General features: G+C 35.5%; 55 protein-coding genes, 3 tRNA genes and 1 riboswitch. Of the genes, 31 read left to right on the top strand and 27 right to left on the bottom strand.

The features are described from left to right. The first annotated feature begins 1,025 nt into the window (after positions 1-1,025). The 5 genes from thrS to ACFO7M_RS00030 all read left to right on the top strand — a co-directional run bounded on the left by thrS (position 1,026) and on the right by ACFO7M_RS00030 (position 6,597). Positions 1,026-2,972: a threonine--tRNA ligase gene (thrS, locus tag ACFO7M_RS00010; RefSeq protein ID WP_379715028.1), complete on the top strand. Its 1,947-nt coding sequence runs from the start codon at positions 1,026-1,028 to the stop codon at positions 2,970-2,972. Positions 2,973-2,989: 17 nt separating this feature from the next. Continuing rightward, entirely contained in the window at positions 2,990-3,544 is a 555-nt protein-coding gene (gene infC / locus ACFO7M_RS00015) for a translation initiation factor IF-3 (protein ID WP_379733556.1), read from the top strand. An 80-nt stretch (positions 3,545-3,624) separates the two neighbouring features. Next, positions 3,625-3,822 (top strand): 50S ribosomal protein L35, encoded by a 198-nt coding sequence (gene rpmI / locus ACFO7M_RS00020; RefSeq protein WP_379715030.1) that lies wholly within the window; start codon positions 3,625-3,627, stop codon positions 3,820-3,822. Positions 3,823-3,977: 155 nt separating this feature from the next. Then, positions 3,978-4,322 (top strand): 50S ribosomal protein L20, encoded by a 345-nt coding sequence (gene rplT / locus ACFO7M_RS00025; protein WP_250600736.1) that lies wholly within the window; start codon positions 3,978-3,980, stop codon positions 4,320-4,322. A gap of 142 nt (positions 4,323-4,464) precedes the next feature. Beyond that, positions 4,465-6,597 carry a S9 family peptidase gene (locus ACFO7M_RS00030; RefSeq protein ID WP_379733254.1) on the top strand — a complete coding sequence of 711 codons (2,133 nt, stop codon included), beginning with the start codon at positions 4,465-4,467 and terminating at the stop codon, positions 6,595-6,597. 34 nt (positions 6,598-6,631) lie between these two features. On the opposite strand, the gene ACFO7M_RS00035 is transcribed toward ACFO7M_RS00030, so the two are convergent. From ACFO7M_RS00035 to ACFO7M_RS00065, 7 genes are all read right to left on the bottom strand, one after another. Further along, positions 6,632-7,543 (bottom strand): glutaminase, encoded by a 912-nt coding sequence (locus ACFO7M_RS00035; protein WP_379715034.1) that lies wholly within the window; start codon positions 7,541-7,543, stop codon positions 6,632-6,634. A gap of 253 nt (positions 7,544-7,796) precedes the next feature. Continuing rightward, complete coding sequence (locus ACFO7M_RS00040) at positions 7,797-9,008, bottom strand: asparagine synthetase B (RefSeq protein ID WP_379715036.1); 1,212 nt, start codon at positions 9,006-9,008, stop codon at positions 7,797-7,799. 322 nt (positions 9,009-9,330) lie between these two features. Then, a complete protein-coding gene (locus ACFO7M_RS00045) occupies positions 9,331-10,008 on the bottom strand; it encodes a response regulator (RefSeq protein WP_379715038.1) in 678 nt (225 codons plus the stop codon). A gap of 2 nt (positions 10,009-10,010) precedes the next feature. After that, positions 10,011-10,805, bottom strand: coding sequence for a sensor histidine kinase (locus ACFO7M_RS00050; protein WP_379715040.1), 795 nt, complete (start codon positions 10,803-10,805; stop codon positions 10,011-10,013). A 651-nt stretch (positions 10,806-11,456) separates the two neighbouring features. Then, a complete protein-coding gene (locus tag ACFO7M_RS00055) occupies positions 11,457-12,212 on the bottom strand; it encodes a hypothetical protein (protein ID WP_379733257.1) in 756 nt (251 codons plus the stop codon). A gap of 9 nt (positions 12,213-12,221) precedes the next feature. After that, positions 12,222-13,007 (bottom strand): hypothetical protein, encoded by a 786-nt coding sequence (locus ACFO7M_RS00060; protein WP_379733260.1) that lies wholly within the window; start codon positions 13,005-13,007, stop codon positions 12,222-12,224. A gap of 16 nt (positions 13,008-13,023) precedes the next feature. Next, positions 13,024-13,377: a hypothetical protein gene (locus tag ACFO7M_RS00065; protein WP_379715046.1), complete on the bottom strand. Its 354-nt coding sequence runs from the start codon at positions 13,375-13,377 to the stop codon at positions 13,024-13,026. Between the two features lie 153 nt (positions 13,378-13,530). Here ACFO7M_RS00065 and ACFO7M_RS00070 point away from each other — a divergent pair, with 153 nt between their 5' ends. The 8 genes from ACFO7M_RS00070 (at position 13,531) to ACFO7M_RS00105 (ending at position 22,901) form a co-directional block, all read left to right on the top strand. Continuing rightward, complete coding sequence (locus ACFO7M_RS00070) at positions 13,531-14,082, top strand: phage tail protein (protein ID WP_379715048.1); 552 nt, start codon at positions 13,531-13,533, stop codon at positions 14,080-14,082. Positions 14,083-14,131: 49 nt separating this feature from the next. Beyond that, positions 14,132-14,683, top strand: a complete 552-nt coding sequence (locus tag ACFO7M_RS00075; RefSeq protein ID WP_379715050.1) for a phage tail protein — start codon at positions 14,132-14,134, stop codon at positions 14,681-14,683. A gap of 36 nt (positions 14,684-14,719) precedes the next feature. Further along, a complete protein-coding gene (locus tag ACFO7M_RS00080) occupies positions 14,720-15,271 on the top strand; it encodes a phage tail protein (protein WP_379715052.1) in 552 nt (183 codons plus the stop codon). 38 nt (positions 15,272-15,309) lie between these two features. Next, positions 15,310-16,461 (top strand): ABC transporter substrate-binding protein, encoded by a 1,152-nt coding sequence (locus tag ACFO7M_RS00085; protein WP_379733263.1) that lies wholly within the window; start codon positions 15,310-15,312, stop codon positions 16,459-16,461. Position 16,462: 1 nt separating this feature from the next. Beyond that, positions 16,463-17,398 carry a methionyl-tRNA formyltransferase gene (locus tag ACFO7M_RS00090; RefSeq protein WP_379733266.1) on the top strand — a complete coding sequence of 312 codons (936 nt, stop codon included), beginning with the start codon at positions 16,463-16,465 and terminating at the stop codon, positions 17,396-17,398. A 53-nt stretch (positions 17,399-17,451) separates the two neighbouring features. Then, the gene (locus tag ACFO7M_RS00095; RefSeq protein WP_379733268.1) at positions 17,452-19,338 is read left to right on the top strand and encodes a T9SS type A sorting domain-containing protein; all 1,887 of its coding nucleotides are present in this window, start codon (positions 17,452-17,454) and stop codon (positions 19,336-19,338) included. Positions 19,339-19,432: 94 nt separating this feature from the next. Further along, complete coding sequence (locus tag ACFO7M_RS00100) at positions 19,433-19,945, top strand: hypothetical protein (protein ID WP_379715060.1); 513 nt, start codon at positions 19,433-19,435, stop codon at positions 19,943-19,945. Between the two features lie 34 nt (positions 19,946-19,979). Next, a complete protein-coding gene (locus ACFO7M_RS00105; RefSeq protein WP_379733271.1) occupies positions 19,980-22,901 on the top strand; it encodes a T9SS type A sorting domain-containing protein in 2,922 nt (973 codons plus the stop codon). Between the two features lie 41 nt (positions 22,902-22,942). On the opposite strand, the gene ACFO7M_RS00110 is transcribed toward ACFO7M_RS00105, so the two are convergent. The 7 genes from ACFO7M_RS00110 to tgt form a co-directional block, all read right to left on the bottom strand. Continuing rightward, a complete protein-coding gene (locus ACFO7M_RS00110) occupies positions 22,943-24,883 on the bottom strand; it encodes a tetratricopeptide repeat protein (RefSeq protein WP_379733273.1) in 1,941 nt (646 codons plus the stop codon). A gap of 30 nt (positions 24,884-24,913) precedes the next feature. Beyond that, complete coding sequence (locus ACFO7M_RS00115; RefSeq protein WP_379733276.1) at positions 24,914-25,633, bottom strand: glycosyltransferase family 2 protein; 720 nt, start codon at positions 25,631-25,633, stop codon at positions 24,914-24,916. A 218-nt stretch (positions 25,634-25,851) separates the two neighbouring features. Continuing rightward, on the bottom strand, positions 25,852-27,402 hold the full coding sequence (gene dnaB / locus ACFO7M_RS00120; RefSeq protein WP_379715068.1) for a replicative DNA helicase: 1,551 nt from the start codon (positions 27,400-27,402) through the stop codon (positions 25,852-25,854). A 153-nt stretch (positions 27,403-27,555) separates the two neighbouring features. Further along, on the bottom strand, positions 27,556-28,509 hold the full coding sequence (locus ACFO7M_RS00125; RefSeq protein ID WP_379733279.1) for an acetyl-CoA carboxylase carboxyltransferase subunit alpha: 954 nt from the start codon (positions 28,507-28,509) through the stop codon (positions 27,556-27,558). Positions 28,510-28,628: 119 nt separating this feature from the next. Further along, positions 28,629-29,519 carry a DMT family transporter gene (locus ACFO7M_RS00130; RefSeq protein ID WP_379733281.1) on the bottom strand — a complete coding sequence of 297 codons (891 nt, stop codon included), beginning with the start codon at positions 29,517-29,519 and terminating at the stop codon, positions 28,629-28,631. Continuing rightward, on the bottom strand, positions 29,506-30,612 hold the full coding sequence (locus ACFO7M_RS00135) for an LptF/LptG family permease (RefSeq protein ID WP_379715074.1): 1,107 nt from the start codon (positions 30,610-30,612) through the stop codon (positions 29,506-29,508). The genes ACFO7M_RS00130 and ACFO7M_RS00135 overlap by 14 nt, the downstream gene beginning before the upstream one ends. Beyond that, complete coding sequence (gene tgt, locus ACFO7M_RS00140) at positions 30,612-31,742, bottom strand: tRNA guanosine(34) transglycosylase Tgt (protein WP_379715076.1); 1,131 nt, start codon at positions 31,740-31,742, stop codon at positions 30,612-30,614. The genes ACFO7M_RS00135 and tgt overlap by 1 nt, the downstream gene beginning before the upstream one ends. A gap of 531 nt (positions 31,743-32,273) precedes the next feature. Between tgt and ACFO7M_RS00145 the strand changes: the two genes are divergently transcribed. Together ACFO7M_RS00145 and ACFO7M_RS00150 are read left to right on the top strand one after the other, a co-directional pair. Continuing rightward, positions 32,274-33,122 (top strand): transketolase, encoded by an 849-nt coding sequence (locus ACFO7M_RS00145; RefSeq protein WP_379715078.1) that lies wholly within the window; start codon positions 32,274-32,276, stop codon positions 33,120-33,122. A 79-nt stretch (positions 33,123-33,201) separates the two neighbouring features. After that, positions 33,202-34,155 carry a transketolase family protein gene (locus ACFO7M_RS00150; protein ID WP_379715080.1) on the top strand — a complete coding sequence of 318 codons (954 nt, stop codon included), beginning with the start codon at positions 33,202-33,204 and terminating at the stop codon, positions 34,153-34,155. Between the two features lie 68 nt (positions 34,156-34,223). On the opposite strand, the gene ACFO7M_RS00155 is transcribed toward ACFO7M_RS00150, so the two are convergent. Beyond that, the gene (locus ACFO7M_RS00155) at positions 34,224-35,267 is read right to left on the bottom strand and encodes an FKBP-type peptidyl-prolyl cis-trans isomerase (RefSeq protein ID WP_379715082.1); all 1,044 of its coding nucleotides are present in this window, start codon (positions 35,265-35,267) and stop codon (positions 34,224-34,226) included. A gap of 77 nt (positions 35,268-35,344) precedes the next feature. On the opposite strand from ACFO7M_RS00155, the gene ACFO7M_RS00160 reads away from it, so the two are divergent. The 3 genes from ACFO7M_RS00160 to ACFO7M_RS00170 are packed head-to-tail and all read left to right on the top strand — an operon-like array spanning position 35,345 to position 36,811. Then, the gene (locus tag ACFO7M_RS00160; RefSeq protein ID WP_379733284.1) at positions 35,345-35,740 is read left to right on the top strand and encodes an RNA-binding S4 domain-containing protein; all 396 of its coding nucleotides are present in this window, start codon (positions 35,345-35,347) and stop codon (positions 35,738-35,740) included. After that, complete coding sequence (locus tag ACFO7M_RS00165) at positions 35,727-36,317, top strand: methyltransferase (RefSeq protein ID WP_379733287.1); 591 nt, start codon at positions 35,727-35,729, stop codon at positions 36,315-36,317. Before ACFO7M_RS00160 ends, ACFO7M_RS00165 begins: the two co-directional genes overlap by 14 nt. Further along, the gene (locus tag ACFO7M_RS00170) at positions 36,314-36,811 is read left to right on the top strand and encodes a phosphoribosyltransferase domain-containing protein (RefSeq protein ID WP_379733290.1); all 498 of its coding nucleotides are present in this window, start codon (positions 36,314-36,316) and stop codon (positions 36,809-36,811) included. Before ACFO7M_RS00165 ends, ACFO7M_RS00170 begins: the two co-directional genes overlap by 4 nt. Here ACFO7M_RS00170 and ACFO7M_RS00175 read toward each other — a convergent pair. Further along, positions 36,803-37,318 carry a shikimate kinase gene (locus ACFO7M_RS00175; RefSeq protein ID WP_379715090.1) on the bottom strand — a complete coding sequence of 172 codons (516 nt, stop codon included), beginning with the start codon at positions 37,316-37,318 and terminating at the stop codon, positions 36,803-36,805. The two genes, ACFO7M_RS00170 and ACFO7M_RS00175, sit on opposite strands and share 9 nt — an antisense overlap. Positions 37,319-37,445: 127 nt before the next feature. Between ACFO7M_RS00175 and ACFO7M_RS00180 the strand changes: the two genes are divergently transcribed. The 3 genes from ACFO7M_RS00180 (at position 37,446) to ACFO7M_RS00190 (ending at position 37,743) form a co-directional block, all read left to right on the top strand. After that, positions 37,446-37,518 (top strand) — tRNA-Lys (locus ACFO7M_RS00180). A gap of 33 nt (positions 37,519-37,551) precedes the next feature. Beyond that, positions 37,552-37,624: transfer RNA gene (locus ACFO7M_RS00185), tRNA-Lys, on the top strand. A 37-nt stretch (positions 37,625-37,661) separates the two neighbouring features. Beyond that, positions 37,662-37,743: transfer RNA gene (locus ACFO7M_RS00190), tRNA-Leu, on the top strand. On the opposite strand, the gene ACFO7M_RS00195 is transcribed toward ACFO7M_RS00190, so the two are convergent. Then, the gene (locus ACFO7M_RS00195) at positions 37,741-38,871 is read right to left on the bottom strand and encodes a lycopene cyclase family protein (protein ID WP_379733293.1); all 1,131 of its coding nucleotides are present in this window, start codon (positions 38,869-38,871) and stop codon (positions 37,741-37,743) included. The genes ACFO7M_RS00190 and ACFO7M_RS00195 overlap by 3 nt on opposite strands. A 78-nt stretch (positions 38,872-38,949) precedes the next feature. Here ACFO7M_RS00195 and ACFO7M_RS00200 point away from each other — a divergent pair, with 78 nt between their 5' ends. From ACFO7M_RS00200 to ACFO7M_RS00220, 5 genes are read left to right on the top strand one after another with little or no spacing between them, the layout of a single operon-like run. Then, positions 38,950-39,855, top strand: a complete 906-nt coding sequence (locus ACFO7M_RS00200; protein ID WP_379733296.1) for a MerR family transcriptional regulator — start codon at positions 38,950-38,952, stop codon at positions 39,853-39,855. A gap of 45 nt (positions 39,856-39,900) precedes the next feature. Then, positions 39,901-41,361 carry a phytoene desaturase family protein gene (locus ACFO7M_RS00205; RefSeq protein WP_379733299.1) on the top strand — a complete coding sequence of 487 codons (1,461 nt, stop codon included), beginning with the start codon at positions 39,901-39,903 and terminating at the stop codon, positions 41,359-41,361. A 9-nt stretch (positions 41,362-41,370) separates the two neighbouring features. Beyond that, positions 41,371-42,210: a phytoene/squalene synthase family protein gene (locus ACFO7M_RS00210; protein ID WP_379715098.1), complete on the top strand. Its 840-nt coding sequence runs from the start codon at positions 41,371-41,373 to the stop codon at positions 42,208-42,210. A gap of 10 nt (positions 42,211-42,220) precedes the next feature. Beyond that, positions 42,221-42,712 carry a hypothetical protein gene (locus tag ACFO7M_RS00215; protein ID WP_379733302.1) on the top strand — a complete coding sequence of 164 codons (492 nt, stop codon included), beginning with the start codon at positions 42,221-42,223 and terminating at the stop codon, positions 42,710-42,712. A 4-nt stretch (positions 42,713-42,716) separates the two neighbouring features. Next, on the top strand, positions 42,717-43,160 hold the full coding sequence (locus ACFO7M_RS00220) for a beta-carotene hydroxylase (RefSeq protein WP_379733305.1): 444 nt from the start codon (positions 42,717-42,719) through the stop codon (positions 43,158-43,160). A gap of 29 nt (positions 43,161-43,189) precedes the next feature. Here the strand turns inward: ACFO7M_RS00220 and ACFO7M_RS00225 are convergent, their stop codons facing one another. The 9 genes from ACFO7M_RS00225 to ACFO7M_RS00265 form a co-directional block, all read right to left on the bottom strand. Next, positions 43,190-43,711, bottom strand: a complete 522-nt coding sequence (locus ACFO7M_RS00225) for a DUF4252 domain-containing protein (RefSeq protein ID WP_379733308.1) — start codon at positions 43,709-43,711, stop codon at positions 43,190-43,192. 3 nt (positions 43,712-43,714) lie between these two features. Further along, positions 43,715-43,993, bottom strand: a complete 279-nt coding sequence (locus tag ACFO7M_RS00230; RefSeq protein WP_379715105.1) for a hypothetical protein — start codon at positions 43,991-43,993, stop codon at positions 43,715-43,717. Positions 43,994-44,089: 96 nt separating this feature from the next. Further along, positions 44,090-46,006, bottom strand: coding sequence for a TonB-dependent receptor plug domain-containing protein (locus ACFO7M_RS00235; protein WP_379733311.1), 1,917 nt, complete (start codon positions 46,004-46,006; stop codon positions 44,090-44,092). Between the two features lie 78 nt (positions 46,007-46,084). Beyond that, a riboswitch (cobalamin riboswitch) is annotated at positions 46,085-46,291 on the bottom strand. A gap of 190 nt (positions 46,292-46,481) precedes the next feature. After that, complete coding sequence (cobC, locus tag ACFO7M_RS00240; RefSeq protein ID WP_379733314.1) at positions 46,482-47,003, bottom strand: alpha-ribazole phosphatase; 522 nt, start codon at positions 47,001-47,003, stop codon at positions 46,482-46,484. After that, positions 46,988-47,782, bottom strand: coding sequence for an adenosylcobinamide-GDP ribazoletransferase (locus ACFO7M_RS00245; protein WP_379733317.1), 795 nt, complete (start codon positions 47,780-47,782; stop codon positions 46,988-46,990). The genes cobC and ACFO7M_RS00245 overlap by 16 nt, the downstream gene beginning before the upstream one ends. Beyond that, on the bottom strand, positions 47,779-49,467 hold the full coding sequence (cobT, locus tag ACFO7M_RS00250; protein ID WP_379733320.1) for a nicotinate-nucleotide--dimethylbenzimidazole phosphoribosyltransferase: 1,689 nt from the start codon (positions 49,465-49,467) through the stop codon (positions 47,779-47,781). The genes ACFO7M_RS00245 and cobT overlap by 4 nt, the downstream gene beginning before the upstream one ends. After that, entirely contained in the window at positions 49,464-50,123 is a 660-nt protein-coding gene (locus tag ACFO7M_RS00255; RefSeq protein ID WP_379733323.1) for a diphthine--ammonia ligase, read from the bottom strand. The genes cobT and ACFO7M_RS00255 overlap by 4 nt, the downstream gene beginning before the upstream one ends. A gap of 1 nt (position 50,124) precedes the next feature. Next, on the bottom strand, positions 50,125-50,634 hold the full coding sequence (cobU, locus tag ACFO7M_RS00260; RefSeq protein ID WP_379715117.1) for a bifunctional adenosylcobinamide kinase/adenosylcobinamide-phosphate guanylyltransferase: 510 nt from the start codon (positions 50,632-50,634) through the stop codon (positions 50,125-50,127). Beyond that, the gene (locus ACFO7M_RS00265; protein WP_379715119.1) at positions 50,634-51,047 is read right to left on the bottom strand and encodes a DUF5522 domain-containing protein; all 414 of its coding nucleotides are present in this window, start codon (positions 51,045-51,047) and stop codon (positions 50,634-50,636) included. Before ACFO7M_RS00265 ends, cobU begins: the two co-directional genes overlap by 1 nt. A 61-nt stretch (positions 51,048-51,108) precedes the next feature. On the opposite strand from ACFO7M_RS00265, the gene ACFO7M_RS00270 reads away from it, so the two are divergent. The 5 genes from ACFO7M_RS00270 to ACFO7M_RS00290 all read left to right on the top strand — a co-directional run bounded on the left by ACFO7M_RS00270 (position 51,109) and on the right by ACFO7M_RS00290 (position 55,546). Continuing rightward, positions 51,109-52,251, top strand: coding sequence for an ABC transporter substrate-binding protein (locus ACFO7M_RS00270; protein WP_379718963.1), 1,143 nt, complete (start codon positions 51,109-51,111; stop codon positions 52,249-52,251). Position 52,252: 1 nt separating this feature from the next. Continuing rightward, a complete protein-coding gene (locus ACFO7M_RS00275; RefSeq protein ID WP_379715121.1) occupies positions 52,253-53,284 on the top strand; it encodes an iron chelate uptake ABC transporter family permease subunit in 1,032 nt (343 codons plus the stop codon). Positions 53,285-53,286: 2 nt separating this feature from the next. Continuing rightward, positions 53,287-54,063, top strand: coding sequence for an ABC transporter ATP-binding protein (locus ACFO7M_RS00280; protein ID WP_379733326.1), 777 nt, complete (start codon positions 53,287-53,289; stop codon positions 54,061-54,063). A 139-nt stretch (positions 54,064-54,202) separates the two neighbouring features. Continuing rightward, a complete protein-coding gene (locus ACFO7M_RS00285; protein ID WP_379715125.1) occupies positions 54,203-54,664 on the top strand; it encodes a hypothetical protein in 462 nt (153 codons plus the stop codon). A 108-nt stretch (positions 54,665-54,772) separates the two neighbouring features. Continuing rightward, positions 54,773-55,546 (top strand): dienelactone hydrolase family protein, encoded by a 774-nt coding sequence (locus ACFO7M_RS00290; RefSeq protein ID WP_379733329.1) that lies wholly within the window; start codon positions 54,773-54,775, stop codon positions 55,544-55,546. Here ACFO7M_RS00290 and ACFO7M_RS00295 read toward each other — a convergent pair. After that, positions 55,543-56,505 carry an acyltransferase family protein gene (locus ACFO7M_RS00295; protein ID WP_379733331.1) on the bottom strand — a complete coding sequence of 321 codons (963 nt, stop codon included), beginning with the start codon at positions 56,503-56,505 and terminating at the stop codon, positions 55,543-55,545. The genes ACFO7M_RS00290 and ACFO7M_RS00295 overlap by 4 nt on opposite strands. Positions 56,506-57,671: the final 1,166 nt, after the last annotated feature.

Consider the following 57,671-nt stretch of genomic DNA (forward strand, 5'->3'; position numbering starts at 1 on the left):
CTTTCCAAATCTTTTTGCGATTTTTTTTAAGTTTTTCTCTCTCGATTCAAACTCAATCACTTAGACTTTTTTAGAACATTATTATAAAGAACTTTGCGGTTTCGCATGTCACTTGTTGTTCAATGCGGGTGCAAAAGTACCACTTCTTTTTACATTTCCTAACCTTTTCATAACCTTTTTTTGTATCTTTTTTTACTTCATCTGAACCTCAGTAAGTTAGACGTTAAAGTTTTTTACAGCTTTGTAGCACATCCGCTAAACTACCCTATCCCCATTGCACCATACAATACACAAAGTAAGCTTTTAGCAGGAGCGATGGCATGATTTTATATCCTTTACTGGTAGCCTAACACTACCTTAATATTACTTTGATACTACTTTGATACTACTTTGATACTACTTTGATACTACTTTGATACTACTTTAATACTACTTTAATACTACTTTAATACTACTTTAATACTACTTTAATACTACTTTAATACTACTTTAATACTACTTTGATACTACTTTGAACAATTCGACACAAACCTTATATCTTATTTAGGAATTATCATCATTGTAATTCTTGTGGCAGGCTATTGAAATCACCGGCTTATCTAAGTTCTACTTTTGGAAGCAACCGCTGTCAGGGTTGGAAACCGCTGACAGGGTTAACTACTTAGTCGTTTCCAATTCTACACACCTATATATTTACTCCTATATATATAGGTGTACTTTCTTTGAACCCAATGTTCGCGTGAGCGGGTGAAGTGGCATCCTTTTATGGTTGACTGAGGCTCACGAAGACAACAATAAAAGATACAACGGAACACGCGACCCGAAGGGACGAAGGGACACGCCATTATCTAGACTACTTAAACAATTCAGATTACTTAGACGCTAATCGTCGGTTGCACTCATTAAAGACCAAGGACTCTTCACTAATCACTAACTACTAATCACTAGTTACACGAAAGAATATACCTATATATATTGTATGTGTTTTGCGAAAGGTATATATTTGCGGACTTAAATTAACAATAATGATTAAGATTACTTTACCAGACGGTTCGGTTAGAGAGTACGCAAGTGGCGTAACTCCTATGGATGTGGCTAAATCTATCAGTGAAGGTTTAGCAAGAAATGTGATTTCGGCTTCTTTTAACGCTACAACGATTGAAACCGAAACCCAATTAACGACCGATGGTACGCTTACATTATTTACATGGAATGATGCAGATGGTAAAAAAGCATTCTGGCATTCGACTTCGCACGTGATGGCGCAAGCTCTTGAAGAGTTATACCCTGGCATCAAACTAACAATTGGTCCAGCAATCGAGAGAGGATTTTACTATGATGTAGATTTTGGCGATCAAAAAATTACCGATGCTGATTTCAAGAAAATTGAAGACAGAGTACTTGAAATTGCTCGTGAGAAACACGAATTTAAGATGCGCTCCGCTACTAAAGCTGAAGCATTAGAACTATACAAAAACAATGAGTTCAAAACGGAATTGATCCAGAATTTAGAAGATGGCACCATTACGTTTTGCGACCACTCCACTTTCACCGACTTATGTCGTGGAGGACACATCCCGAACACAGGAATCATCAAAGCAATGAAGATCCTTTCGGTTGCGGGTGCGTACTGGAGAGGTGACGAAAAGAACAAGCAGTTGACACGTGTGTACGGAATTTCGTTCCCGAAACAAAAAGACTTGACTGATTATTTGGAGTTACTTGAAGAAGCGAAGCGACGTGATCACAGAAAACTAGGAAAAGAATTAGAATTGTTTCATTTCTCGCAACGCGTAGGTCAAGGTTTACCGTTATGGTTACCAAAAGGAGCTGCGTTACGTGATCGTTTGGAGCAATTTTTAAAAAAAGCACAGAAAAAAGCAGGTTACGAGCAAGTAGTTTCTCCACACATTGGTCAGAAAGAATTGTATGTTACTTCTGGACATTATGCAAAATATGGAGCAGACAGTTTCCAACCGATTCATACACCGGCAGAAGGCGAAGAATTTTTGCTAAAACCGATGAACTGTCCGCACCACTGTGAGATTTACAATGCTAGACCTTGGTCGTACAAAGACTTACCGAAGCGTTATGCTGAATTTGGTACTGTATACCGTTATGAGCAATCAGGAGAATTACACGGATTGACACGTGTGAGAGGATTTACTCAGGATGATGCGCATTTATTTTGTACACCAGATCAATTGGATCAGGAGTTCAAAAATGTAATTGATTTGGTATTGTATGTATTCGGATCATTAGGGTTTGAAAACTTCACTGCACAAGTATCGGTACGTGATTTAAGCAATCCAGACAAATACATCGGAAGTGTTGAAAACTGGGAAAAAGCAGAGAATGCAATTATCAGCGCAGCGAAAGACAAAGGTTTGAACTATGTTATTGAAGCAGGAGAAGCCGCTTTCTATGGCCCGAAACTTGACTTCATGGTAAAAGATGCATTAGGAAGAAGCTGGCAGTTGGGAACTATTCAGGTAGACTACAACCTACCAGAGCGTTTTGACTTAACCTACAAAGGAGCGGACAATGAATTACACCGACCGGTAATGATTCACCGAGCGCCTTTTGGATCGATGGAACGTTTTATAGCGATTTTATTAGAGCACACAGGAGGAAATTTCCCACTTTGGTTGATGCCGGAGCAGGCTATTATCCTTAGTTTGAGTGAGAAATATGAAAATTATGCGAAAAAAGTTTCAGATTTGCTAGAAAATCACGAAATTCGCGCCCTAATTGACAACCGTAACGAGACGATCGGTAAGAAAATCCGTGAGGCTGAAGTGAAGAAATACCCGTTTATGCTGATTGTCGGCGAAGAAGAAGAGAAAAACGGAACGGTATCGGTACGACGTCACGGTCAAGAAGGAAAAGGAAATATTACCATTAAAATAGATGAGTTTGTTGCTCTTGTTAACGAAGAAGTGAACAAATCATTAAAGTCATTTGATGTTTAACTAAAAAATTAAAAGTTATCGCAATTAGAAACAACAGGGGATTTCAACCCAGAGTAGAAAAAAAAGACGAGCACAGAATCAATCAATTCATTCGTGTTCCAGAAGTACGTCTTGTAGGAGATAATGTAGAACCAGGAGTAGTAAAAACTTCAGAAGCTTTACGTTTAGCAGATGAACTAGAATTAGATTTAGTTGAGATTTCTCCGAACGCAGAACCGCCGGTATGTAAAATTATGGACTATAAGAAGTTCGTTTACATGCAGAAGAAGCGTGAGAAAGAACTAAAGGCAAAATCTACTCAAATTGTAATTAAAGAGATTCGTTTTGGGCCTCAGACAGATGAGCACGATTATGAATTCAAAAAGAAGAATGCAGAGAAATTCTTGAAAGACGGTGCGAAATTGAAAGCTTTCGTATTCTTTAAAGGACGTTCTATCATTTATAAGGAGCAAGGACAAATCTTATTATTACGATTGGCTCAGGACTTAGAAGAAGTTGGTAAAGTAGAAGCTATGCCTGTTCTTGAAGGAAAGAGAATGATTATGTTCATTACTCCGAAAAAGAAAAAATAATAGCTACAAGTTATAAGCAATTGCTTAAAGCTTACAGCCAAGATAAGTAAGTAAGTTGAATTAAATAAATTTGGGAAATTATGCCTAAAATGAAAACTAAATCTAGTGCTAAGAAACGTTTTAAAGTTACTGGCTCTGGAAAAATTAAAAGAAAACACGCTTTTAAAAGTCACATTTTGACTAAAAAGTCTAAGAAACGTAAATTAGCGTTAACTCACTCTGCTTTGGTTCACCCATCAGATGAGAGAAGTGTTAAAGAACAATTAAGAATGATGTAATAAAAACTGTACACTTTGAGCGAAGGCTTAGAGAATACAATTTTATAACATAGAACTTTCAAGTTCTTTGGTTAAAAAAATCAATAACCCTGGGGTGGGCTTTATTAAGAGTCTGATATCGATCAGAACGCCTTACTTCAAAAAAAAGTAAAATTATGCCAAGATCAGTAAATTCAGTTGCTAAAAGAGCAAGAAGAAAAAAGATAATGAAGCAAGCCAAAGGTTTCTTTGGTCGTAGAAAAAACGTTTGGACAGTTGCTAAGAATGCGGTAGAAAAAGCAATGCTTTATGCTTACCGTGACAGAAAGCAAAAAAAGAGAAACTTCCGTTCTTTATGGATTATGCGTATTAACGCTGGTGCAAGATTAGAAGGAATGTCTTACTCTCAATTCATGGGTAAAATCAAAGCGAACAACATCGAGTTAAACCGTAAGGTATTAGCTGATTTAGCGATGAATCACCCAGAAGCTTTCAAAGCTATTCTTAACAAAGTAAAATAATAAACGTTTAACAATATATTTGACTTACTTACCTCAAATCCCATTCTAACGAATGGGATTTTTTATTTCTTAAGGTTTTCTAAAAATTAAACATTAGTATCTCATTTTTAATACATTTGCCAACAAATCAAATTACTCTATTATGAATAAAAGAATACTTTTGGTGTTGAGCCTTTCTTTAAGTATCGGTGCTTTTGCCCAAAGCAAAAAACTAACTTTAGAAGAATCGGTTTTACAACAAAACAGACAATTCAGAGCGGACCGACTAACCGGTTTTCAGTGGATACCGAATACCAACAAATATGTGTACTACACTGATGCTTGGACCAAAATGGTAACAGCTCAAGCCACAGACAACACGACTTCAGAATACTTAAAGCTTACCGAAATTAATGAAGCATTAGGCACCAAACTGAAGAATTTTGGAGGATTGGAATGGATTGACGCCACTACGGTTTTACTCACTGATGGTGCAAACTATTATACTTACAATATTCCTACTAAAACAGGAAAAAAAATACAACAGATTGGAGAAGGCGCAGACAACCTAACCTTTGATAAAGCGAAACAAAAGTTAGCCTTTACCGAAAAAAACAATTTATATTTCTACAATCAAAATCAGGAAAAAATTGCAGTAACTAACGAAAGTAATCCTGAAATCATATCAGGCCAATCGATAGCGAGAAATGAATTCGGTATTAATGGCGGTATTTTCTGGTCACCAAAATCAAACTATTTGGCTTTCTACCAAAAAGATGAATCTGAGGTTGCCAACTATCCATTGTTAGACATTACTCAAACACCAGGAAAATTGGTCAATATTAAATACCCAATGGCAGGTCAGTCTTCCGAAAAACCAAAAGTTGGTATTTACAATGTGTCGACTGGCAAAACCGTTTTCATTGCACCAAAAGGAAATCCGAACGATTACCTGACCAATTTAAGTTGGACACCGGATGAAAAATACATCATCATAGCGGAACTAAATCGCGGTCAGAATGACATGAATTTGAATTTGTACGATGCGAATTCGGGTGCATTTGTTCATACCATACTGAATGAAAAAAGTACCAAGTGGATAGAACCTGAACATGAAGCATTCTTCCCATCAGCAAAAACCAACAACTTCATTTGGATTTCGGAGAAAGACGGATTCAACAATTTGTACTACTATAATCTAGAAGGAAGATTAATTAAAAAGCTAACGCAGAATAAATTCCCAACCCGAACAATTTTAGGAACGAACACAGCTGGTACTGAAATTTATTTTATGGCTACCGGAGAAAACGGCACTAATATGTTGGGTTATAAAGTAGATTTAAAAGGAAAACAAACCCTAATCACTAAAGACCAAGGAGTACATACCTTAGCTGTTAGTTCTGACGGCAATTGGATTTTGGATGAATATTCTAACCATGCAACACCGTCAAAATCTGTTTTATACGATAAAAGTTTAAAATCCAAGCTACTTTTAGAGAGTGCAAATAAATATGCGGATTACTTCATGGGTACGGCGGATATCAAAACCATTAAATCGACAGATGGTGTAACCGATTTATTTACCCGTGTTATCAAACCAAGTAATTTCGATCCCAACAAAAAATATCCGGTTTTGGTATATGTTTATGGTGGTCCACATGCCCAGTTGATTACCAACTCATATTTGGACGGCGCTAATTTATGGATGTATTATATGGCTGAGCAAGGCTATTTAGTATTTACATTAGACAACAGAGGATCAGACAACAGAGGAGTAGCATTTGAAAGCGCCATTCACGGCAGATTGGGAGTCCATGAAATCGAAGATCAACTATTAGGAATTGAGTACTTAAAATCGTTACCCTATGTGGATGCCAACCGTTTAGCGGTTCACGGATGGAGTTTTGGAGGATTCATGACCACTTCATTAATGTTACGTCAACCCAATATTTTCAAAGTGGGTGTAGCAGGTGGTCCAGTAATTGATTGGAAATGGTATGAAATCATGTATGGAGAGCGTTATATGGACACTCCTGAAGAAAATCCTAAAGGATATGATGAAGCCTGCGTATTGAATTATGCCAAAGACTTAAAAGGAAAATTGTTATTGATTCACGGCACAAGCGATGATGTGGTTTTAGAACAACATAACCTATCTTTGGTTAAGAAGTTTGTTGAAGTGCAAAAACAAGTGGATTATTTCCCTTATCCAATGCACAAGCACAATGTAATAGGCAAAGACCGAGTACATTTGATTCAGAAAGTTTTGGATTATGTAATCGAAAACAACAAATAAAATAAAAAGAGCCACTGATTAGTGGCTCTTTTATTTAAAATATAGACATTCCGGTTTTGGTTGTCAATTGTTCCAGAGCGAACATTCCCAATTCCGAATTTCCTTTTTCATTCAATCGGGGTGACCAGGAAGCTACCACAAAATTCTTAGGATAAAGCGCTACAATTCCCCCGCCTATTCCACTCTTTCCAGGCAACCCAACCTTATAGGTAAACTCACCGGATTCGTCATAAAACCCGCAGGTTTGCATAATTGCATTCAATCGTTTGACTTGACTATTATTCAATATTTGCTTTCCCGCTTTCGTTTTTCCTTCGTTAGCAAAGAAATAAAATGAGTGTGCTAGTTCTTTACAAGTCATTTCGATAGCACATTGATAAAAATAAAAATCGAGTACTTGCTCTACATCATTTTTTATATTCCCAAACGATTTGAGAAAATTGGCCAATGCTGCATTTCTAAATCCGGTAGCCTTTTCAGAATTGGCAACATAATGGTTAAAATCGATTGTATCATAGCCCGAAACCTCCCTTATAAAATTCAAAAAATCCTCTTTTGGATTATTCAATTCCGAAACCAATATATCGGCTATCACCAAGGCACCTGCATTGATGAAAGGATTTCTTGGAATTCCTTTTTCATATTCGAGCTGAACCAATGAATTGAACGGATTACCCGAAGGTTCTACACCTACTCTTTCCCATATTTTTTCACCAATAAAAGAAAAAGCAAGAGTTAGAGATAATACTTTGGAAACCGATTGTATTGAAAATTTTTCAGCAGCATCACCGATGTGATAATCTTCTCCTTGAATTGTCAAAAGATGCATTCCAAATTTGTCCGGAGAGATGGAAGCCAATTCTGGAATTGAAGTCGCTACCTGCCCTATTTTGGGTTGTAGTTTCGCTTCATTATAGATATCGTTAAGAATTCCTGAATAGTTCATTTGCTAAAATTTCTGCTAATGTAGTACTAAAAAATCCCAAACTCAACACGAATGACTTTGGGACTTTTTATTTTTCACTTAGATTAGATTATGCGACTAGTATAATAACTATTAAAAAAAATACAGCAATCACGTACAATACATCTTTATAAGTGATTCTAAAATCAGAATCTTTATTCATTGGGCAACTTAGGGTTTGGTTTGTCTATACAACAAAAATACTATTTTTTTATTGTATCCTTACAGAAAAAAACTATGTTTTCTGATGTTTCTTTTTAGCAGCTGGAAATAAAATATTGTTTAGGATCAATCTATAACCAGGTGAATTGGGGTGTAAATCAAGTGTAGTAGGCTCATCACCAACACGATGTTGATAATCTTCCGGATCATGCCCTCCATAAAAAGTAAAGAAACCTTTTCCTTTTTGAGAATGAATATATCTTGCTTCACCATTAATTTGGCACTCTCCCATAACCAAGACATTGGATTTGATTAACTCCCTGTCAAAAGAAGTACTTTGCCCCATAAAACCTTTCACCAATTGAGTATGATTTTGGCACAACATCGACGGAATTACATCCCATTTTGCTGAAAACTCTAACAACGTAAAATAATCCTTTTCGAAAGGCACCACTCTTTTTTCTGTCATATCAATATTCGAGAATTCATATTTTTCTGGTCTGCGTTCCAAAACAAAATTTTTGAAAGCAAACGTTTTACTAAAATCGATTTTCGACTGATAATTGGATTCACTTGGATCACCATCAAACATAGTTTCACAAATATCAACCCCTTCGGCAGCCAACGCAATATCGAAACTGTCGGTAGCTGAACACATAGCAAACATAAAACCACCACCGATGACAAAATCTCTAATTTTCTTGCTAACCGCCAATTTTTCTTCAGCCACTTTTTTATAACCTAATCTATTGGCAAGTGCTTCTGCTTCTTTTTTCTGTTCGATGTACCACGGCATATTCCGGTAATTGGCATAGAATTTCCCATATTGTCCGGTAAAATCTTCATGATGTAAATGCAACCAGTCGTACAATAACAATTGATCACTTAAAACTTCTTCATCGTATACCTCTTTATATGGAATTTCAGCATAATTAAGCACCAAGGTTACGGCATCGTCCCATGGTTGTTTTCCTTTTGGTGTATACACGGCAATTTTAGGTGCTTTTTCCAAAGCCACTACTTCCATATTTTGAGAAGGAGAAGCGATTTCGGCTAAGAGTTGATTGGTTTCTCCATCCGAGAGTATTTCAAAACTAACCCCTCTTATCTGACATTCTTTCTTGATTTCGCCGGCATCCGGTAATAAAAAAGAACCGCCACGATAGTTAAGCAACCAGCTGGCTTTGTATTGTTTTTCTATAGCCCAATAGGTTATTCCATAAGCTTTCAGATGGTTTTTTTGAGAATTCTCATCCATAGGAAGCAATACGTAATTGGATCTCATTGCAAATGAAATCAAAAACAAAACAGTACAAAAAACTATTTTTTGGAATCGCATCTTCATTATATTTCTATTCAAATATAATCAGTTCTTTTCTAATAAACTGTTATAGCTATACTAAAACACGTATAAATACGCAATTTAAAGCAACTGCAATGCGTTAACTTTGACACTTAACCATTTGAAAGCTTAACAAATGAAAGCTATTCAGCCATTGGAGGATAAAATCAGAAAGAGTACTACGTATCCTTTTAAAAAATTGGGCGTATTACTGTTGGTTTTGCTTTTGGCAATTTATTATTTCTTGGCCATTTCAAACCTTGTCTCAAATCATTAAATCTTCGACAGCAATTATTTTATTTTGAATTGCGTATACTACTAATCCTGCCACATTTTTAGATTCAGTCTTAAGTAGCAAATTGTTTCTGTGGCCTTCGACAGTTCTGGGGCTAATAAAAAGTTTGTCGGCAATTTCGTGAGTATTGAGTTGCTTACATATCAACAGTAGTACTTCTTTTTCTCTATTCGTTAAATAATCTTCATCAAATAAGGTTCTGTTTTGCTTTACTGAGGAAGTAATTCCTTCTTGCAGTATTTTCAATACCTGTTCATTATAATGAATTCCTTTCTGGTACACTTCATTGATTGTTTTAATCATTTCCGTTGGTGTTGTATTTTTGACTAAATAAGAAGCCGCACCAATACCAATCATATTCGCAATAAATGACTTTGAATCGTAGCTCGTTAATGCAATTATTTTAATATCCGGAAAATCATTATGTATTATACGGGTAGTTTCCACACCGTTCAGTTGAGGCATTTTCAAATCCATCATGATGATATCCGGATGAATGGTACTTTCTTTCAAAAAAGAAACGAGTTCTTCACCATTGGATACTTCAAAAATGATTTCAAAATTTTTCTCCCTTTCCAATAAAAAAGAGATTCCTTTTCTGAAAAGAACTTCATCGTCAGCCAAAATGATTTTAATCGTATTTTCCATTTTCAAAAATTAAACGTTACCTGTGTTCCTCTATTTATTTCAGAATTTACCTCTATAGCTCCATTAAGAAAGCTAATTCGGCTTTCAATATTTTTCATTCCCAATCCTTTCTGGTTCTCCATTTTTTTAGTATCAAAGCCAATTCCATTGTCCGTAAAATAACAATACACGAATCCGTTTTTCTGTTCAAAAGAAAGGTTTATTTTGGTAGCTTTCCCGTGTCTTATAGAATTATTAAACAACTCTTGAATTATCCTAAAAACGTGTAAATGCTTGTGAATATCTTCGTACTCAAACGTAACGGAATTCATGTATTCTATTTGTATTGACTTACTGCTGTTTATCTCAAAACACAATTCTTCAACACCTGCATGTAACCCAAATTTCTCTAGTACAGGAGGCAACAAATCATGCGCAATTCTTCTTGAATTATCCAGCGCTTTTGTAGTCAAATTAATAATATTGGCAGAAATGGTATGAATTTCGGTTTCCGATAAGTTATCTGCTGTAAGAAGATGGCTATTTAAGGAAACAATGTTTAATTTAGAACTAATATCATCGTGTAAATCCTGTGCTATTCTCTTTCTTTCTTCTTCTTGAGTTACTATAATTGAATGCAGTAATTCTTTTTGATAATTTACCTCTAAATTTTTCTTTTCAATTTCCTTTTGTATGATTTTTTTTCTTGAAAAATAAAAAAACAATACCAATACCAACGCCATCAACAAAAAACCACTGAATGTATATATAATTGCGCTTATAAGCTCATTTTGCTGAATTGTGCTGTTATTATCCATTTTTTATAATTCCTTTTCTGAAAAGTTTTTTTTCCATTCCATAAAAATAAATAACTGATAGATCACATATAGTAGAGCATTAAGTACCCATATACTAAATTTCAATTTCAACTCATAAAGGATAGATAAATTTCCTGCTAAAAAAATAACAGTACTTCCAAACAGGTAAATTAAAACCCCTAAATTCACATAATAGAAATCCCTTCTCTCATTTAATAAATTATACAAATAAAATGTAGCATATATAATTAGTAAAAATGAGGTGATAAAAATTTCAAATAAATTAAATTTTGTAAAAAAATTTCTATCCAAAAAGTATTGTACAGTCAACGCCGACAAGCACAAAAGAAATCCCATTTTGATAGTTTTTTTTTGAAATTCATTCAAATCTAAGTTCAAATAGAAATAACTCAACAATATAAATTGCAGAACAAAATAAAAATGCGAAAGAAATAAGTTATTGTAATTAAAATAATTAAAAACCTTCGCAATTATTTGAATAAAAAAGATAATTATCAAATAGCTTAAAAAAATCCTATAGGCTTTTCCTTTATTGGAAAAACCTATAGTAAAAAGAATTATATTTAATAATAAAAGTAAATACCCTAAATCCGCAACAATTTCTACAATCATCTTTACTTAAAAGTTACCTCATTTATTACAAGTATCCGGACAAGGTTTTGTGAAATCATAAACACTTAAAAATTCATTAGCATCTCTAGAAAGTGAAGATGACTCTATTATGCTCTCGTTTTCATCTAAACCTATTAAAACAGTTGTCAATTTTTCTTCTGGATTAATACCCAAAAGCACTCCTAAATATTTAAACCGTTTGGATTTAGCTATTTCAGTGATAACTTCTTTTTCAATACTAAAATGTCTTATACGCTCCATATTATAGGAAACAATATCATCTACCCCTGTAGCATTTTTTAATTTGGTATTCCATTTATTTATATATTCAAAAGCTACTTTGGGTTCCAATAAATGTTGTCCAACAATCGATTTATTATCCGAAGATTTTAGTGCTGATGTATGCAATACCTTTAAAAAAGAGGCATTTGACTTATCTTTAGAAATTATTGAATTTACAACTCCCTTGTTTACACCTTCTACATCGACACCTTGCACTTTTATGTCTAACTTGTCATTTGTCAGCCCCAACAAAAATCTAAAATTTACTACATCCCTGTTTAGTAGCAATCCATTTATAGTTTCTTTAGAAAACAAATAACACGTTGAATTTCCTTGTTTTTTTAATACATTAGGATTTAGTTCGGCCTCTTCCCATTTTTTTTGAAAATCAAAAAAACTTGATTTATTTGAATTTTCGATTTTTAAATCCTCCTTTTGGCATGACACTAAAGTTAAAAAGATTAAAAAAGATCCAATTATTTTTTTTCTCATAGTATCAAACTATTGACTCATTTGCCTATTTAATGAACTTCCAGAGTCACAAGTATTAGGACAAGGTTTTGTAAAATCATAAACTCCTCCTAATTCACTAGCATCTCTAGAAAGAGAAGATGGTAATATTATATTTTTGTTTTCATCTAAACCTACTAAAACAGTTGTCAATTTCCCTTCTGGGTTAATACCAAAAAACACCCCCAAATATTTAAACCCGTTGGATTTAGCTATTTCAGTTATAACTTCTTTTTCAATACTAAAATGTCTTATACGCTCCATATCATAGGAAACAACATCTTCTACCCCTGTAGCATTTTTCAATTTAGTATTCCATTTATTTATATAATCAAAAGCTACTTTGGGTTCTAATAAATGTTGTCCAACAATCGATCTATTGCTCGAAGATTTTAGAGTTGATGTATGCAATACCTTTAAAACAGAGGCTACTGACCTATCATTAGAAATTATAGAATTAACAACTCCCCTATTTACACCTTCCAAATCGACACCTTGCACTTTTATGTCTAACTTTTCATTTGTTAGCCCCAGCACAAATCTAAAATTTACTACATGCGTGTTTAGTAGCAATCCATTTATAGTTTCTTTAGAAAACAAATAACACGTTGAATTCCCTTGTATTTTTAATGCATTAGAATTTAGTTCAGCTTCTTTCCATTTTTTTTGAAAAGCAACAAAATTTGATTCACTTGAATTTTCGATTTTTAAATCCTCCTTTTGACATGATTCTAAAGCTAAAAAGATTAAAAAAGATCCTAATAATTTTCTTTTCACAATGTTAAATTTTAATTTAAAGATATAAAGGACTTTTCCTGTCACACGTATCTGGGCAAGGTTGTGTAAAGTCATAAATATCTCCTTCAACCAAAGTTTCCCCATTTGTGGTTCCGGAAATCATATCAACATAAGTATCTGTTTTCGGATCGTATTTTGTACCAACAATCATAAGGCGTTCTACTCCATCATCATCGATCCCAATGTATGCTCTAGCTGCATCAATATCTTCCGCTAAAACTTCTATAATATCCACTTTAGGGATTAAGAACGCTTTTAATTTGTTGTGTGCATTATACGTTCCTTCTTCATTTCTCCATCTAGCGGCCCATTTTTGCGCTTGTTCTAAAGTAATAGTGTTTTCTTTCATAATTTTAAAAGTTTGTTTATTTAACAAAAATAATACTATAATTCAATTAAAAAAGGCTTCATTGAAAAACAAGTAAAAATACCTATAGCCTATTTTTAGTTATACGATAAATTAGCAGTTTCAAAGAAAAATTAACTTTTAAACTTTAATTGTATGTCTACAGAACCATTTATTGGGGAAATCAAAATTTTCGGTTTTAACTTTGCCCCAAGAAGTTATGCAACTTGCCAAGGCCAAATATTATCTATTGCTCAAAATACAGCACTTTTTTCATTGCTAGGCACTACCTATGGTGGAAATGGGCAAACTACATTTGCGCTTCCTGATTTACAAGGTCGTATGCCTATTGGTCAAGGTCAAGGGCCAGGATTACCTTTTTATACAATGGGAGAAGTTGGAGGTACAACTACAACGACATTGACTACCAACAATATGCCGATACACAATCATGCTGCCACTGGAATCAATGTAAGAATACCAGTAACTGCGGCAAGTGAAGATTCTGCTGCTACCAATAATTATATTGGAAATGCGGTAAATGACACTTTTGGACCTGCTCCGTCTCCAACAAATTCATTGGGAGCACCAGTAGTATCAGGCGCTACAGCTTTGGCTGGAGGAAGCCAACCGTTTTCAATACTAAATCCCTATTTAACAATTAATTACTCAATTGCACTTCAAGGAATTTTCCCTTCGAGAAATTAAATAAAAAGCATATATTTGTGTAATAGTCAAACTTAAACTAACTAAAACTATGTCTACAGAACCTTTTATTGGGGAAATCAAAATTTTAGCCTTTGATTTTGCTCCGAGAAGTTATGCTACTTGTTCCGGTCAAATTTTGAGTATAGCTCAAAACACAGCACTTTTTTCATTATTAGGAACCACTTATGGTGGAAATGGTCAAACTACATTTGCCCTTCCTGACCTAAGAGGTCGTGTACCCGTAGGACAAGGACAAGGTCCGGGATTACCTCCTTATAGTATGGGAGAATTGGCAGGAACGACGAATGTGACATTACTTTCCATCAACATGCCAGTTCACAATCATGCTGCAACTGGTATCAATGTAAGAATACCTGTAACTGCAGCAAGTGAAGATTCTGCAGCTGCAAATAATTATATTGGGAATGCGGTGAATGACACTTTTGGTCCAGCTGCTTCCCCAACAGCTTCATTAGGAGCTCCTGTAGTTTCTGGGTCTACAGCATTGGCTGGAGGGAGCCAACCTTTTTCAGTCCTAAACCCTTATTTAACAATTAATTACTCTATTGCTCTTCAAGGTATTTTCCCTTCAAGAAATTAATCCAGCTAATTTATTAACAATCAAAAAAATAAAACTATGTCTACCGAACCATTTATTGGAGAAATCAAAATTCTCGGATTCAACTTTGCACCAAGAGGTTATGCAACCTGTCAAGGTCAAATTATGAGTATTGCTCAAAACACAGCGCTATTTTCTTTATTAGGTACAACCTATGGCGGGAATGGTCAAACTACATTTGCTTTACCTGATTTACAAGGTCGTGCACCCATTGGACAAGGAACTGGACCAGGATTACCAAACTATGTTATGGGACAAGTTGGAGGTACAACAACGGCTACATTAACCACTAACAATATGCCAATACACAATCATGCTGCTACTGGGATAAATGTAAGAATACCTGTGACTGCTGCAAGTGAAGATTCTGCCGCTGCTAACAATTATATAGGGAATGCGGTGAATGACACTTTTGGACCTGCAGCTTCACCAACGGCATCATTAGGAGCTCCTGTTGTTTCTGGATCTACAGCACCAGCTGGTGGAAGTCAACCGTTTTCCATTTTGAATCCATACTTAACAATCAATTATTCTATTGCCATTGAAGGAATTTTCCCTTCACGTAACTAAAAAATAAAGACAATAATCGATTGTCAAGAATACTATAAATGAGAAAAATTGGACTTTTATTACCTAAATCCACTTATTACACAACAATTGGATTTGACCTCTTCGAAGGGCTCAAATCCAATTTAAAAAAAATAGGATTAGAGGATTTTAAAATTGTTACTGAGAATATAGGATTTGGTGCTGATAAGCAACAATGTTATAGATCTGCAGAAAAGTTATTATTGGACGAAAGTGCTGATCTGGTTATAGCCTATATAGGCCATAGAATGGCCGAGTTGTTACGTCCTTTATTCTTAGCAACGAATAAAATTTTGATTGTTCTTGATGCAGGTGCCAATATGCCTCAGGAATGGTCTGTTTGTCCCAATATAATTTATCATTCCCTTCATAATTCGTTGGGAGCGTTTTTATCTTCAAAATTAGCTATAAAAAAAGGCTATACTACAGGTGGAATGATAACAGGCTATTATGATGGCGGATATTTACAAACTTATAGCTTATCTAAAAGTTTTGAAAATGAAGGCGGTACAATTTGTTTCAATCATGCAACTGGATACAAAGAAGAGGATTTTACCATGGAACCTTTAACCGGTTTTCTGAATTCTTATCCTGATTCTGCTTTTTTATCACTTTTCAGTGGCGATTATGTACAATGGTATTTTGAAAAAATAAAAGCCTTATTTAATGGTACAAACATTCCGATTTTTTTAGCTCCTTTTGGTTTTGAAGAAACGATGTTGAAAAATGTAATTTGTCCAAGTGATAATATTCATGGTATTGCGTCATGGTCGAAAAACATAATCAATCCGGAAAACAAAGCATTTATTGAAACAATCGAATCGTTAGGAAAAACACCCAATATATTTTCATTATTGGGATGGGAAAGCGCCGAGTTAGTAAAAAGAATAGCATCTCTTTTAGAATCTAACACTAATAATATCCCGAAAGTCATTGAAGGATTGAATGAGTTTCAATTTAAAAGTCCCAGAGGAATAATTACATTTTATTCAAAGCACAATCAAACCATTGCTCCTTTATACGAAGCATCTATTGTGCCTGATGCCAATGGAAACTGTTCGGTACTGATAAATTCAACAATTGAAAATACCAACCACTATTTTGATGATTTATATAGTCAAGAATTAGAAGGAATCACCTCCGCTTGGTATAATAGTTACGTTTGTATATAATATGGAAAACAAAAAGAAAATAGTCGTATTATGTGGTGGAAAGTTCGCTTTCAAAACATTGCAATTATTAGCATTTGAGAAATTTCTATATGGAATAGCAATTGGCAAAGGCAATACAACAGTTACGGAAGCTTTAGAAAATGAAGCTTCAAACAGCGGATTGGCTTTTCATTCTTTTCCAACAAGAAAATCGCTATCTGCAATGCGTGACTGGTTAGATGAACTACAACCGGACTACATTTTTTCGATTTCATTTCCATTTCTATTACCTGAATCTGTTTTATCCTATGGACATGACAAATTTATCAATTTTCATCCCGGTCCATTACCAAGATACAGAGGTCCAATGCCCATTTTTGAGGTTTTAAGAAATCAAGAAAATAACACGGCAATTTGTGCCCATTTTATGAGTAACCGCTTTGATCAAGGTAATATTATATTTAATGATCCCATTGCTATAGATAAAAAAGAAACTTACGGTAGTTTAACCGTCAAAATCAGTACCCGGATGTCGCAAGTCGTTCTGAATGTGGCAAATATGTTAGAATACGGTTCTAAAATACCCAACTTTGTTCAGGATGAAAATGATTCTTGTTATTATGAAAAACCAGAATTATCAGATACCTACATTAATTGGAAAAATATGAATGCCCAGGAAATCATTGCTTTGATAAATGCTTGTAATCCTTGGAATAGTGGTGCAGATGCCACCCTACTTGGTGAACAAATCAAAATTATATCAGCAGTTGTTCTAGATGAACACCATGATGACTTGCAAGTTGGCACTATCATAGCATTATCTGATGAAGACTTATTAAAAGTTGCTTGCTCTGATAATGAAATGATTGGAATAACAATTTTAAGCACCGATGAAGGGATTATGACTTCTAAAGAGTATTCGAAATTAAAGAAAATAAATCAATACGTATTAAACTAAAGAATATTAAGAACAAACAACATAAACATTCTATAACTAAAAAACTTAATAAAATGAAGATCAAAATTACTTTATCAATCATCTTACTTGTCTTTAGTGTTTTTAGCGGGCAAGCACAAGTTTTTTGGAGTGATACCTTTGAGGATGCGGGAGCTCCTTCAAGCGGTACAAGAACTCCGGGAAACAACACTGGAACCGGTTCACCGTATACTTCTTATTTTGCAAGAACCGATAATGCTAGTATCAATGTAGTAACTTCTATTAGTGGAGGGTATTTATCTGGAGAAGGTACGAAGTTCTGGGCCGGGGAAAATCATGATGAAATCACTGGAGCAATTGTAGCAGGTACAGAGGAACAACAAATCACCTGGTCCTCTATAAATATCAGTGGTAAAACAAATTTACACTTTAGTGGACTTTTTGCTGCAAACAATTCAACTGCAGCATTTGAAAACACAACTTTTGGCTCAGGTCATAATGATTACGTTATTGTAGAATACAATATTGATGGTGGTTCTTATCAACCACTTTTAAGATTTTATGCAAACAACGGAATAAATAGCGGCTCAAATAACAAGTCATTATCATTAGATACAGATGGAAATAATGTAGGTGATGGCACAATACTTAGTTCAACTTTTCAAACTTTTGAGAAACAAATCGCAGGAACCGGAACCATTTTAACGATTAGAATTAGAAGTTACATGAATGGTGGTAGTGAAGAATGGGCTATAGATAATTTTAGACTTCAGGAAGGACCAGCATGTGTTACTCCAATCGTATACAATGTTACTGGCGGTGGAACTGGTTCATCAATTTCAGTTGGTTTGTCCAATTCAGAAGTGGGTGTAACTTATCAATTAAAAAATGGTGTAGCTAATGTAGGGGCACCAGTAGCGGGTACAGGAGCTGCCCTTTCATTTGGTGTACAAACAACATCAGGAACTTATACTGTAATAGGAACAAGAAACGTTGGACTTTGTACAGCAACAATGAATGGTGATGCTGTGGTAAATTATGTACCAGATGCAACGCCTTCATTTTGGAATGATACTTTTGAAGACACAGGATCGCCTTCTAGTGGAGTTAGAACAGCTGAAAGCAATTCGGGTTCAGGTTCCCCATTCACTTCGTATTTCACAAGAACAACCAATGCTAACATTAGTTTAGTTTCATCACTTAGTGGTGGATACCAATTATCCGAAGGAGCTAAATTTTGGGCTGGAGAAAATCACGATGAGTTATCCGGAGCACCAGTAGCAGGAAACGAAGAACAACAAATCGACTGGACTGGTATCAATATTAGTGGCAAAACAGATCTTGTATTTAAAGGACTTTTCGCAGCAAACAATACTTCAGCTGCCTTCGACACACAAGCATTAGGAGCAACACACAGCGACTATATTATTGTTGAATGTAGAATTGATGGAGGTTCATATACACCAATTCTAAAATTTTATGGTAATAACAATGTTCCTTCTGGAACAAACAATAGATCTTTGGCTGTCGATACAAATTCAGACAATATAGGAGATGGTACAATCCTAACAACAAATTTTCAACAGTTTGAGAGCAATATCGTTGGTACAGGAACTACGATGGATATAAGAATACGTTCGCATTCTAATTCTAGTAACGAAGAATGGGCAATGGATAATTTAAGATTATTAGACAGCACATTAAGCAACGATGATTTTGTGGCAAACAAATCTTTCCTTTTATATCCAAATCCTAATAATGGTACTACGATGAATATAAAATCAGATTTCGATGGAGATTTTCAAGTAGTCAATCAATTAGGACAAACCGTAAGTACTTTTAAGGTAATTTCAAATACAATAAACAGTATTAATCTTACTCATTTATCTGACGGTATTTACTTTGTAAAAGGTACAGACGGTACAAAAATGGTTACCAAAAAAATAATTATTAATAAATAGTTTTTATAAATCCAATTAAAAAATCCAAACTTTTCAATGATAATTCCCAATTATCATTGAAAAGTATTCTTATAAAAATCAAATCTGAGAAATTATGAAAAGAAGATTGTTTGTAAAAAATGTGAGTATAGCTTCGATAGGTATTTTAGCAATGTCTGGAACTGACGTATTGGCGAATACTACAGAAAAAGATAAAAGTACTGTCATCGATTTATTACCTCTTAGAAAGGTATCTAAAAAAATTGTTTTACAAGGAGCAATTTTAGATGCAACTACTTTAAAACCAATTGAGAATTGTAAAATGTCTGTTAAAGCTAAAGCAAATCGACTTTTTAACTCAACTCAAGATATAGTAACCTCTAACGGTGATTATGCTATTGTATCTGGTTTTACCGATGAAGGCAAAATAAGTAAAAAAGTTAAAGTTGAAATTACGGCTACAGGATACAAACCCTATACAGGATATATCTATTTGTCTACCAGCGGTTGTAACTTACATAGTGACGAATGGAATTACAACAAAAATTTCGACTATAATGATTGTCCAAAAAACCAACATTTAGAAAACGAAATAGCTTCTTTTTTCAATTTTAAATTGGTAAAATAAAATATTTTCAGATACAAACTAAATACTTAATAAAATGAAACAAAAAATTACATTGCTCTTAGTAATGGTACTTTTTGGTGTTTTTAACCTTCATGCACAAACACAGTTTTGGAGTGATACGTTCGAAGACGCTGGAGCACCATCAAACGGAACACGAAGTCCGGAAAATGAATCCAGTACTGGTTCTCCGGCTACTGCTTATTTTTTCAGAACAAATAATGCGGGTATACAAACCATGTTTTCACCTGGTGGATATCTAAATTTGGAAGGTGCAAAATTTTGGGCAGGTGAAGATCATGATACACCACTTGGAGGCGGACAAGAAGAACAAGAGATCAATTGGACAGGAATTAATGTAAGTGGTAAAACTGGGCTTTCATTCAGAGGTTATTTCGCCGCAAACAATATCAACGCAGCTTTTGAAAACGCAAACGGTAGTTTAGGAGGTTCGCATACCGATTATGTAATTGTTGAATATCGATTCAATGGTGCCGGGGCTTATACCAGACTTTTGGCATTTTTTGCTAATAATGCTACTAGTCCAGGAACGGATAATAAAGCATTAGCATTAGATACAGATGGTGATAGTGTGGGAAATACGCCAATATTATCGGGCACTTTCGCTGATATCCAAGGCAACATCGTCGGAACTGGGAATACCCTTGACATCCGAATTAGAGCCTATTCAAATGGTACTAATGAAGAATGGGCCATAGATAATTTTAGATTATTTGAAACCCCTGCTTGTGTTGCGCCAACAATAACTGCACAACCTGCAAATAGAAGTATTTGTAATAATGCAAATACAACTTTTGCGGTTACTGCTACAGGTGCTACTGGATATCAATGGCAGGTAAACACAGGAAGCGGATTTACAGACATAACCAATGGTGGTGTGTATTCAACCGCGACAACAAATACTTTAACCATAACCGGCGCAACTTCAGGTATGAGTGGTTATTTATACCGATGTGTAACCTATAATGGTCCATTAACCTGTTTCACAAATTCAAATTCGGCAACACTTACTATTTCGGTACCTTCGTTAACCAACGCAAGCCAAACCAACATAGCTTGTAACGGCGGATCCAATGGTGCGGCACAAGTTAATGCAGCAACTGGTGGAATTGGGCCATACACTTACAATTGGACACCAGGAAATCCAACTGGAGATGGAACTACGAACGTATCTGGTCTAACAGCAGGTACTTGGACGTGTACTGTAACCGACGCTATTGGATGTACAGCCTCAACTAACTTTACTATTACACAACCTACAGCTTTAGTATTAAATGCTAGTTCTCAAACGAATATCGCATGTAATGGTGGTTCGACAGGAGCGGCTGCCGTAAACGCAGCTACAGGTGGTGCGGGTGGATATACTTACAACTGGACTCCAGGAAACCCTACAGGTGACGGAACAACTTCTGTAACCGGATTAACAGCGGGAACTTGGACGTGTACTGTTACTGATGCCAATGGTTGTACTGCAGCTAGAAACTTTACAATTACACAACCTCCTTCTCTTTCGCTAACAGCAAGCTCACAAACGAATATTGCTTGTAATGGTGGTTCGACAGGAGCGGCTGCGGTAAACGCAGCTACAGGTGGTGCTGGTGGATATACTTACAACTGGACTCCAGGTAACCCTACAGGTGATGGAACAACTTCTGTAACTGGTTTAACTGCGGGGACATGGACGTGTACTGTTACCGATGCCAATGCATGTACAACAGCGATTAACTTTACAATTACTCAGCCTACTTCTTTAGTCTTGAATGCAAATACTCAAACTAATATATCTTGTAATGGTGGATCAAATGGATCAGCATCTGTAAATACAGCTACAGGTGGTGCTGGTGGCTATACATACAACTGGACCCCTGGAAACCCAACAGGTGATGGAACAACCTCAGTATCTGGATTATCTGCTGGTACTTGGACGTGTACGGTAACCGATGCTAATGGTTGTACTACCGCTAGAAACTTTACCATTACCCAACCGACTGCTTTATTGTCATCTGCGGCTTCACAAACCAATGTATCTTGTAATGGTGGATCGAACGGTTCAGCTTCAATAAATACACCTACAGGTGGTGCTGGTGGATATACTTACAATTGGACTCCTGGAAACCCAACAGGGGATGGAACAACTTCTGTATTTGGATTATCGCCAGGCACTTGGACGTGTACAGTTACTGATGCTAACTCTTGTACAACAGCGGTTAACTTTACTATTACACAACCAACAGCTTTATCGGCTACTGCGGCTTCACAAACCAATGTTTCTTGTAATGGCGGATCGAACGGTGCAGCTTCAATTAATCCTGTATCTGGTGGTGCTGGTGGCTATACTTACAACTGGACACCAGGCAATCCAACAGGTGATGGTACAACATCTGTGACTGGTCTAACTGCCGGCACATGGACATGTACTATTACCGATGCGAACTCTTGTACAACAGATGTAAACTTTACAATCACTCAACCAACAGCTGTTGATGCCAGTGTAACGCAATCTGCTGGTATATTAACCGCAACTCAAAATGGTGCGACCTATCAATGGTACAGTTGTCCTAATACATTGCTAACTGGAGAAACAAATCAAACGTATACTCCTTCTATTGTTGGCGATTATAAAGCTGAAATCACTTTCGGTGGCTGTACCGTTACCTCAAGTTGCATCACCGTAACTACGCTAGACACGGATGATTTTAATTTATTTGATAAGTTCAAAATGTATCCTAATCCAAACAATGGAAGTCTTACTATTGAAACAGAAACCGATGGGAATTTTGTAATTGTAAATCAATTAGGTCAAATTGTAGAAAGTTTTACTGCAAAAGCAAATGCTAGAACAACGATCAATATTGAGAAACTAAGTGATGGAACTTACTTTGTTAAAGGAAACAAAGGAACAAACATTCCAACAAAGAAATTAGTTATAAAGAAATAACTAATCCTTAAATACTAAATTATAGGCCGTAGTATTACGGCCTATTTGTTTATATAAAGTTGGTAATAATAATTGGCTTTGTAAGTATCTCCAATGGCATTGTAGGCCATAAACAAGCAATTTAAAGCTTGTTTTTGATTTGGATTTAAAGCATATGCTTTTTCAAAAGCTGTAATAGATTCTTTGAAACGACTCGATATTGCCAATGCATTACCATAATTCAACCACATTTGGGAATGATTGGGTTCTTTTTTAAGTCCTTCATCAAAAACAGTGATTGCCTCATTGTATCGTTTCAAATTAAAAAGCGCAGTTCCATAAAAATTATACGTATTAAATGAATCCGATTTAGTTGAAATACATTTTTTATATGCTATAATGGCCTTTTCATAATCCGACTTCATAAAGTAGATGTCTGCTAAATTTCCAAAAAGTGTTGTATCATTTGGATCAATTGCTATTGCCTTGCTAGTGCATGTATAAGCGTTATCGTAATCTTTAATTCTATAATAACAAACTCCAAGGTTAACCAATGTACTTTTATCGTTGGGATCAATACGTAACGCTCTAGTATAATATTCAATAATTAAAGGCAATTGTGATTGCTGATCGGAAACATCTTCTGGTAACTGTGTAAAAAAGGCTGTAGCATAATTAAAGTTTACTCTTGCACTGTTTGGAGCATGATGGATATCCGAAGTGAAAAGCGTATGATTCGATTTCCAATCTTTATTTCTTTGAAAAGTATGTATAAAGAAAGTCAAAAACAGTAAACCAAAGCCTAAAATTAATTTTCCACTATTCGTATCATTTTGCAACTTTTTAAAGCTATGAAAAACTATAAAAACCAAAGCGATACAAATCCCTAAAACTGGAGTATACAATAACCTGTCTCCGATAGTAGTACCAATCAACAGTAGTATATTTGTGGCTAAAACAATCGTTACAAAAAAGAAAATAATACCAAACGAAATCTCAGTACATTTCTTTCTATAAAACCACGCAATCACTAATAATAGAAGAAATACCAACACACTTCCTAAGAAAGGCAACGAAAAAAAACCAACACACGGAATTTGATTGAAGGAATAATCATAACTCATATTCATTGGAAAAAACGAATTACAGATATACCGTCCTAAAATGGTAAAACCAGTCGCTATTTGTGTTAGCGGGTCAGTACACGCAACTAAAGAATTGTCCAAATACGTATATTGTATTTTTGGGAATGGTGATGAATTGATCACCAATTGATGACCAACTAACCAACTGATCGTTACAACTACATGAGGCAAAATAGATTGAACTACTTGTTTAGTATTCTTGAATTGACTCCAGAATAGAATAGCCAAAATCGGTAGAAATAAAATTCCCGCTTCTTTGGATAGTAAACTAAAAAGGAAGAAAACAACAGAAAGAATTTTCCAATACTTCTCTTTCCTGCAGAATAAACCATATACTGTTAAAAGAAAAAAGAACAGACACAAAATCTCATCTCTACTTTTTATATTGGCAACTACTTCTGTATGTATTGGATGTACAGCAAAAAGAATGACAATAATAAATGAAATCCAATACGAATAATTTTTAAAAAAGTGTCGGAGTACTATAAACAACAACACATTGTTCAACACATAAAATAGTACATTACTAAAATGGTGTATAAAAGGAGAATTAGGCATCAATTGCCATTCAATAGCAAAAAAGACCAATGACATTGGTCGGTACAAACCACTATTGGAATTCCAATAGCCTTGCCAATAAAAAGTGGTAAAAATATCTTTAATTCCAAGAATTCCATTTTTTACAAATTTATTTTCCTGAATTACAGCAATATCATCCAAAACAAAACCATGTGCCAAAGTATTCGCATACAAAGCAAAAGAAACAATCCCAACCGCCCAAAGCATCCATGAATAGGATTTTTGCGTTGTTTTCACTTCAACAGTATCTTTTGAATGTATTTTCTTTTTCTCAGCCATATCAAAATAGTTTAGTATAAAATAGTAGAATTATAATTTTAGAAGTCCATATTTAATGATACAATAGATTGCACGAAATCCATCTTTCCAGGTAATTTTTTTGTCTTCCTGGTAGGTTCTGCCGTAATACGAAATCCCTACTTCATAAATCCGAATATTCGGAATTCGTGCAATTTTAGCCGTAACTTCAGGTTCAAATCCAAAACGCTTTTCCTTCAATTGTAACGATTTCAGAACATCGGCAGAAAACATCTTATAGCAGGTTTCCATATCCGTTAAATTCAAGTTGGTCATCATATTGGACAAAAACGTGAGAAACTTATTCCCTACGGTATGCCAGAAAAACAAAATCCGGTGTGGTTTACTTCCCATAAATCGAGAACCATAAACAACATCGGCAAATCCGTCCAATAAGGGTTGAAGAAGTATACTATATTCTCTGGGATCGTATTCTAAATCAGCATCCTGAATGATAATATAGTTCCCGGAAGCTTCACTAATGCCTTTATGAATTGACGCTCCCTTCCCTACATTTTTTTCATTTGAAAAATAGCGTATATTGAGATGTGTATTTTCTTGAAGATAGTTTCGAAGTAAGCTATCTGAGGCATCCGAAGAACAATCATTAACGACAATAATTTCTTTTTCAATCGCTTGTCCTAAATCAACAAGTTCAATTTTTTCTAGAATTTTTAGAATCGTTTTTTCCTCATTATAAACAGGAATTATAATTGATAAAACAGTAGTCATTTAATTGTTCATTGAATTCATAGGAAACCTAATTTTCCACTAAAATACAATTTTAATTATCCAATCAACAATATTCTTTTTAACCAGTAGAGTAGAAATTGTACTACAACAATTCCTCTTTGTGATGAAATACAAGAAAAAACTCAAAGAATTCTATTCTTCCCTTTTCCTAAATAAAAAAGCTGTTCTTTATCAGGAACAGCTCTTTATCGTATTTTTTAAAAAGGAACATCACTATCATCATCATCAAAACTATTCATGTTGCTTCCAAAAGCTTCATTAGGAGTTGGAAGATTGGGTGTAATGAACGGATTTGAATCGTCTAGATTCATTTTCGATGGTAAATCGTCGAATACAGTTCCGAATTCATCCAAATTGTCAAACTTTCCTAAATGGCCTAAGAACTTCAATCGGATATTTTCCAAACTACCGTTACGGTGTTTTGCAATGATAAACTCAGCCTGACCTTGGGTAGGTGAACGCTCATCGTCATCCCACTCGTCAATTTTATAATATTCCGGACGATAAATAAATGATACAATATCGGCATCCTGCTCAATCGCTCCCGATTCACGTAAGTCAGAAAGTAATGGTCGTTTACTCGATCCACGGGTTTCTACCGCACGGGATAACTGTGAAAGTGCAATTACAGGAACATCCAATTCCTTCGCTAATGCTTTTAAGTTTCGAGAAATAGTCGAAATCTCCTGTTCACGGTTTCCTCCTCCTTTTCCACCTCCACCGGCAGTCATTAACTGAAGATAATCGACAATGATCATCTTGATATCATGCTGCGATTTCAAACGACGCGCTTTTGCACGTAAATCGAAGATAGATAAAGATGGGGTATCATCAATGAACAAAGGCGCTTTTTCCAAGTCACGTACTTTCACTGACAACTGTTCCCATTCGTGTTTTTCCAACTTACCGGTTCTCAATTTTTCCGATGACAATCCGGTTTCCGAAGAAATCAAACGGGTAATCAACTGTACCGAAGCCATCTCAAGAGAGAATACTGCCACAGCGTTACCAAATTGAATCGCCATATTACGCGCCATTGATAAGACGAAAGCCGTCTTACCCATACCGGGACGCGCTGCAATAATAATCAAATCGGAAGGTTGCCAACCCGAAGTTACTTTATCTAAAGCATGAAAACCTGTCGCAACACCACTCAATCCTTCTTTTCCGGCAATTTGCTCAATTCTCTTTTTCGCCTGAATCACCAAACTTTGTGCCGTTTCAGAACTACGTTTGATGTTTCCTTGCGTTACTTCATACAACTTCGATTCTGCCTTATCCAACAAATCAAATACGTCCGTGGACTCGTCATAGGAATCTTCAATGATTTCAGAAGAAATCTTGATCAAACTACGTTGGATATGCTTTTGAAGTATAATTCTGGAGTGGAATTCAATATGTGCCGAAGAAGAGATCTTCTGCGTCAACTGAATCAGATAAAAATCGCCACCAGCTAAATCCAGTTTCGCCATTTTCTTTAATTGGGCGGAAACTGTTAATAAGTCAATAGGCTGTGAATCATTAAATAAGGTTACGATTGCTTCAAAGATATACTTGTGAGCATCCTTATAAAAGGCATCCGGCTGCAAAATATCAATAACTTCATCTACCCCTTTTTTATCAATCATCATAGCGCCCAACACCGCTTCCTCCAAGTCGAGAGCCTGTGGTGGTAACTTTCCTTTTTCTAAGTTGATAATAGTGGTTTTATCAACTTTTACAGGGTTAATATTCTTGAGATTTTCCATAATGCAAAAATACACCTTCTGTGCCTAAAACGGTTCAAAAGGCTATCGTAAATGTGTGAACAAATTTTTGTTGAAAACTATATTTTTCTGTTGATAACATAAAAAAAATCCGAAACCATAGGGCTTCGGACTTTATCTTAATTTGTAAGAATTTTACTCGTTGAACTGCCCCATCTTGCTGTATTTATCCATTCTTTGTGCAATCAAATCAGCTGTTGATAAGTCTTTTAATTCATTAAATCCTTTTAAAACATATTCTTTAACGGTTTTAAAACCGGTTTCTTTATCTCTGTGAATTCCTCCAAGTGGTTCTGGTACAATATCATCAATTAGCTTATGCTCTTTCATATCGACTGGTGTCAATTTCAAAGCTTCAGCAGCTTGCTCTTTGTATTCCCAGCTTCTCCACAAGATTGAAGAACAAGATTCTGGTGAAATTACAGAATACCATGTGTTTTCCAACATTAATACTCTATCTCCAACACCTATTCCTAAAGCTCCTCCAGAAGCACCTTCACCAATAATTACGGTAATAATAGGCACTTTCAAACGAATCATCTCTAAGATATTACGTGCAATAGCTTCTCCTTGTCCTCTTTCTTCTGCTTCCAATCCAGGGTAAGCTCCAGGAGTATCTACTAAAGTCAATACCGGAATATTAAACTTCTCCGCCATTTTCATCAAACGCAACGCCTTACGATACCCTTCAGGATTCGCCATACCGAAATTACGCAACTGACGCATTTTGGTGTTGATTCCTTTTTGCTGACCGATAATCATGAACGATTGTCCGCCAATTCGGCCTAAACCTCCTACCATGGCTTTGTCATCTTTCACTCCGCGATCACCAAACAACTCTAAAAAAGTATTGTCTGTTAAACTCGCAATATGCTCTAATGTATAAGGTCTGTTAGGATGTCTTGACATTTGAACACGTTGCCATGCCGTCATGTTCGCGTATATATCTTTCTTTGTTTCTTCTAATTTTTTAGTGATTTGATCACAGGTCGTAGTAACATCAACATCGGATTCATGACCTATAACCTGACATTTCTCCAATTGTTCTTCTAGTTCCTTAATTGGTAATTCAAAATCCAAATATTCCATGAGATTTTTATTTTTTGTGTCTAATTATGAATGAACAAAGATAAAATTTCTAGTTGAGTTTAAAAGTATATTTTACGATATTATTACAAAACCAAAGTATTTCGCTAATATTCAATAATTTATACTTGCTTTTCCTTTTGTTTATTTTTCAAAAATCCATTCAATACGACTGTTGAAAGTATTATCAAGGCTCCAATATAAAACTGACTGTTCATTTGTTCTTTTTCTTCAAAAACCAACAAAGCCAATAGAATTCCATAAATGGGTTCTAAGTTGATGGTAAGCATTACAGTATACGGACTCAAATACTTCATTACCGCTACCGACGCAATAAACGCATACGCTGTACAGAACGAACTCAATATGAACAGATACATCAAATCTTCCCACGACAGCTTGAAAAAACCAGCGCTAAAACTCCCTCCAATCAATAAGAAGATCGAAAAAAACAAAACCCCACCCACCAATTCGTAAAATGAGATAATCGTTGGATTATACATCTGTGCGAACTTTCCATTAATCATCGAAAAGGAAGCCGATAAAAAGGCCGAAGTCAAGGCCAAAGCAATACCTTCTACATAATTACCTTCCACCTTAAAGATGAGATACAAACCCGCAATTACGATCAATCCGAACAATACTTCGTAACCAACAATCTTTCTTTTGAAAAAAATAGGCTCCAATAGCGATGCAAAAAAAGCGCCCGTTGACAAACAAGCTAATGTCACCGATACATTAGAAACCTTAATAGCTTCAAAGAAGGTATACCAATGCAAGGCTATGACCAGCCCGGCAAAAAGCAAAATGAGTATGGTTTTTAAAGGAAGTCGAACCGAAGTCTTTGTCAAATAAATATATACCAAGATAAATAAGGAAGCGAAAAGCATTCGATACCAAACCAAGGGTAAGGCATCTAACGTTATTAACGCTCCTAAAACCGCAGTAAACCCCCACACAAACACAATAAAGTGCAGATGCAGATAACTCTGTAAAACTTTATCTTTTGGCATTTTTAAGTAGATAATAGGCTAAAATCCCGAAAATAATATTAGGTATCCAAACACCCAATAAAGGGGAAAAAGTAGATTTCTCAGCAATCGTTCCGAAAATTTTATCCAAAAAGACATACGAAAACGCTACAGCAATACCAATAGCCAAGTTGATTCCCATCCCTCCTCTTCGTTTCATCGAAGAAACGGCTACTGCAATAATGGTTAAAATAAAAGCGGAAATCGGAATACTGTATTTACGGTATTTCACCACCAAATAACGATTGATATTCGAAGATCCTCGCTGTTTTTCTTTTTCTATGAATTTGTTCAATTCGGTCATGTTCAACGTCTCGGCAATGTAAATCACAGGCGTCAAATCGTCCATCTCAAAATTGAACTTCATTTTTTTCATGTTCTCCGTTACAATAGTATCGTCCAAGTCTCCTACTGTTCGCTTCATGTAATTCATTAATGTATAATCTTTCGTCTTGGGATTATACATAATCGACGATGCCGTTATCTTGTACAAAAGCTTTTCCTTATCAAACTTCTCATACACAAAGTTGTACCCTGTTTTGGCTTCCTGACTGAAATTACTGGCATAAATAAATTCAGTATCACTGATTTGACGATACACATCACTGGTTTGCCGCATCTCACTCCGACCGCCACCACGCAAATACATATACCTAAAGTTATTAAATCCATCACTCGCTTTAGGCACAAGGAAAAAACCCATCAACAATGCAAAAATTGATACGAGTGTCGCTCCAAAAATATAGGGGCGTAAAAATCGGCTGAACGATATTCCTGAACTTAAAATAGCTACAATCTCTGTATTATTAGCCAATTTGGATGTAAACCAAATTATGGATAAAAAGAGAAATATCGGAAATAATAAATTCGCAAAGTAGATGATGAAATCCAAATAATAAGCAGCAACCTTCGGAAAAGGTACTTTATTTTCTAAAATCCTATTGATCTTCTCAGATACGTCAACAGTAATCCCAATAGGAATAAATAACAATAACATAGTAGAGAAAGTCATAATATACCTTCTTAATATGTACCTGTCAATAATTGTCAGTTTAGAAAATAATTGCTTGAACATTATAATCGTTGGCTCATTTGTTTAACCATTTTTTCTTTCCATTCACGGAAATCTCCTGCTAAGATATGTTTTCTTGCCTCACGAACCAACCACATATAAAACCCTAAGTTATGAATGGTCGCAATTTGCTTTCCTAAATATTCGTCTGCTGCAAACAAATGACGTAAATACGCCTTTGTATACTCTACATCCACAAACGTATGCGCCATTTCATCAATAGGTGAAAAATCATCCGCCCATTTTTTGTTTTTGATATTAATCGTACCATGCGCCGTGAACAACATTCCGTTACGAGCATTTCTGGTTGGCATCACACAGTCAAACATATCAATACCTAACGCAATGTTTTCCAAAATATTGATTGGCGTCCCTACTCCCATTAAATAACGAGGTTTGTCTTTCGGAAGGATAGCCGTAACCACTTCTGTCATTGCATACATTTCTTCTGCTGGTTCTCCAACAGAAAGCCCTCCAATCGCATTACCAACCGCTCCTGCATTCGCAATATATTCGGCCGATTGTTGACGTAAATCTTTGTACGTACTTCCCTGAACAATCGGAAAGAAAGCCTGATTATAATCGTACTTCAATGGTGTTTTCTCCAAATGCGCAATACAACGATCCAACCAACGATGGGTCATATGCATTGAACGCTTAGCATAACGGTAATCACACGGATAAGGTGTACATTCATCAAATGCCATAATGATATCAGCTCCAATCGTACGCTGAATCTCCATTACGCTTTCCGGTGAAAAGAAATGATAAGAACCATCAATATGTGATTTGAATTTTACTCCTTCTTCTTTAATTTTTCGATTGGAAGAAAGTGAATACACCTGATAGCCTCCCGAATCGGTCAGAATGTTTCTGTCCCAATTCATGAACTTATGCAAACCTCCCGCTTTTTCCAAAATGGGTGTCTGCGGACGTAAATACAAATGGTAGGTATTTCCTAAAATGATATCCGGATTGATTTCCTCTTTCAACTCGCGCTGATGCACGCCTTTTACCGAAGCAACGGTACCAACAGGCATAAAAATAGGAGTCTCAATAACTCCGTGATCTGTAGTAATTTTACCGGCTCTGGCTTGTGTTTGCGGATCGGTGTGTAATAAATCAAACTTCATATAATGCGTTCTTCCTTAAATTTCGAAAGGCAAAGATAAGTTAATTCGTTAATTTGAAAATCAGTTCTTTTGAAAATTTAGGAATGTTTTAGTGTTTTATGGATTAATAAACAACAGCTGTTGAAAGCCAATAGCATCTGTTGCATAGCCTCCACAAACTATTGCAGAATGAACAACATCTATTGCAAAGCCAATATGTTTTATTGCAAAGCCAATATGTTTTGTTGCAAAGCCTCTGTAAACTATTGCAGAATGAATAACATCTGTTGCATAGCCAATATCTTTTGTTGCATAGCCTCTGTGAACTGTTGCAAAACCAATACAATCTGTTCCATAGCCTCCATGAACTATTGTGGAGCCAATATATTTATTGCGGAGCCTCTGTAAACTATTCTGGAATCAATATCATCTATTGCGGAACTCATGAATTACTCTTTACTAGTTACTAATCACTCACAAATTGTACAAAACTTTTGCCTATCGGAAAAATATAAAGTAATTTTGGACGCAAATAATTTATACGTATTCAAAATGTCTGACATTCAACAACTAACAAAATTTACAACACAGGTAAGAAGAGATATTCTTCGTATGGTGCATGCAGTAAATTCAGGTCACCCGGGAGGTTCTTTAGGGTGTGCAGAATTCTTCACAGTGCTTTACCAACATTTAATGGACAGAAAACCAGGATTCGACATGGACGGTATCGGAGAAGACATCTTCTTCTTATCCAACGGTCACATCTCTCCAGTTTTTTATTCGGTTTTAGCACGTAGCGGCTATTTCCCTGTAAAAGAATTGGCTACTTTCCGTAAGTTAAACTCTAGATTACAAGGTCACCCAACTACTCACGAAGGTCTACCGGGTATCAGAATGGCTTCTGGATCGCTTGGACAAGGTTTATCTGTTGCAATTGGTGCAGCACAAGCTAAGAAATTGAACAAAGACAACCATTTAGTATATGCTTTATGTGGTGATGGTGAATTACAAGAAGGTCAAAACTGGGAAGCAATCATGTATGCTTCTGCTAAAGGGGTAGACAATCTGATTGCTACTATCGACTTGAACGGTAAACAAATCGACGGTACTACTGACGAAGTATTGAACATGGGTAGCGTAAAAGCTAAATTCGAAGCTTTCGACTGGGATGTTGTAGAAATCAAAGAAGGAAACAGTATCGAAGCGATTATTGCCGGAATGACTCACGCTAAATCATTATCAGGAAAAGGAAAACCAGTGTGTGTATTATTACATACTGAAATGGGACATGGTGTAGATTTCATGATGCATACTCACGCTTGGCACGGAAAAGCGCCTAACGATGAGCAATTGGAAAAAGCATTGGTTCAAAACCATTTAGAAGACGAAATCGATTATTAAGAATTAGGAGTTACGAATTTTAAGTTATGATTTTGACTGTAACTTTTAATTTTTAAAACACTTCAATCATACATTGAATATGAAAAAATATACAAATCAAGGAAGTAAAGATACCCGTTCCGGTTTCGGAGCTGGAATGACAGAGTTAGGTCAGAAGAATGAAAATGTTGTTGCACTTTGCGCCGATTTAATCGGTTCGTTAAAGTTTGACGACTTCAAAAAAAATCATCCTGAGCGTTTCTTCCAAATTGGAATCGCTGAAGCAAACATGATCGGTATTGCTGCCGGTTTAACCATTGGTGGTAAAATTCCTTTCACAGGTACATTCGCTAATTTCTCTACAGGACGTGTATACGATCAAATCCGTCAGTCTGTAGCTTATTCTGATAAAAACGTGAAGATTTGTGCTTCTCACGCTGGTTTAACTTTAGGTGAAGATGGTGCAACACACCAAATCCTTGAAGATATCGGCTTGATGAAAATGTTACCGGGAATGACTGTAATCAACACATGTGATTACAACCAAACCAAAGCAGCTACTATTGCTTTGGCAGATCATCACGGTCCAGCTTATTTACGTTTCGGTCGCCCGGTTGTTCCTAACTTCACTCCTGCTGACGAACCTTTCGTAATCGGTAAAGCAATTCTATTAAACGAAGGAACTGATGTAACTATCGTTGCAACCGGACATTTAGTTTGGGAAGCTTTAGTTGCCGCTGAAGCTTTAGAAGCAAAAGGAATTTCTGCAGAAGTAATCAACATCCACACCATCAAACCTTTGGATGATGAAGCTATTTTAAAATCAGTAGCTAAAACAGGATGTGTAGTTACAGCAGAAGAACACAACATCTTAGGTGGTTTAGGCGAAAGCGTTGCTAGATTATTAGCACTAAACACGCCAACTCCACAAGAATTTGTTGCTGTAAACGATAGTTTTGGTGAATCTGGAACTCCAGAACAATTGATGGAAAAATACAAATTGAACAACCAAGCAATTGTTGAAGCTGTTGAAAAAGTAATCAAAAGAAAATAATTCACAACGAATTTACTTCATAAAAAAATCCGCTCAATGAGCGGATTTTTTATTTTATATTAGTCTGATTATCTCCTAATCACTGTATCTGGATCCATGTAATTCTTAATACCGTCATTATCCTCATCACCCCATTTCTCTTCAGCAGAAATCAAACCATCATTATCATCATCATTATCCAAGTAATTAGGTTTTCCATCACTATCGGTGTCAATACTTACACCATTTGGTCGTTCCTCTTTTGTAGAATAGCTATCCCCATCATCATCAAAATCTCTATAATCTGGCCTTCCATCATCATCAGTATCATCATCCACCGTATTGGCATCTACACCTTCTACAACTTTAAATTTCCCATCACCATTCAAATCTTCCAAATAAGAATCGATACCATCAAAGTCATGATCCACTCTATTAATATGTTTCAATTGAACAGAAAATACCATTGGCGAATAGGAAGGAATAGTTCCAGAAGACGAATAATATCCTAATCCTGAAGGAAGGAAAAAGATACCTGCTCCAAAATTATCATAGGAAATAACACCCGTACCCGAATCATGAGAATATGTTCCGGATTTAAATAACGGCAACATTTCTTTCCAACCATCAACTACCTGATCCAAAGAAAACCAAATTGGGTTTTGTGCCTGATCAAATTGTTGACCCGTAATAAATTCATCATATGTTTCAGGACTCGTACCCTTAGCCACTTTCTTTTTATAAAGATATTCTCCTCTATAAGAAACAAGTGTAGAATCCACACGTGATGGATTAGTTCCAGTGCCTTGTCTAAATTTAACGTAATATACTTTATACTTTACTTTATGTACTAAATTATCAACAACCAAAGAATCAATAGGATATTCAGTCTGTTTAAAAATAGGCAAACTATCAGGCCCATGCGTTTTAATTCTAGTAAACTCAACTTCAAAAGTAACAGGATCCACTTTCATGAAATGATTATTCATATACTCCCTGATGCTTGTCGAATCCTTTTTATATTGTACATCATACGGCTCGGGCTTTGCCCCATTAGAATCATCATCCTTGTTACAAGAAAAAACAAATAATCCGGCAGTTACTACCAATATTGTCTTAAAAAATCTACTCATTACTTTAATTTTAATGCTCGCAAGATACAATTTTGATTTATTTTTGCTTTAAATTTTAACGTAGTTTTTTAAAATTTATGCGAATTGACAAATACCTGTGGTGCGTTCGTTACTACAAAACACGAAACATGGCAACTGAAGCCTGTAAAAAAAATCAGATTACCCTTAACGGAAATATTGCTAAGCCATCCAAAGACATTCTTCCTGGAGACAAGATCACTTTCAGAAAAGACCAAATCACCTATATTATAAAAGTATTGGCAATTCCTGATAATCGTGTTGGCGCTAAGCTAGTCGACTTGTACAGAATCGACGAAACACCAGCCGAAGCCTTCGCTCATTTGGAAATGCTTAAACTTTCAAAATCCCATTACCGAAAATTCGGAGAAGGTAGACCCACCAAAAAAGACCGTCGTGATTTAGACGAATTTGAATTTGATTTTAACGAAGAAGAAGAAGATGGACCTGAATAAAGACTATTGGGAAAACCGATACAGTCAAAATGATTTTCCGTGGGATACAGGAAGCATCACAACTCCTTTAAAAGAATATTTTGACCAGATTCAGGATAAAAACATCCGTATTCTGATTCCGGGTTGTGGCAACAGTTATGAATTTGAATACTTAGTCGCCAACGGATTTCAAAACGTTTTTGTACTAGACTACGCCCCAACCCCGGTTCAAAATTTAAAAAATCGTTTACCCGAATCGTACCATAAGCAAATACTTCAACAGGATTTTTTTGAACATGACGCTTCTTATGATTTAATCATAGAACAGACTTTCTTTTGCGCATTATCTCCGGAATTGAGATCTAAATATATCCAAAAGATACATTCGCTGCTTTCTGAAAACGGTAAACTAGCCGGTTTACTATTCCAATTTCCACTAACAGCAGCTGGACCACCTTTTGGTGGCAGCAAAAAAGAATATGAAAATTTGTTTTCTTCATTATTTCATATTAACGTATTGGAAACTTGTCATAATTCAATCAAACCACGACAAGGAAACGAACTCTTTTTTATCTTTACCAAAAAAACAACACTATGAGCCACAACACGATCTTAAATCATCAGGAAATCGATTACAAAATCAAACGAATTGCATATCAGATTTATGAAACCTTTATTGAAGAAAAAGAGATTGTAATTGCAGGCATTCAGGGAAACGGGTTAGTTTTTGCTCAAAAACTAAGTACCATACTAGAATCAATATCGCCTATAAGAGTTATTTTGTGTGAAGTCAAAATTGACAAAAAGAATCCCAACACAACCATCACCACATCTATTGACAAAAGGGATTACACCGAGAAGGGATTAATATTAGTCGATGATGTACTAAATTCGGGCACAACGTTAATCTATGGTGTACGCCATTTTCTGGATGTACCACTTAAAAAATTCAAGACTGCAGTATTGGTTGACCGCAATCATAAAAAATACCCTGTAAAAGCCGATTTTAAGGGCATTTCACTTTCAACCTCGATTTTAGAACACGTTCAAGTCGTTTTCGAAGACAATAACAATCACGCCTATTTAGAATAGGCGTGTGATTTCATCTACAATTTCTTCCGGAGACTTATCATCTACCACAACTGTGTATTTACATTGATTATAATAGTAACTTCTATCAAAAAGATGTTTAGCAATATACTCAACGGTTTCTTCATCATTCAAATTGTGCAATAACGGACGCTTTGCTATTTCATTTTTAAGCCTTCCAACCAACACCGGAATACTTGCTTTCAAATACACCGAAAAAACATCCTCATTTTGAAGATAAACATGATTATTGGCATAACATGGCGTTCCTCCACCTGTACTTAATATATAAGAAGCATCCTCTTCTATTACTTTTTTGAAAATTTCATGCTCTTTTTTACGAAAAAACACTTCTCCCTCATCGGAAAAAATCTCCATAACCGATTTTTTTAGCTCATTTTCGATTAAAAAATCTAAATCTCGAAAAGTCAAATCGAGTTTATCCGCCAAAAGTTGACCGATTTTCGTTTTACCTGACCCCATATAACCCACTAAGACAATTTTTTTCATAATTATAAATCCCTATAAATAAACACTTTGAAAACCATTTTAAAAAAAAGACAAATTTATTATCATTTTCCTTTGAAATGTTAAAAATAAGGTATTATATTTGCACCCGCAATCAGGAAATGATTTCGACTCCGTAGCTCAGCTGGTAGAGCACATCACTTTTAATGATGGGGTCCTGGGTTCGAATCCCAGCGGGGTCACAAATTTGACCGAATTAATTTCTTGAAAGCACTGACTCCGTAGCTCAGTTGGTAGAGCACATCACTTTTAATGATGGGGTCCTGGGTTCGAGCCCCAGCGGGGTCACAAAAAGTCAAACGCAAGTTTGACTTTTTTTGTTTCAGGCCTTGTGGAGGAATTGGTAGACTCGCCATCTTGAGGGGGTGGTGTCGCAAGACGTATGGGTTCGAATCCCATCAAGGTCACTTTTTAAATAACGCTTTGATAAAAGGCCATTTGGGGCAAGCCCAAATCACTTCCAAATCTTCCAATACTGAAGATTCTTCATCTAGAAAACGTAAAATCTTATCCGGACGTACTTTTGTAAACATTCGTGTAAAAAGGTTTTTACCTAGTGCATTTTCATCATACAGCACACTTACAAACAATCGATCATAAAAAGTAAACCGATTAGGGCTTTTAAAAAACCTAAAATCGATTGTTCCTTGCTTTAATTGTGCAACAACCCTATCAGAAAGCACATCCGAATTTCTAAAAGTATAACCTGTACTCGCTTTTGTCCAACCACCAGCCGTACCAATATGCAAGATCTTCTTCGAATTGTTTTGCCAAAACGGATACGAAGTCATGGGTATATTCCCTTTTTCTTTAGCTGTTATCGTAAAACGTTCAATTCCCTGAGATTTCAAATAAGATACTATTTCAGTCTCATATTCCTCATCCGACAACACATTCGGCGAAAACAAAGTATATTCCACTAAAGCTTCATTGACAGACACAGGCAAAAGATACATAAATCGGGTATTGCCTTTCTGCTTGACCGAAAAATCCATAAAAAAGGCCTTGGAATCATCAAAAACAGGCACATCAGTCTGCACAAACCAACCAACAAAATGCTGTTGCAACAAAGGATATCGGTTTGACTGCATTACCTTTCGATCCAATACCGAATTAAAGAAACACAATCCCTCAAATTCACTTTTATCGGTTTGTACCACAACGTACGATTCGTATTCCTTGAATGAAAATGTTTTCTCTCTCACGATTTGAATAGCTTTGTTCTGATACACTTCTTCAGATACAAAATCATAAAAAGATTGAGATTCTAGCATTTTATACACAAATCCCCTTTCAAGACAATTCACATTCACATCTTCAGTCATAAAATAGGCTTCTTCCCAAGCCTTTTTAAGTAAAAAATCCCAAGAACCGCTACCTTCCTCCCAAAAACACCATGTTCTGTCATTTCGTTTTTGCGTTTCAGGCTCTATTACCAATATTTTTTTTCCATCACAAACCCCAGCCCGAATCATTTTATGCAAAATCATCAAACTCGACAAACCCATTCCGGAAAAAATATAATCGTAACGCATCTTTATTTAGATATTTAAGCAAATATAACCAAATGATGAAATTAATTTTTAAATTTGTTTAACATAAAGTTAAAAAGAATGAACAATATCAAATCCATTTTCAGTATAAAAGATTTGGAAAACCTATCCGGTATCAAAGCGCACACTATACGTATTTGGGAAAAACGATACGGGATATTACAACCAATGCGAACCGAAACGAACATCAGACTTTATGATGCACAAAATCTCCAAAAACTACTTAATGTCGTTTTATTACACAATCATGGATACAAGATTTCTAAAATAGCCAATTATTCAGATGAAGAAATACCCACTATTGCACGTGGAATTATCTCTGAAAAAAGCATTCATCATCATGCGATTAGCGAATTCAAATTAGCCATGATGAATTTCAATCAGTTTCAATTTGTAAAAACATATGAAGAACTAATCAAAGAAAAACCATTTTATCAAATTTTTGAAGAAATATTCATACCATTACTGAATGAAATCGGTTTGTTGTGGCAATCTGAAACCATTTCACCGGCTCACGAACACTTTATCAGTCATTTAATACGCCAAAAGATTATTCTTCACACCGAAAAGGCGCAATTGGAAACAAACATAAAGAACGACAAAGCCTACATTCTGTATTTACCTCAAAATGAAATTCATGAAATCGGCTTGCTTTACCTTAACTACGAACTCATCCGCCACGGATGTCATACCATATATCTTGGAGAAAGCATCCCTACTGACAACCTTCAAGATGTTCAGAAATACTTTGACAACATCGTTTTTGTAAGTTATTGGACAACACAACCTAGCCCAGATACTATTGAAGAATATATCGATAATCTAAAAAAAGAAATACTAACCTACGGAAATTCAGAATATTGGATTTTGGGAAGACTTGCAACATATGTAAAAAAGGAGTATATTACTCAAAATATAAAAGTCTTCAACAGCATAAAAGAAGTTTTAAGACAATTAAACAATTAAATCTATTTTTTTGTTTAACTTTTTTATATATTTGTTAAACAAATTATGGAAAAAAAAGTCATTATTATCGGTTCTGGGTTTTCATCCCTTGCTGCATCCTGCTATCTAGCTAAAGAAGGATGGAATGTAACTATTTATGAAAAAAATCAAACTATTGGCGGGAGAGCCCGTCAATTGAAAAAAGACGGTTTTACATTTGATATTGGTCCTACATGGTATTGGATGCCAGATGTGTTTGAACGTTTTTTTTCAGACTTCGGACAGAAACCTTCCGATTATTATGAACTCATCAAATTATCGCCAGCTTATCAAGTCTATTTTGGAAAAAACGACACTGTCACAATTGATGACAATATAGAAGCCATTAAGAAAACATTTGAGGCAATAGAGCCAGGAAGTGCACTTCGGCTGGAATCCTTCTTAAAAGAAGCTAAAAACAACTATGATATTGCCATTAAAGATTTAGTTTATCGTCCGGGATTGTCACCTTTAGAATTAGTTACGGTTGAAACTGCAAAAAAAATAAATCAGTTCTTTAGTAACATTTCTAAGGAAATCAGAAGTCGATTTAAAAGCAAAAAGTTAATACAAATACTAGAATTCCCTGTCTTATTCCTTGGCGCTAAACCGTCGAACACACCTGCCTTTTATAGTTTTATGAATTATGCTGATTTTGGGTTGGGTACTTTCCACCCGAAAGAAGGTATGTACAGTGTGATTCTCGCCTTGGAAAAATTAGCGTTAAAGTTAGGAGTAACGATAGTTACTAATTCCAACGTTGAAAAAATAATTGTAAGTAACGGAAAGGCTAAAGCCATTCAAATGAATGGAGAAATCATCGAAGCAGATGTGATTTTATCTGGTGCAGATTACCATCATTCTGAAAGTTTATTGGACAAAGAACATAGAACTTACTCTGAAAAATTTTGGAACAAAAAAACATTCGCACCTTCATCCCTACTTTTTTATGTAGGTTTTGATAAAAAAATTGAAAATACAGAGCATCACACCCTATTTTTTGATGTTGATTTTGATGAGCATGCGAAAGCTATTTACGATCAACCCAATTGGCCTAAAAACCCTTTATTTTATGCCAGTTTCCCTTCTAAAACCGATAAAAGTACTGCACCAGAGGGTAAGGAAGCTGGTATTTTTTTAATTCCTTTAGCGCCAGACCTTGAAGATACTCCAGCTTTAAGAGAGGAATATTTCCATAAAATAATGGATCGTTTTGAGCAATTAACTGGTCAAGAAGTGAAAAACAGCATTCTATTCAAAGAATCCTTTTGTGTGAATGATTTTGTTAAAGAATACAACTCGTACAAAGGAAATGCATACGGAATGGCAAACACTTTGCTACAAACTGCTTTCCTTAGACCTAAACTAAAAAGTAAAAAAGTAAAAAACTTATACTTCACTGGACAATTAACAGTACCGGGACCTGGTGTACCACCGTCTTTAATTTCAGGAAAATTAGCCGCAGAATTAATTCAAAAATATTCATAAAAAAAGACCATGAAATCACTTTTTGATACCGTTTCGTTTGATTGCAGTAAGATTGTCACTAAATCGTACAGCACTTCATTTTCCTCAGCCGTAAGAATGTTGGCCCCCAGTATTCGTCAGGACATCTATAACATTTATGGTTTTGTTCGCTTTGCCGATGAAATTGTTGACACATTTCACGATTATGATAAAGAATCCTTATTTGCTCAATTCGAAATGGATTTGGAATCAGCACTGGAAAATAAAATCAGTCTCAATCCTATTTTGAACTCTTTTCAAGATACCGTTCACAAGCACAAAATACCTTACAGCCTGATAGCTGATTTCATGAAAAGCATGAAACTTGATCTCACCAAAAAATCCTACACTACCAATGAAGAATACGAGGAATATATTTATGGAAGTGCGGATGTTGTTGGGCTAATGTGTCTTAAGGTTTTTGTAAAAGGAAATAATGAACTGTATGACAAATTAAAAAATCCGGCGATGCGCTTGGGTTCTGCATTTCAAAAAGTAAATTTTTTAAGAGATTTAAAAACTGATCATGATGAACTTGACAGAACTTACTTTCCGAATACGGATTTAAACAACCTAAACGAAGAAGCTAAGACTGAAATCATTAAAGACATTGAAGCCGATTTCGCAGCAGGATTTCAAGGTATTAAAAATTTACCCATAGAAGCTAAATTTGGAGTATATACTGCCTATATCTATTATAAAAAATTGTTATCCAAGTTACACAAAACACCTTCAACTGAAATTAAAAACACAAGGATACGTGTTCCCGATTATCAAAAAGTAAGTTTACTTGCCAATTGTTATGTAAAATATCGATTGAATTTACTCTAACTCATTCATTATGAAATCACTTATCGCACTCCTTTTAACATTCAGTATCAACTCATTTGCACAACAAAAAAAATTAGATATTGAAAAAGATTTAGCCTATTTGGTTGGAAAATGGAAAGGTGAATTAACCTATTTGGACTATAGTTCAGGAAAACCCTATACCATGCCGGCAGAAGTTTTTATAGACAAAATTGACAACTACAATTATCTTTATCAAAATATTTATCCTAACGAACCAAAGGCCAATTCAACTGACACATTGGTCATTTCAAAAGACGGTGCATTATTCAATAAAAAAAGCATTAAAAAAATTAAACGAACTAAGCTTGCTATTGAAATAATTACTGAAATTAAAGGTACTGATGGAAATGATAAAAAAGCTGCACTATTGAGAAATACCTATTTTATATCTTCAAAGAAATATACAATCATTAAGGATGTTCAATTTGAGGGTACAAAAAATTGGATAAAAAGACACGAATATTCATTCACTAAAAATTAAAACAATGCTACTTCATCTATTGGTTTTTATACTTACTTTTTGCTTTATGGAATTCATGGCTTGGTTTAGCCACAAGTACATAATGCATGGTTTTTTATGGCATCTGCATGCTGATCATCACAAAAAAGATCACGATTCTTGGTTTGAACGTAATGATGCCTTTTTCTTGTTCTATGCAGCAGTTAGCATTGGTTTTTTCCTCCTATGGCAAAATAATATTTTAGCAATAGGCCTAGCAATAGGGCTGGGTATTTTCGCTTATGGGTTAGCCTATTTTACAGTTCATGATATTTTCATACACCAACGATTCAAACTTTTTCGAAATGTAAACAACCGTTATGCAAAAGCAGTCAGAAGAGCACATAAAATGCATCACAAACATATTGGTAAAGAACATGGAGAATGTTTTGGGATGTTACTTGTACCCAGAAAATATTTCAAACAATAAAAAAGCGACCATTAGGTCGCTTTTCAGTTTTATTTTTTTGACGCCGAATTCAATTCGTCACTGCCCGGTAGATTCATTCTTTTAGTCAAGAGTGAGATTTCATTAATATTAAAGTCTCCTGTCAAAGACATTAATACGGTTTCATTTCCTTTGACTCCAGTACCTTCAATAAACATTAACAATTCACTTACATTATTACTACCTGCTATTGACTTCACAAAGATTTTGGAATTCTTGCCGTTTTCATTCATACGCATCAATTCATCCATCTTAACACTTCCCAAATACTTATCTACTGTTGAACGCATATCTGCTGTAGTTTTGGCACTCGAAGTTTTATATACTTTTAAATTTTCCAGTTTTTTGATAAGGTTCAGGTAAGCAATATCTTCCTTACTTTCCATCTTAACTTTACTCATCAATTCAAACATTTTTTTGTTAACGACAACAGAAGAAACATTTTCCTGACCGTCGTATTTATCAAAAGTAGTTTGAGCACCACCATAAAAGGGTAACAAAATCAGGGCGAATAATACTACTATCTTTTTCATCTTTTATTTTTCTTTTTTGAATACTTTGTTTTTGACAATTTCATATTCTTTTAAATGTTGTGCATTTTCCATGCCAGAATTGATATTCGAAGATAATAAATTCAACGCTTTTTGAGTTTCAAGAAAAGCTTCTTCGGGCGTTTTAAAAGTACCTAGTTCATTTTTAGCCTCTTGCGACTCAATATTATTCGAAAAAAAAGTAATTAAACCATATATTCCTATTACCGAAAATAAAATCAAACTCCAAACCAGCGTTCTACTTATCTTAGATTTTTCATTCATAACTATGTCAATTTTGTACAAGATAATGAGAAAATTCGGTAAAAAAAAATCCCGATTTAATCGCTTAAACCGGGACAAACAAAAAACTCAATATTTCTAAAATAAGAAATTGAATCCAATCTTGAAGTTTCTGCCTCTTGTACTGTAACCTCTGGCTTCCACAAAATCTTTGTTTAAAACGTTATCCACTGCTAAAAACGCGTTGAACTTATCTTTAATCAATGCATAACGCAAATTGGTATTCACTAATTGATAATCTTTTAAAATTTCATTAATCACTGTTGGAGTCCAAGTAATTGGATCATAAATAGTATACTGCGTCAATCTATCAGAAACAAATTGATAGGCTACATTAATTCCTAAACGTGATGTCGCTGTAAAATCAACAGACGCATTTGCTTTGTGTTTTGGATTTAAAATTCGGGATTGTTTTTCCAACTCTGTAAAAGTATAATTGGCATTCAATTTTACTTTATCATTCACTTCATAAGAAACCATGGTTTCAAAACCATTTACTTTGTTTTTCCCTTCAACATTGAAATATTTGTAAGTTGTCATATCAAATCCTATTGCATTTTTCTCTTCTCTATGAAAAAATACAGCATTAATATTCAGCTTTTTATCCAAAACATTCGCGTCGAAACCAGCTTCAATTGTAGCATCTTTTTCGGGAGTAAGATCTAAACGACCATATGGAGAATACAACTGGTATAAACTTGGTGTTACAAAAGCTGTACTATATGACGCCAATAATTTAAATTTCGAATCCAAGAAATTGAAAGAAGGATTTACATTGAAAACTAAGTTTTCACCATACTTACTATGCATGTTATAACGAGCACCTGCATTCAGATTGAAACCTAAATCAGAATTATAAACTACTGTAGCATACGGATCAATCATATTGAATTTTGCCAATTCTTTTACGATTGAGTTGCTTGGGCTCCAGTTTGACATATCATGAAACTGGAATTGTGCTCCTGTCACCACAAAAAACTGTGTTGAAATTTCATATTTATTATACAAATCGGAATTTACGCTTCTCGATTTGTAATCTGTTGGTGTGCCGTAAGAAAAGAAATCTCTGTTTATTAAATTCGCTCCAGAATTGATTACAAATTCTCCATTGTTATATTTATATTTTGGTGTAAATCCAACACGATATTGTTCGGAAGTACTGAAGTTCGTTAAATCATCTGCAAATGAACCAGTGTCAAATTCGTTTTTCATTCGGTCGTAATTCGCAAAAATGTCGAACGATAATTTCTTAGTTGGGGTAAAACCAATTTTAACCACAGAATTCACTCTCGAAAAAGCATCATTTTCAAAAATAGATGCGCTGTTAACTGGTTTAGCTTCCGAAATACCATCGGAAAAAGTACTATTTAAACTTGCTGAATAGTTGAATTTCTCCACGGAACCACCAATAGAGAAACCTTGATTGAATTCATTTGGTTCATAGTTATTGTTTTTATCAACAGTTTCCTGCGAACCCACATTCATATATGCATTCCCTTGAAATGCTTTTTTTGGTGATTTTTTTAAAGTAATATTGATAACTCCAGCTGCCGCACCAGTACCGTATAAAGTACTTGAAGCACCTTTTAAAATTTCAATACTTTCCACCTGATCCACAGGAAGTAAACGCATATCAAAAGCTAAAGTAGGTCCGGAAGCATCGGTAACCGGAATACCATCAATTAAAATTAAAGTCTGATGGTTTCTACCGCCTCTAATGTAATAGCCTAAATCTTTTCCATTACGGCTTTGATTTCCATTAATTTCAACACCAGCAACGGTACTTAAAACTGTGGCTAGGGACTGTCCTTGTTTCTTTTTTAAATCTTCCGCAGTAATCTTCACAACAACTTTACCCGATTTCTCTTTTGACAAAGCAAATTTTGAATCAGAAACCACTACTTCATTCAAATTGCGGATAGAATCATTTTCTTGAGCGAATACACCAAGAGAAGCCAATACAAAAGCACTGACCATTGTAATCTTTTTGTTCATTTTAATTAAACATTTGTAATACTAAATTGGGAGAAAAGTATAGAATTTACCCATACCCAAACCTTTTTTCCCGAAAGTTTGATACTCAATGTACTAGGCAGGTCTCCTGGCTTGCGTCCTGTTGTTTACCTTCCCATTTCCTATTTTAAAACGAAACAGTGGTGTGTAGATAACAACAAGCTAATTAGCTTACAGTTGCGGGTACAGCTTAGGCATTTAACCTAATTCCCTTTTAATGCGTTTTCACTACTTGTAAAAACGACAACCTCAATACGGGTGCAAATATAGAGTTCCAATTAGGAATAATGCAAATTTTATCTACTTTTTAATTATTATATTAAAAAATGTTAAATCAAAAAGTTTATTTCTTTTTCTTTTTATATCTTTTATATAATATCAAAGAGATCACTAAAATGTGAATAAAAACGATTGTATAAATCGCAAACATGAATTCTTTAGAGCTTGTATTCATTATTTAAATTATAACTTTAATTACCTGACCGAATTCTACCGAATTAGAGAAAGCGTCTTTCAGTTCAAGGTGCATTATTTTACATAGAAAACTGCGAATTACACCAGCGTGAGTCACAATAACAATAGGTAGTTCTTCATGGATTAATTGCCCATCCATAAACGTTAAAACCCTATTGTACAAATCAACAAATGATTCGCCTTGAGGAACTTTCACAGTCACAAAATCCTTCATCCAAGGATCGACTTCATCGGACGGAATTTCATCCCACTTTTTCATTTCCCAACTACCGAAATCCATTTCCATTAAGCGTTTGTCCACAGTATAATCAGATGATGACAGGAAATTGGCTAAAATAGTACAACGTTGTAACGGACTAGAATAAAACAAGGCTTTTTCTGGCAATTGTTTTTTGATTTCTTGAAACTGATCCATATATGGCTGCCGCAATTCAACATCGGATTGCCCATAACAAATCCCTTTTTCACAAACTGTTTCTGTATGTCTGATTAAATAAATTTCCATATTGCAATAGTCGATAGATAAAAAACAACTTCACAAACTTGCTGTGTGGCACCTAAACAATCTCCTGTATAACCGTCAATCCATTTTTGAAAATAACGAGCCAGATAAATACGCATCAAAAAGACAGGAATCAGCGTCAAAAGCAACCGCCATTGAAAAAATGCAAGTACAAACAAAGGCAGTAATCCAAAAAAGAAAGCACCAACTACTTCGCGCCAAGTATAACTTTGGGCAATCGGTTTACTTTTACTGTTGGCATCTTCACGGGAATATTTATGGGTAAAAACAATAGAAATAGCCGCCAGACGACTTACTGCATGTGCCGAAATAAATAACAGTACTATTACATTTACATATGGTTCTCTTGCTTTTCCCAATAGTACACTTTCTCCAATCGAATAAAACTTAAGCATGAAGAGTAATATCAATCCAATGGCACCATAAGCCCCAATAGCACTGTCCTTCATAATCGTCAATATCTTTTCTTTCGTCCATCCGCCTCCAAAACCATCGCAGACGTCGGCAAATCCATCTTCATGGAAAGCTCCTGTGGTTAATATAACGGCGACAATTGAAAAAACAATAGCTATTCCGGTCGAAAAAACACTATTAGCCAAATAGAAAGTCACAAATGAAATCATTCCAACAATCCAACCCACCAAAGGAAAATAACGGGATGCTTTATTGAGATATTCCGGATTGTGATCGATGTTCTTCGGACACGGAATCCGTGTATAAAACATCAGCGCAGTAAAAAATATATCGAGTTCTTTTTTCATTCTGTTTTTTCTTTATTACTTACACCAGCCGTTTCAAAACTGGCCATTTCATTCAAAAACGCTACGGCCGATTGAATGATCGGAAAGGCGATGGCACAACCGGTTCCTTCTCCCAATCGCAAATCCAATTGCAAAACAGCTTTGGCATTCATATAATTAAGCAGCTTTCCATGTGCTTGTTCCGCTGATTGGTGACTGAATATAGCATTCCGGATTATTGCCGGATTCATTTTATAAGCAATCAGAAAAGCAACACTACAAATGAATCCGTCAACCAAAATAAGCATGTTATTTTTAAAAGCTTCCAACATTCCTCCCGCCATTTGAAGAATTTCAAATCCGCCAAAATAAGCCAATTTGTTCTCCAAATCCTCCTTTCCGGTATACGATTCAATCGCTTTTCTCAAGATATCACTTTTGAATTTCAGCTTTTCTGCATTCACACCCGTTCCTTTACCGACACATTCTTCAATAGAAATACCGGTTATGATACTCATCAAAACCGAAGCTGTAGAAGTATTTCCGATTCCCATTTCACCAAAACCGATGCAATTGCATCCTTTTTTTGCAATTTCGACTACAATGTCACTTCCCTTTTCAAAACAAAGCTCCATTTGCTCCAGACTCATTGCCGCACCATGCAGGAATGATTGCGTTCCTTTATCTATTGCATTCGATATCAATTTCGCATTGGGTGGAAAATCATAATTCACACCAGCATTCACAATCGACAATTCGATATCGTGTTGCTTGCAAAAAACATTGATAGCTGCACCACCTTCCAAAAAATTGGTCACCATTTGTCGTGTAACATCCTGTGGATAAGCACTAACACCGTGGACTGCAATTCCGTGATCTGCTGCAAAAACAACTATTGAAGGTTTCTTGATTTCCGGTCTTAAAGTTTGATATACGGTACCGATTTGTTTGGCTAAGGTTTCCAACACACCTAAAGCTCCCGTTGGCTTAGTTTTGTTATCGATTTTATGTTGCAATTCTGATGAAAGTGAGTAAAAATCGTTCCTCTCTAAATTCTCATTTTGTATTCTTACAACTTCATCTTTATGCATTTCGGTAATTTCTGTAACCGAAGGCTTTTCCTCTTTTTGCTTCCAATCCAATTGTTGTAACATCGGTTGGTTGTTATAATCGGTGGCAGGTTTACCGATACAGAAATACCCTAATGGTTCTATATGTTCCGGTAAGTCCAATAGTTTTTTGAATTGATAGTAATTCAAAATCGAAACCCAACCCATCGAATAACCTTGTTCAGTTAATGACAGCCAAATATTTTGTGCTGCACATACCGCGCTAAACTTTATTGCTTCGTTACTCCCTACAGTTCCAATTGTAAAACTATTCAGTACTGAACGGTCGTAACAAATCACCATTCCGAGCGGAGCTTCCTCAATAGCTTCCAGTTTTAATGCTTGGTATTGTTCTTTTTGTAAAGCAGTATCGGTTTGATTCGCTGCCTTTTCATCGTATTCCAAAAACAGCTTCTTGATTGCTTTTTTTATTTCGGTCGATTTGATGATATAATACCTAGTAGCATTGGTCAACCCCACAGAAGGAGCCCAATGTCCAGCCTGTAAAGCCTTCTCTACAACCGAATCAGGTACGGCATCACTTAAGAAATGACGCGTATCACGGCGGGATTTCATAATATCATCTAAATAACTCATACACTTAATTTTGTGGGTTCCCAAACAACAAAACAATAATCGTTATAGATTTGTTTGGTAAACTCTGGCACTTCAATCGCTTCAGAAAATAACGGACAATTGATGACCATTGTATGGAATTCCCCATTCTCGCCACAAGAATCGATTCCTTTCGCTTCTAACTCTTCTGCCAATTCTTTAGTCATTATTTTACCGAGGTAGTGCTCCCCCATTTGAGTATTACAGGAAACAATCATAGTTTCGATTCCGTTCGCGAGCATTTCTTGAACTAAATCGATGCGATTCTGTTGCCATAAAGGCAAAACTGCTTCTAAACCTGCTGCTTTACACACCTTTTCTTCCCACTCTCTATGCGGCTCTAAGTCAATATCCCCAAAAACAGCAGCATCTAATTCAAATTCTGCTTTTAGCGTTTGTAATGTTTCTATAAACTTAGCTTCATAATCATTCCATGTTGCAGGAATTGCTACTAGAGGCAAATTCATTTTGGCAGCCTGCTCTTTTAAAATACGCAAAGGCAATCCATGCGAACGAGAAACTTTACCGTTTTCATTCATCATATTCAGAAGGACTTTCGGTTGTAAACCCAATTCAACCGCTTTCATCATTGCGAAGCAGGAATCTTTTCCGCCACTCCAGGAGGTCATAAAATTCATCTTATCCTTTTATTTTTACAGGAATACCTGAAACCATCAAAACAACCTCATCGGCATTTTTAGCCAAGAACTGATTCATCCAACCTTGTAACTCTGTAAATTTTCTTCCAATATGAGTTTCGGCGTGAACTCCCATTCCAATTTCATTGGTAATAATGATTATTGTAGCGTCTTTTTGTGCCATCAAGTCATTGATTTCAGCTTTAGCTTGTTCTAAACACAAAGCCACATCATTTTTGGCATCTACGAAGAAGTTAGTCAGCCAAAGAGTGACACAATCAATAATGGCAACTTTTCCTGAAAAATTGAGTGTACTCAGGTGTTTCTCTTCTTCGACATTAATCCATCGTTCATCTCTTTCAGCCTGATGGCGGTCAATTCGTTTTTGGAAATCACCATCCCATTTTCTGGCAGTGGCCACATACATTGGATTGGCTGAAAGTTGCATTGCCAAATCCTGTGCATAACTACTTTTCCCGGAGCGTTCTCCTCCTGTTATAAGATATATCATTATTGTAAGTCTTTCAATTTATAGGGACAATGGCGGCAATTGTTGTTGCAGCAATGTCCTCTTTTTAAATGGTACCACGATTTAAAAACATACTTTCCATCCTCAAGATAATAATCAATCCCTTCGATCAAATGAGGAGCCAGAGGCAAATCTTTTGCAATATTGTCATGAGCTGATTCTGGTGTTACGGTTTGTACATATTTGTCAATCTTAACCGAACAAGCTTCTTTAAAACAATTGGGACATAAACAATCAATTACATCGGAAGGAGCAAAAATAGGTGGAAAATCATTACACCAACATTTATTCCCGTCAACAGAATCTCCACAATTGAACTCGGTTTTACAAGTCGAACATTTTTTAACACGTAAGGTATTCATGCTGTAAAGATAGTGTTTGTGGATTTTTGGCATAAAAAAGAATCCGAATTTTTTTGCAAATTCTTTTACCTTTGCGAGAATGAAACACAAACTAATGAAGACTTTTCTTTATAAAGCCCTTTTTATTTCTTTTTTAGCATTCACGATTGGTTGTAAGAAAAAGGAAGTCATTGCTACATCACTACATACAACTGCTCCAAATGATATTCAATATGCCAGTGGATTATCTATATACAAATACAATGGTTATTCTGTAGTGAAGGTAACCAATCCATGGCCCGATGCGAATAGGGATTTTACCTATATACTTCAGGAGAAAAATGCTGTAGTTCCCGACAGTTTACATCAATACACTACCATTCCAGTACCGTTAAAATCAATAGTAGTTACCTCTACCACGAATATTCCGTTTCTAGAAATGCTGGGCGTTGAAAACAAATTGGTTGGATTTCCACATACCGATTACGTTTCGTCCCCAAAAACAAGAGCATTAATAGACCAAGGTATTGTTAAAAACGTAGGACAAAACGAACGTTTGAACATGGAGAAACTAATTGATTTATCTCCGGAACTGATTGTAACTTTTGGTGTAGACAACAATAATCCTATGATTAAAAATCTAGAAAAAAGTGGCTTAAAAGTTATGATTCAAGGGGATTGGATGGAACAATCACCTCTTGGAAAGGCAGAATGGTTAAAATTATATGCCGCTTTGTTTGGAAAGGAAAAGGAAGCAAAACAATTGTTCGAGACTATTGTAAAAGAATACGAAACTGCTAAAACCTCAGTAAAAAATAAAAAAGCAAAAGCTACTGTTTTATATGGTAATATGTACCAGGACCAATGGTTTGTAGCCAAAGGAAACAGCTGGGTAGCACAATTCCTAAAAGATGCCAAAGCCAATTACTTGTGGGCAAATGAAAAAGGTACTGGAAGTTTGCCACTGACTTTTGAAAAGGTATTGGAAAAAGCCAAAAATGCAGACGTTTGGATTGCTGCTGGTACTTTTAAGACATTGAATGATTTATCCTCCAATAATCCGCATTATACTCAATTTGATGCATTTGGAAAGAAAAATGTATATACTTTTGAGAGCAAACTAGGTGCAACCGGAGGAACCATTTATTATGAATTGGGGCCAAGCCGCCCTGATTTGATCCTGAAAGATTACATCAAGATATTTCATCCAGATATACTACCGAATTACACACTAACCTTTGCTGAAAAACTGAACTAAATTGTCGAATCAAAAACGAAATATTCAACTATTTGTAATTCTAGCAATAGGTTTACTATTCCTTTTATTGGTTAATATCAGCTTTGGTTCGGTAACTATTCCATTTGAAGAAGTTATCAATAGCTTAACCGGTGGAAAAGCCAGTAAATCTACATGGGAATATATTATCATTAATTACCGTTTACCCAAAGCGATTACCGCAATTTTGGTGGGAATGGGGCTTTCTATCAGCGGGCTTTTAATGCAAACCTTATTCAGAAATCCATTAGCCGGACCCGATGTATTGGGTCTAAGCTCTGGCGCCAGTTTGAGCGTTGCCTTTGTGATATTAGGAGCTGGTTTAGTGCCTTCCTTTTTAGGTTCGATTTTCCTATCACCCTACGGCTTAGTAATTGCATCAACAATAGGAAGTTTTGCCGTATTACTTTTGGTATTGCTTGTTTCCCAGAAACTAAGAGACACCATGGCCATATTGGTCTTAGGATTAATGTTCGGAAGTTTTACAAGTGCAATTGTTGGTATATTAACCTTTTTCAGTTCTGCGGAACAATTACAGAAATTCACCTTTTGGTCTTTGGGGAATCTTGGAAACCTTTCTTGGTTATCCATTATCATACTGGCATTTTCGGTACTTTTAGGTTTACTAATCAGCATGCTGTGTATTAAACCTTTGAATGCTTTGTTGTTGGGCGAAAATTATGCCCGAAGCTTAGGTTTGAACTTCAAGAGAACCCGATTACTCATCATATTTGCAACGAGTATTTTGGCAGGAAGCATTACTGCTTTCGCCGGACCAATTGCCTTTGTGGGATTAGCAGTACCGCATATAGCCAAATTACTATTTCAGACAAGTAATCATTTTATTCTCTACTGGAGTACATTACTTCTAGGCGCCGCTATTATGTTAATTTGTGATGTCATTTCACAAATGCCTGGAATGGAAATTACTTTACCCATCAATGCCATTACCTCTATTTTTGGAGCGCCGGTAGTAATATGGTTGTTAGTCAGAAAACAAAAAATAGTGCGTTAGTGATGAAAAAAGTACTAAATACAGATCACCTATCGATTGGTTACCCTACCAAAAAGGGAAATATCGTGATTGCTGAAAACCTGAATTTGGATTTTCATGAAGGAAAACTTATAACCTTGATTGGCGCCAACGGCATTGGTAAATCGACACTATTGCGAACTATTACCGGAATTCAGAAACCGTTGCATGGGAAGGTCTACTTGAATGATAGAGACATCCACTCCTATCAACTCCAGGAATTGGCACAGCAACTTAGCGTTGTACTCACAGAAAAACTGCCACCTAGTAATTTAACCGTTTACGAATTGGTTGCCTTGGGTCGTCAGCCTTACACCAACTGGATAGGAAAAATGGCACCCGACGATTATGAGAAAGTCATTAATGCCATTGAACTGACTAACATCGAGGCAATAGGATACAAAAAACACTTCGAAATAAGTGACGGACAATTACAAAAAGTACTTGTGGCCAGAGCATTGGCCCAGGATACACCATTGATAGTTTTGGATGAACCCACTACCCATTTGGATTTACACCATAAGGTTTCACTATTCAAACTATTGAAGAAATTATCGAAAGAGATGGGAAAATGCATCCTATTTTCTACTCATGATATTGATTTAGCCATTCAATTGAGTGATGAAATGATAGTTATGACCAAAGACGGTATCGTTCAGGATGATCCTTGCAAACTAATTGAGAGTGGTATCTTTAATACCCTTTTTGATGATGATGATATCCTGTTTGATGAACAAAAGGGTAAATTTATCTTTAAATAACAATCCTTCTAAAAAGTAGTTACAAGACGTACTCCTTCGTATTTATTTTTATTTCTTGTCCTGAGAAATTAAAATAACCAATATGACTTTAAAGAATTTTCTTATAGATTTGTGTACTGAAATTTTAAAAAAAGCAACTATGAAAAAAATTTTTGGTTTATTAACCTTGTTTACATTATTATTAGCAGGATGTTCATCTGATAGTGAAGGATCAAATGAAGGTTCAGGAACCTTTATAAAATTTACTGTAAATGGTCAAAACTACAATTATGAACCGGAAACGATCAGCAGTAACAAAACATTAATCCAAGGATATGCAGGTAGTGATACTACTTTAAAGCGAATTTCTTTATGGTTGCCTAATGATGTTAGTACAGGCACTTATTCGGTAACAGACACTCCATCTGATTTAGACACTTACAATGCAGCTTATTCTTCTGAAGGTGAGTCTATCAACATGGACGCAACATCCGGTACAATTACCATTACATCCATTACTGAGGACTATATTGTGGGAACCTTTTCTTTCAGTGGCGATAATGGAGGATCGACATTAACGATTACAAATGGTCAATTCAAGGCCGATAGAATCGTATTATAATTCTCAAAAAGGTTGGCACTATGTCAACCTTTTTTTTTAGGGTATACTATCCAAAAAAGAAATCATCTACAGAACTTTTGTAACTTTAGGTTTTAAAAAAATAGCGTCATGAATACAAAAACATTTTTTCTGATAACCCTTATACTGATGAGTATACTACCATTACAAGCCCAGCTAAAAACCGTTCCTTACACCGATGGTGAACAAAAACTGGAAGGCCTATTGGCGCAACCCAAAAAAGGACAAAAAAACAAAGCCGGCGTATTGCTATTACCCGCTTGGATGGGAATTGATGACAATGCGAAAGAGAACGCCATAGAATTAGGAAAAATGGGATACATTACCCTTGTAGCTGATATCTATGGTGTTGATAAAAGACCTCAAAACACGACAGAAGCCGGACAAAAAGCGGGGTACTATAAGACCAATTATACTGAATACCAAAAGCGCATTCAACTCGCTTTAGACGAACTTATAAAAGCAGGAGCCAATCCAGATAAGATTGCTGTGATTGGCTATTGTTTTGGAGGCTCAGGAGCGATTGAAGCGGCAAGAGGCAATTTCAAAGTACAAGGTATTGTTTCTTTCCATGGTGGTTTGGGAAGAGATGCAACAAGAACCGTAGCACCTATCCAACCCAAAGTTTTAGTCTTACACGGAGCCGATGATTTCTATGTTCCGGAAGCCGAAATCAAAGCGTTCCAAGAAGAAATGAAAAAAGCCAATGCCGACTGGCAAATGATTTACTATGCGGATGCAGTACATGCCTTCACACATAAAAACGCAGGTAATAACAAAAGTTCGGGTGTGGCTTATAATGAAAAAGCAGCAAGACGTTCGTGGGAAGCCATGAAGCAATTCTTCGCTGAGATTTTGAACTAAAAGAAATAAGGGAACTTCTTATTGATTCTATCCAAAATCCACCAGAACAGTACAGCGGTGAGGCAAACCAAAAAGTACTTCACCACAATATAACCGAAGGTTTTTTGAGGTAGGATTTCATAGACCAATCGAATGGCGTATGGATGCGTAAGATATATCCCTAACGATAAAGTAGCACTGACAGGAGCATCCGAAAAGGATGCTCTTTCTTTTACGATACTAAAGGTTAACATGCTTAACAGCGGTAACACCAATAAAAAATCCATGGCCTTCACTTTAAAGTGATAATACAAAGCCACTTCAATTAACAAGACGATCCATAAAAGAGCGTAGTATTTGGTTATCTTCGAAACAAATGGCTGCCAAGAATCGTATAAAGTTCCCACGAGCATCATTGGAAAGGCAAAAAACAAAAAGTTACGACTTGTTCCCATTACTGCATAAACAAACTGAATGTTCAGGTATCGGTGTAAAGCATCCGATTGGATTAAAAGCTGAAATACAAAGCCAATAGTCAAAAGAAAGATTATTACCATCCATTTGAAACGGATTACACTATTTCGGATACTATACAACAATCCTACAGCAATAACAGTAGCCAGTAAATACCACAAATGCCAATATCCGTAGACCAGTTTTAGGATCATATCGGTACGTTTGAACCATCCCAAATGATAAAACCGAATCAAATCAGGCAGGTAAAGCAACTGCCATATAACATAGAGCAACAAGATCCGTTTGGAGTATTTTAGCAAATACGAGGCATCATTCAATTTGTTGCGTAAAAAATAGCCTGAAATCAAAAAGAAAGTAGGCACCGCAATACGTGTAATCCCACTGGCAATTTCAAACGAAATCAAACCCTCAATCCCTTTGAGTTTTGTTACAGGGAACATATGTAAGGCAATAACCAAAAAGGCCAGAACGATTTTTAAAAGATCAATGTTATTATTACGCATAAGGCAAAAATAGTAAATTGGTTTGTTAGATTGTTCGACTTTCTGGAATTCAAATTCCAAATCCCAATCTTAAAATCTCAATCTCAAAATTCCAATCTCAAAATCTCAATCTCAAAATTCCAATCTCAAAATCCCAATCTCAAAATCTCAATCTCAAAATCTCAATCTCAATCTCAAAATTCCAATCTCAAAATTCCAATCTCAAAATCCCAATCTCAAAATCTCAATCTCAAAATCCCAATCTCAAAATTCCAATCTCAAAATTCCAATCTCAAAATTCCAATCTCAAAATCTCAATCTCAAAATCTCAATCTCAAAATCCCAATCTCAAAATTCCAATCTCAAAATCTCAATCTCAAAATTCCAATCTCAAAATCCCAATCTCAAAATCTCAATCTCAAAATCCCAATCTCAAAATTCCAATCTCAAAATTCCAAAAAAAAATAGAGAATATATCTTTTGCTCGACTGCATCGTACAAAGTGACTTCTTTTCTTTTGTCTTGACATCTCGTCTAATGCCGAGACTTCATAGTCTACTCCTAAAAACTAACTCATTTTTTACTCTTTTCTTTTGTCTTGACACAAAAGAAACAAAAAGTCAAGGCTTCGATTCTCGGCGGTCCAATTTCATTTCGAATCCTAAAAGAAAAGAACTCATCTCGTCATGACTGACGAGACTCAAACAGCTTTTCTTTTTACGGATTCTTCAATGATTGGAACCTCGCCTGCGAATCTGAGGCCGAAGGGGATGACGTAATAGGAATCTAAAAACGAACTATTTTTCATGTTCTTTTCTTTTGCCTTGATGCAAAAGATCAAGACTACATAGTCTACTCCTAAAAACTACCTCAGTACTGCGTTGCGTGACCCGAACCGCTCGTCGTGCTTTCCTTTCTTTTTTGTCTTGACACAAAAAAGAAACAAAAAAGGTCAAGACTGCATAGCCTACTCCTAAAAACTAACTCAGTACTGCGTTTCGTGACCCGAACCGCTCGTCGTGCCTCCTCGACTACGCGGATCACTCTCACTGCGTACTTTCGTTGTTTTTGACGGAGTATCCTATGAGGTCGGGTTGGGGATTTCGGTACGGGAGTGATGGAAGTAAAAACACAAATTTTTTTAGTTCCTTTTCTTTTGCCTTGATGCAAAAGAAACAAAAAATCAA

It is taken from the genome of Flavobacterium sp. GCM10023249, assembly GCF_042653365.1.
Taxonomy (GTDB): domain Bacteria; phylum Bacteroidota; class Bacteroidia; order Flavobacteriales; family Flavobacteriaceae; genus Flavobacterium.

Coding starts and splice junctions, on each gene's coding strand:
- thrS (WP_379715028.1), top strand. CDS start 1,026: ATGATTAAGATTACTTTACCAGACGGTTCGGTTAGAGAGTACGCAAGT.
- rpmI (WP_379715030.1), top strand. CDS start 3,625: ATGCCTAAAATGAAAACTAAATCTAGTGCTAAGAAACGTTTTAAAGTT.
- rplT (WP_250600736.1), top strand. CDS start 3,978: ATGCCAAGATCAGTAAATTCAGTTGCTAAAAGAGCAAGAAGAAAAAAG.
- ACFO7M_RS00030 (WP_379733254.1), top strand. CDS start 4,465: ATGAATAAAAGAATACTTTTGGTGTTGAGCCTTTCTTTAAGTATCGGT.
- ACFO7M_RS00035 (WP_379715034.1), bottom strand. CDS start 7,543: ATGAACTATTCAGGAATTCTTAACGATATCTATAATGAAGCGAAACTA.
- ACFO7M_RS00040 (WP_379715036.1), bottom strand. CDS start 9,008: ATGAGATCCAATTACGTATTGCTTCCTATGGATGAGAATTCTCAAAAA.
- ACFO7M_RS00045 (WP_379715038.1), bottom strand. CDS start 10,008: ATGGAAAATACGATTAAAATCATTTTGGCTGACGATGAAGTTCTTTTC.
- ACFO7M_RS00050 (WP_379715040.1), bottom strand. CDS start 10,805: ATGGATAATAACAGCACAATTCAGCAAAATGAGCTTATAAGCGCAATT.
- ACFO7M_RS00055 (WP_379733257.1), bottom strand. CDS start 12,212: ATGAGAAAAAAAATAATTGGATCTTTTTTAATCTTTTTAACTTTAGTG.
- ACFO7M_RS00065 (WP_379715046.1), bottom strand. CDS start 13,377: ATGAAAGAAAACACTATTACTTTAGAACAAGCGCAAAAATGGGCCGCT.
- ACFO7M_RS00070 (WP_379715048.1), top strand. CDS start 13,531: ATGTCTACAGAACCATTTATTGGGGAAATCAAAATTTTCGGTTTTAAC.
- ACFO7M_RS00075 (WP_379715050.1), top strand. CDS start 14,132: ATGTCTACAGAACCTTTTATTGGGGAAATCAAAATTTTAGCCTTTGAT.
- ACFO7M_RS00080 (WP_379715052.1), top strand. CDS start 14,720: ATGTCTACCGAACCATTTATTGGAGAAATCAAAATTCTCGGATTCAAC.
- ACFO7M_RS00085 (WP_379733263.1), top strand. CDS start 15,310: ATGAGAAAAATTGGACTTTTATTACCTAAATCCACTTATTACACAACA.
- ACFO7M_RS00090 (WP_379733266.1), top strand. CDS start 16,463: ATGGAAAACAAAAAGAAAATAGTCGTATTATGTGGTGGAAAGTTCGCT.
- ACFO7M_RS00095 (WP_379733268.1), top strand. CDS start 17,452: ATGAAGATCAAAATTACTTTATCAATCATCTTACTTGTCTTTAGTGTT.
- ACFO7M_RS00100 (WP_379715060.1), top strand. CDS start 19,433: ATGAAAAGAAGATTGTTTGTAAAAAATGTGAGTATAGCTTCGATAGGT.
- ACFO7M_RS00105 (WP_379733271.1), top strand. CDS start 19,980: ATGAAACAAAAAATTACATTGCTCTTAGTAATGGTACTTTTTGGTGTT.
- ACFO7M_RS00110 (WP_379733273.1), bottom strand. CDS start 24,883: ATGGCTGAGAAAAAGAAAATACATTCAAAAGATACTGTTGAAGTGAAA.
- ACFO7M_RS00115 (WP_379733276.1), bottom strand. CDS start 25,633: ATGACTACTGTTTTATCAATTATAATTCCTGTTTATAATGAGGAAAAA.
- dnaB (WP_379715068.1), bottom strand. CDS start 27,402: ATGGAAAATCTCAAGAATATTAACCCTGTAAAAGTTGATAAAACCACT.
- ACFO7M_RS00125 (WP_379733279.1), bottom strand. CDS start 28,509: ATGGAATATTTGGATTTTGAATTACCAATTAAGGAACTAGAAGAACAA.
- ACFO7M_RS00130 (WP_379733281.1), bottom strand. CDS start 29,519: ATGCCAAAAGATAAAGTTTTACAGAGTTATCTGCATCTGCACTTTATT.
- ACFO7M_RS00135 (WP_379715074.1), bottom strand. CDS start 30,612: ATGTTCAAGCAATTATTTTCTAAACTGACAATTATTGACAGGTACATA.
- tgt (WP_379715076.1), bottom strand. CDS start 31,742: ATGAAGTTTGATTTATTACACACCGATCCGCAAACACAAGCCAGAGCC.
- ACFO7M_RS00145 (WP_379715078.1), top strand. CDS start 32,274: ATGTCTGACATTCAACAACTAACAAAATTTACAACACAGGTAAGAAGA.
- ACFO7M_RS00150 (WP_379715080.1), top strand. CDS start 33,202: ATGAAAAAATATACAAATCAAGGAAGTAAAGATACCCGTTCCGGTTTC.
- ACFO7M_RS00155 (WP_379715082.1), bottom strand. CDS start 35,267: ATGAGTAGATTTTTTAAGACAATATTGGTAGTAACTGCCGGATTATTT.
- ACFO7M_RS00160 (WP_379733284.1), top strand. CDS start 35,345: ATGCGAATTGACAAATACCTGTGGTGCGTTCGTTACTACAAAACACGA.
- ACFO7M_RS00165 (WP_379733287.1), top strand. CDS start 35,727: ATGGACCTGAATAAAGACTATTGGGAAAACCGATACAGTCAAAATGAT.
- ACFO7M_RS00170 (WP_379733290.1), top strand. CDS start 36,314: ATGAGCCACAACACGATCTTAAATCATCAGGAAATCGATTACAAAATC.
- ACFO7M_RS00175 (WP_379715090.1), bottom strand. CDS start 37,318: ATGAAAAAAATTGTCTTAGTGGGTTATATGGGGTCAGGTAAAACGAAA.
- ACFO7M_RS00195 (WP_379733293.1), bottom strand. CDS start 38,871: ATGCGTTACGATTATATTTTTTCCGGAATGGGTTTGTCGAGTTTGATG.
- ACFO7M_RS00200 (WP_379733296.1), top strand. CDS start 38,950: ATGAACAATATCAAATCCATTTTCAGTATAAAAGATTTGGAAAACCTA.
- ACFO7M_RS00205 (WP_379733299.1), top strand. CDS start 39,901: ATGGAAAAAAAAGTCATTATTATCGGTTCTGGGTTTTCATCCCTTGCT.
- ACFO7M_RS00210 (WP_379715098.1), top strand. CDS start 41,371: ATGAAATCACTTTTTGATACCGTTTCGTTTGATTGCAGTAAGATTGTC.
- ACFO7M_RS00215 (WP_379733302.1), top strand. CDS start 42,221: ATGAAATCACTTATCGCACTCCTTTTAACATTCAGTATCAACTCATTT.
- ACFO7M_RS00220 (WP_379733305.1), top strand. CDS start 42,717: ATGCTACTTCATCTATTGGTTTTTATACTTACTTTTTGCTTTATGGAA.
- ACFO7M_RS00225 (WP_379733308.1), bottom strand. CDS start 43,711: ATGAAAAAGATAGTAGTATTATTCGCCCTGATTTTGTTACCCTTTTAT.
- ACFO7M_RS00230 (WP_379715105.1), bottom strand. CDS start 43,993: ATGAATGAAAAATCTAAGATAAGTAGAACGCTGGTTTGGAGTTTGATT.
- ACFO7M_RS00235 (WP_379733311.1), bottom strand. CDS start 46,006: ATGAACAAAAAGATTACAATGGTCAGTGCTTTTGTATTGGCTTCTCTT.
- cobC (WP_379733314.1), bottom strand. CDS start 47,003: ATGGAAATTTATTTAATCAGACATACAGAAACAGTTTGTGAAAAAGGG.
- ACFO7M_RS00245 (WP_379733317.1), bottom strand. CDS start 47,782: ATGAAAAAAGAACTCGATATATTTTTTACTGCGCTGATGTTTTATACA.
- cobT (WP_379733320.1), bottom strand. CDS start 49,467: ATGAGTTATTTAGATGATATTATGAAATCCCGCCGTGATACGCGTCAT.
- ACFO7M_RS00255 (WP_379733323.1), bottom strand. CDS start 50,123: ATGAATTTTATGACCTCCTGGAGTGGCGGAAAAGATTCCTGCTTCGCA.
- cobU (WP_379715117.1), bottom strand. CDS start 50,634: ATGATATATCTTATAACAGGAGGAGAACGCTCCGGGAAAAGTAGTTAT.
- ACFO7M_RS00265 (WP_379715119.1), bottom strand. CDS start 51,047: ATGCCAAAAATCCACAAACACTATCTTTACAGCATGAATACCTTACGT.
- ACFO7M_RS00270 (WP_379718963.1), top strand. CDS start 51,109: ATGAAGACTTTTCTTTATAAAGCCCTTTTTATTTCTTTTTTAGCATTC.
- ACFO7M_RS00280 (WP_379733326.1), top strand. CDS start 53,287: ATGAAAAAAGTACTAAATACAGATCACCTATCGATTGGTTACCCTACC.
- ACFO7M_RS00285 (WP_379715125.1), top strand. CDS start 54,203: ATGAAAAAAATTTTTGGTTTATTAACCTTGTTTACATTATTATTAGCA.
- ACFO7M_RS00290 (WP_379733329.1), top strand. CDS start 54,773: ATGAATACAAAAACATTTTTTCTGATAACCCTTATACTGATGAGTATA.
- ACFO7M_RS00295 (WP_379733331.1), bottom strand. CDS start 56,505: ATGCGTAATAATAACATTGATCTTTTAAAAATCGTTCTGGCCTTTTTG.